General features: G+C 67.2%; 60 protein-coding genes and 1 tRNA gene (2 of these 61 only partly in view). 31 read left to right on the top strand and 30 right to left on the bottom strand.

Features of this window, described 5'->3' with window-relative positions; genetic code table 11:
* The 3 genes from DELCS14_RS13150 to DELCS14_RS13160 all read left to right on the top strand — a co-directional run.
* Positions 1-296, top strand: partial view of a hypothetical protein gene (locus tag DELCS14_RS13150; RefSeq protein WP_013802046.1) — the 3' portion only. Its footprint begins 67 nt before the window's first position; only the last 296 of its 363 coding nucleotides appear in the window; its start codon lies off the left edge, out of view; its stop codon occupies positions 294-296.
* A gap of 180 nt (positions 297-476) precedes the next feature.
* Positions 477-1,814, top strand: a complete 1,338-nt coding sequence (locus DELCS14_RS13155) for a hemolysin family protein (protein ID WP_013802047.1) — start codon at positions 477-479, stop codon at positions 1,812-1,814.
* Positions 1,801-2,313, top strand: a complete 513-nt coding sequence (locus DELCS14_RS13160; protein WP_043796733.1) for a hypothetical protein — start codon at positions 1,801-1,803, stop codon at positions 2,311-2,313. Before DELCS14_RS13155 ends, DELCS14_RS13160 begins: the two co-directional genes overlap by 14 nt.
* A 120-nt stretch (positions 2,314-2,433) precedes the next feature.
* Here the strand turns inward: DELCS14_RS13160 and azu are convergent, their stop codons facing one another.
* A complete protein-coding gene (azu, locus tag DELCS14_RS13165) occupies positions 2,434-2,892 on the bottom strand; it encodes an azurin (RefSeq protein WP_012206029.1) in 459 nt (152 codons plus the stop codon).
* Positions 2,893-3,220: 328 nt separating this feature from the next.
* On the opposite strand from azu, the gene DELCS14_RS13170 reads away from it, so the two are divergent.
* Positions 3,221-3,511: a hypothetical protein gene (locus DELCS14_RS13170; protein WP_013802049.1), complete on the top strand. Its 291-nt coding sequence runs from the start codon at positions 3,221-3,223 to the stop codon at positions 3,509-3,511.
* Between the two features lie 28 nt (positions 3,512-3,539).
* On the opposite strand, the gene DELCS14_RS13175 is transcribed toward DELCS14_RS13170, so the two are convergent.
* Positions 3,540-4,250, bottom strand: a complete 711-nt coding sequence (locus DELCS14_RS13175; RefSeq protein ID WP_043796734.1) for an alanyl-tRNA editing protein — start codon at positions 4,248-4,250, stop codon at positions 3,540-3,542.
* 398 nt (positions 4,251-4,648) lie between these two features.
* Between DELCS14_RS13175 and DELCS14_RS13180 the strand changes: the two genes are divergently transcribed.
* The 8 genes from DELCS14_RS13180 (at position 4,649) to DELCS14_RS13215 (ending at position 20,374) form a co-directional block, all read left to right on the top strand.
* Positions 4,649-7,591 carry a DUF4132 domain-containing protein gene (locus tag DELCS14_RS13180; protein ID WP_013802051.1) on the top strand — a complete coding sequence of 981 codons (2,943 nt, stop codon included), beginning with the start codon at positions 4,649-4,651 and terminating at the stop codon, positions 7,589-7,591.
* Positions 7,592-7,661: 70 nt separating this feature from the next.
* On the top strand, positions 7,662-10,658 hold the full coding sequence (locus DELCS14_RS13185) for a DUF4132 domain-containing protein (protein ID WP_013802052.1): 2,997 nt from the start codon (positions 7,662-7,664) through the stop codon (positions 10,656-10,658).
* A 23-nt stretch (positions 10,659-10,681) separates the two neighbouring features.
* The gene (locus DELCS14_RS13190) at positions 10,682-13,609 is read left to right on the top strand and encodes a DUF4132 domain-containing protein (RefSeq protein WP_013802053.1); all 2,928 of its coding nucleotides are present in this window, start codon (positions 10,682-10,684) and stop codon (positions 13,607-13,609) included.
* Complete coding sequence (locus DELCS14_RS13195) at positions 13,609-14,733, top strand: AAA family ATPase (RefSeq protein WP_013802054.1); 1,125 nt, start codon at positions 13,609-13,611, stop codon at positions 14,731-14,733. Before DELCS14_RS13190 ends, DELCS14_RS13195 begins: the two co-directional genes overlap by 1 nt.
* Positions 14,723-17,137, top strand: coding sequence for a DUF5682 family protein (locus DELCS14_RS13200; protein WP_013802055.1), 2,415 nt, complete (start codon positions 14,723-14,725; stop codon positions 17,135-17,137). Before DELCS14_RS13195 ends, DELCS14_RS13200 begins: the two co-directional genes overlap by 11 nt.
* A gap of 47 nt (positions 17,138-17,184) precedes the next feature.
* A complete protein-coding gene (locus DELCS14_RS13205; RefSeq protein WP_013802056.1) occupies positions 17,185-18,378 on the top strand; it encodes a VWA domain-containing protein in 1,194 nt (397 codons plus the stop codon).
* Positions 18,375-20,063, top strand: coding sequence for an SWIM zinc finger family protein (locus tag DELCS14_RS13210; protein WP_013802057.1), 1,689 nt, complete (start codon positions 18,375-18,377; stop codon positions 20,061-20,063). The genes DELCS14_RS13205 and DELCS14_RS13210 overlap by 4 nt, the downstream gene beginning before the upstream one ends.
* Positions 20,060-20,374, top strand: coding sequence for a hypothetical protein (locus DELCS14_RS13215; protein WP_013802058.1), 315 nt, complete (start codon positions 20,060-20,062; stop codon positions 20,372-20,374). The genes DELCS14_RS13210 and DELCS14_RS13215 overlap by 4 nt, the downstream gene beginning before the upstream one ends.
* On the opposite strand, the gene DELCS14_RS13220 is transcribed toward DELCS14_RS13215, so the two are convergent.
* Positions 20,359-21,186 carry an isocitrate lyase/phosphoenolpyruvate mutase family protein gene (locus DELCS14_RS13220; protein ID WP_013802059.1) on the bottom strand — a complete coding sequence of 276 codons (828 nt, stop codon included), beginning with the start codon at positions 21,184-21,186 and terminating at the stop codon, positions 20,359-20,361. The two genes, DELCS14_RS13215 and DELCS14_RS13220, sit on opposite strands and share 16 nt — an antisense overlap.
* A 20-nt stretch (positions 21,187-21,206) precedes the next feature.
* Positions 21,207-22,388: a hypothetical protein gene (locus DELCS14_RS13225; RefSeq protein ID WP_013802060.1), complete on the bottom strand. Its 1,182-nt coding sequence runs from the start codon at positions 22,386-22,388 to the stop codon at positions 21,207-21,209.
* Between the two features lie 100 nt (positions 22,389-22,488).
* Between DELCS14_RS13225 and DELCS14_RS13230 the strand changes: the two genes are divergently transcribed.
* Positions 22,489-22,815, top strand: coding sequence for a hypothetical protein (locus DELCS14_RS13230; RefSeq protein ID WP_225971107.1), 327 nt, complete (start codon positions 22,489-22,491; stop codon positions 22,813-22,815).
* Between the two features lie 38 nt (positions 22,816-22,853).
* Positions 22,854-23,819: a hypothetical protein gene (locus DELCS14_RS13235; protein ID WP_013802061.1), complete on the top strand. Its 966-nt coding sequence runs from the start codon at positions 22,854-22,856 to the stop codon at positions 23,817-23,819.
* Positions 23,820-23,852: 33 nt separating this feature from the next.
* Here DELCS14_RS13235 and DELCS14_RS13240 read toward each other — a convergent pair whose 3' ends face one another.
* The gene (locus DELCS14_RS13240; RefSeq protein ID WP_013802062.1) at positions 23,853-24,347 is read right to left on the bottom strand and encodes a hypothetical protein; all 495 of its coding nucleotides are present in this window, start codon (positions 24,345-24,347) and stop codon (positions 23,853-23,855) included.
* Between the two features lie 181 nt (positions 24,348-24,528).
* On the opposite strand from DELCS14_RS13240, the gene DELCS14_RS13245 reads away from it, so the two are divergent.
* Positions 24,529-24,858 carry a hypothetical protein gene (locus tag DELCS14_RS13245; protein WP_013802063.1) on the top strand — a complete coding sequence of 110 codons (330 nt, stop codon included), beginning with the start codon at positions 24,529-24,531 and terminating at the stop codon, positions 24,856-24,858.
* A 122-nt stretch (positions 24,859-24,980) separates the two neighbouring features.
* Here DELCS14_RS13245 and DELCS14_RS13250 read toward each other — a convergent pair whose 3' ends face one another.
* From DELCS14_RS13250 to DELCS14_RS13280, 7 genes are all read right to left on the bottom strand, one after another.
* Entirely contained in the window at positions 24,981-26,204 is a 1,224-nt protein-coding gene (locus DELCS14_RS13250; RefSeq protein WP_013802064.1) for a DUF1501 domain-containing protein, read from the bottom strand.
* 5 nt (positions 26,205-26,209) lie between these two features.
* Positions 26,210-27,580, bottom strand: coding sequence for a DUF1800 domain-containing protein (locus DELCS14_RS13255; protein WP_013802065.1), 1,371 nt, complete (start codon positions 27,578-27,580; stop codon positions 26,210-26,212).
* A gap of 57 nt (positions 27,581-27,637) precedes the next feature.
* The gene (locus DELCS14_RS13260; RefSeq protein ID WP_228676886.1) at positions 27,638-28,195 is read right to left on the bottom strand and encodes a periplasmic heavy metal sensor; all 558 of its coding nucleotides are present in this window, start codon (positions 28,193-28,195) and stop codon (positions 27,638-27,640) included.
* 2 nt (positions 28,196-28,197) lie between these two features.
* A complete protein-coding gene (locus DELCS14_RS13265) occupies positions 28,198-28,725 on the bottom strand; it encodes a hypothetical protein (RefSeq protein ID WP_013802067.1) in 528 nt (175 codons plus the stop codon).
* Entirely contained in the window at positions 28,722-29,342 is a 621-nt protein-coding gene (locus tag DELCS14_RS13270; protein ID WP_013802068.1) for an RNA polymerase sigma factor, read from the bottom strand. The genes DELCS14_RS13265 and DELCS14_RS13270 overlap by 4 nt, the downstream gene beginning before the upstream one ends.
* Before the next feature lie 42 nt (positions 29,343-29,384).
* Positions 29,385-29,648 (bottom strand): hypothetical protein, encoded by a 264-nt coding sequence (locus DELCS14_RS13275; protein ID WP_013802069.1) that lies wholly within the window; start codon positions 29,646-29,648, stop codon positions 29,385-29,387.
* 209 nt (positions 29,649-29,857) lie between these two features.
* A tRNA-Gly gene (locus tag DELCS14_RS13280) sits at positions 29,858-29,931 on the bottom strand.
* 254 nt (positions 29,932-30,185) lie between these two features.
* Here DELCS14_RS13280 and DELCS14_RS13285 point away from each other — a divergent pair.
* Entirely contained in the window at positions 30,186-31,421 is a 1,236-nt protein-coding gene (locus DELCS14_RS13285; protein WP_157158337.1) for an integrase arm-type DNA-binding domain-containing protein, read from the top strand.
* Here DELCS14_RS13285 and DELCS14_RS13290 read toward each other — a convergent pair.
* Complete coding sequence (locus DELCS14_RS13290) at positions 31,418-31,729, bottom strand: AlpA family phage regulatory protein (RefSeq protein WP_013802071.1); 312 nt, start codon at positions 31,727-31,729, stop codon at positions 31,418-31,420. The two genes, DELCS14_RS13285 and DELCS14_RS13290, sit on opposite strands and share 4 nt — an antisense overlap.
* Before the next feature lie 248 nt (positions 31,730-31,977).
* On the opposite strand from DELCS14_RS13290, the gene DELCS14_RS13295 reads away from it, so the two are divergent.
* Positions 31,978-32,985, top strand: coding sequence for an HNH endonuclease signature motif containing protein (locus DELCS14_RS13295; protein WP_228676887.1), 1,008 nt, complete (start codon positions 31,978-31,980; stop codon positions 32,983-32,985).
* Positions 32,986-33,004: 19 nt separating this feature from the next.
* Here DELCS14_RS13295 and DELCS14_RS31455 read toward each other — a convergent pair whose 3' ends face one another.
* From DELCS14_RS31455 to DELCS14_RS30475, 16 genes are all read right to left on the bottom strand, one after another.
* Entirely contained in the window at positions 33,005-34,399 is a 1,395-nt protein-coding gene (locus DELCS14_RS31455; RefSeq protein ID WP_013802074.1) for a DNA methyltransferase, read from the bottom strand.
* Positions 34,400-34,544: 145 nt separating this feature from the next.
* Positions 34,545-34,946 (bottom strand): BLUF domain-containing protein, encoded by a 402-nt coding sequence (locus DELCS14_RS13305; protein ID WP_013802075.1) that lies wholly within the window; start codon positions 34,944-34,946, stop codon positions 34,545-34,547.
* A gap of 241 nt (positions 34,947-35,187) precedes the next feature.
* Entirely contained in the window at positions 35,188-35,481 is a 294-nt protein-coding gene (locus DELCS14_RS13310; protein WP_013802076.1) for an H-NS histone family protein, read from the bottom strand.
* A gap of 53 nt (positions 35,482-35,534) precedes the next feature.
* Complete coding sequence (locus DELCS14_RS13315) at positions 35,535-36,233, bottom strand: hypothetical protein (RefSeq protein WP_013802077.1); 699 nt, start codon at positions 36,231-36,233, stop codon at positions 35,535-35,537.
* Positions 36,223-36,453 carry a hypothetical protein gene (locus DELCS14_RS13320; RefSeq protein WP_013802078.1) on the bottom strand — a complete coding sequence of 77 codons (231 nt, stop codon included), beginning with the start codon at positions 36,451-36,453 and terminating at the stop codon, positions 36,223-36,225. The genes DELCS14_RS13315 and DELCS14_RS13320 overlap by 11 nt, the downstream gene beginning before the upstream one ends.
* Complete coding sequence (locus tag DELCS14_RS13325; RefSeq protein ID WP_013802079.1) at positions 36,450-37,511, bottom strand: recombinase RecT; 1,062 nt, start codon at positions 37,509-37,511, stop codon at positions 36,450-36,452. Before DELCS14_RS13325 ends, DELCS14_RS13320 begins: the two co-directional genes overlap by 4 nt.
* Positions 37,508-38,317, bottom strand: coding sequence for a lambda exonuclease family protein (locus DELCS14_RS13330; RefSeq protein ID WP_013802080.1), 810 nt, complete (start codon positions 38,315-38,317; stop codon positions 37,508-37,510). Before DELCS14_RS13330 ends, DELCS14_RS13325 begins: the two co-directional genes overlap by 4 nt.
* A gap of 79 nt (positions 38,318-38,396) precedes the next feature.
* Positions 38,397-38,579, bottom strand: coding sequence for a hypothetical protein (locus DELCS14_RS13335; RefSeq protein ID WP_013802081.1), 183 nt, complete (start codon positions 38,577-38,579; stop codon positions 38,397-38,399).
* The gene (locus DELCS14_RS13340) at positions 38,567-38,830 is read right to left on the bottom strand and encodes a hypothetical protein (protein WP_013802082.1); all 264 of its coding nucleotides are present in this window, start codon (positions 38,828-38,830) and stop codon (positions 38,567-38,569) included. The genes DELCS14_RS13335 and DELCS14_RS13340 overlap by 13 nt, the downstream gene beginning before the upstream one ends.
* Before the next feature lie 3 nt (positions 38,831-38,833).
* Positions 38,834-39,100, bottom strand: a complete 267-nt coding sequence (locus tag DELCS14_RS13345) for a hypothetical protein (protein ID WP_013802083.1) — start codon at positions 39,098-39,100, stop codon at positions 38,834-38,836.
* Complete coding sequence (locus tag DELCS14_RS13350; RefSeq protein WP_013802084.1) at positions 39,090-39,431, bottom strand: hypothetical protein; 342 nt, start codon at positions 39,429-39,431, stop codon at positions 39,090-39,092. Before DELCS14_RS13350 ends, DELCS14_RS13345 begins: the two co-directional genes overlap by 11 nt.
* 230 nt (positions 39,432-39,661) lie before the next feature.
* Positions 39,662-39,958 carry an excalibur calcium-binding domain-containing protein gene (locus DELCS14_RS13355; RefSeq protein WP_013802085.1) on the bottom strand — a complete coding sequence of 99 codons (297 nt, stop codon included), beginning with the start codon at positions 39,956-39,958 and terminating at the stop codon, positions 39,662-39,664.
* Positions 39,959-40,229: 271 nt separating this feature from the next.
* On the bottom strand, positions 40,230-40,448 hold the full coding sequence (locus tag DELCS14_RS13360; protein WP_013802086.1) for a hypothetical protein: 219 nt from the start codon (positions 40,446-40,448) through the stop codon (positions 40,230-40,232).
* Positions 40,449-40,785: 337 nt separating this feature from the next.
* On the bottom strand, positions 40,786-41,169 hold the full coding sequence (locus DELCS14_RS13365; RefSeq protein ID WP_013802087.1) for a hypothetical protein: 384 nt from the start codon (positions 41,167-41,169) through the stop codon (positions 40,786-40,788).
* Positions 41,170-41,187: 18 nt separating this feature from the next.
* Entirely contained in the window at positions 41,188-41,844 is a 657-nt protein-coding gene (locus DELCS14_RS29870; protein ID WP_013802088.1) for an XRE family transcriptional regulator, read from the bottom strand.
* A 438-nt stretch (positions 41,845-42,282) separates the two neighbouring features.
* Positions 42,283-42,495 (bottom strand): hypothetical protein, encoded by a 213-nt coding sequence (locus DELCS14_RS30475; protein WP_013802089.1) that lies wholly within the window; start codon positions 42,493-42,495, stop codon positions 42,283-42,285.
* A 194-nt stretch (positions 42,496-42,689) separates the two neighbouring features.
* Between DELCS14_RS30475 and DELCS14_RS13375 the strand changes: the two genes are divergently transcribed.
* From DELCS14_RS13375 to DELCS14_RS13410, 9 genes are all read left to right on the top strand, one after another.
* A complete protein-coding gene (locus tag DELCS14_RS13375) occupies positions 42,690-43,217 on the top strand; it encodes a hypothetical protein (protein ID WP_013802090.1) in 528 nt (175 codons plus the stop codon).
* Entirely contained in the window at positions 43,210-43,362 is a 153-nt protein-coding gene (locus DELCS14_RS30975; protein WP_013802091.1) for a hypothetical protein, read from the top strand. The genes DELCS14_RS13375 and DELCS14_RS30975 overlap by 8 nt, the downstream gene beginning before the upstream one ends.
* Positions 43,359-43,676 (top strand): hypothetical protein, encoded by a 318-nt coding sequence (locus tag DELCS14_RS13380; RefSeq protein WP_013802092.1) that lies wholly within the window; start codon positions 43,359-43,361, stop codon positions 43,674-43,676. The genes DELCS14_RS30975 and DELCS14_RS13380 overlap by 4 nt, the downstream gene beginning before the upstream one ends.
* Positions 43,669-44,565, top strand: coding sequence for a hypothetical protein (locus tag DELCS14_RS31080; RefSeq protein WP_013802093.1), 897 nt, complete (start codon positions 43,669-43,671; stop codon positions 44,563-44,565). Before DELCS14_RS13380 ends, DELCS14_RS31080 begins: the two co-directional genes overlap by 8 nt.
* Positions 44,562-45,956, top strand: coding sequence for a DnaB-like helicase C-terminal domain-containing protein (locus DELCS14_RS13390; protein ID WP_013802094.1), 1,395 nt, complete (start codon positions 44,562-44,564; stop codon positions 45,954-45,956). The genes DELCS14_RS31080 and DELCS14_RS13390 overlap by 4 nt, the downstream gene beginning before the upstream one ends.
* A gap of 11 nt (positions 45,957-45,967) precedes the next feature.
* Complete coding sequence (locus tag DELCS14_RS13395; RefSeq protein ID WP_013802095.1) at positions 45,968-46,432, top strand: RusA family crossover junction endodeoxyribonuclease; 465 nt, start codon at positions 45,968-45,970, stop codon at positions 46,430-46,432.
* Positions 46,429-46,887, top strand: a complete 459-nt coding sequence (locus DELCS14_RS13400) for a recombination protein NinB (RefSeq protein WP_013802096.1) — start codon at positions 46,429-46,431, stop codon at positions 46,885-46,887. Before DELCS14_RS13395 ends, DELCS14_RS13400 begins: the two co-directional genes overlap by 4 nt.
* On the top strand, positions 46,884-47,339 hold the full coding sequence (locus DELCS14_RS13405) for a hypothetical protein (RefSeq protein WP_013802097.1): 456 nt from the start codon (positions 46,884-46,886) through the stop codon (positions 47,337-47,339). Before DELCS14_RS13400 ends, DELCS14_RS13405 begins: the two co-directional genes overlap by 4 nt.
* Before the next feature lie 71 nt (positions 47,340-47,410).
* On the top strand, positions 47,411-47,932 hold the full coding sequence (locus DELCS14_RS13410) for a hypothetical protein (RefSeq protein ID WP_013802098.1): 522 nt from the start codon (positions 47,411-47,413) through the stop codon (positions 47,930-47,932).
* Positions 47,933-47,990: 58 nt separating this feature from the next.
* Here DELCS14_RS13410 and DELCS14_RS29885 read toward each other — a convergent pair whose 3' ends face one another.
* The gene (locus DELCS14_RS29885) at positions 47,991-48,827 is read right to left on the bottom strand and encodes a TIR domain-containing protein (RefSeq protein WP_013802099.1); all 837 of its coding nucleotides are present in this window, start codon (positions 48,825-48,827) and stop codon (positions 47,991-47,993) included.
* Between the two features lie 112 nt (positions 48,828-48,939).
* On the opposite strand from DELCS14_RS29885, the gene DELCS14_RS13415 reads away from it, so the two are divergent.
* The 5 genes in view from DELCS14_RS13415 to DELCS14_RS13435 are tightly spaced (at most 50 nt apart) and all read left to right on the top strand, a layout consistent with a single transcriptional unit that may run on beyond the window.
* Positions 48,940-49,641, top strand: coding sequence for a hypothetical protein (locus DELCS14_RS13415; RefSeq protein ID WP_013802100.1), 702 nt, complete (start codon positions 48,940-48,942; stop codon positions 49,639-49,641).
* Positions 49,638-50,942, top strand: a complete 1,305-nt coding sequence (locus DELCS14_RS13420) for a PBSX family phage terminase large subunit (RefSeq protein ID WP_013802101.1) — start codon at positions 49,638-49,640, stop codon at positions 50,940-50,942. Before DELCS14_RS13415 ends, DELCS14_RS13420 begins: the two co-directional genes overlap by 4 nt.
* A 1-nt stretch (position 50,943) precedes the next feature.
* Positions 50,944-53,151 carry a hypothetical protein gene (locus tag DELCS14_RS13425; protein ID WP_013802102.1) on the top strand — a complete coding sequence of 736 codons (2,208 nt, stop codon included), beginning with the start codon at positions 50,944-50,946 and terminating at the stop codon, positions 53,149-53,151.
* A gap of 50 nt (positions 53,152-53,201) precedes the next feature.
* Positions 53,202-53,420: a hypothetical protein gene (locus DELCS14_RS13430; RefSeq protein WP_013802103.1), complete on the top strand. Its 219-nt coding sequence runs from the start codon at positions 53,202-53,204 to the stop codon at positions 53,418-53,420.
* Between the two features lie 31 nt (positions 53,421-53,451).
* Positions 53,452-53,560 carry the beginning of a hypothetical protein gene (locus DELCS14_RS13435; protein WP_013802104.1) on the top strand. The gene runs 851 nt beyond the window's last position, so 109 of the gene's 960 nt are visible here — the first part of the coding sequence; its start codon is at positions 53,452-53,454; its stop codon lies off the right edge, out of view.

A 53,560-nucleotide genomic window follows, 5' to 3' on the forward strand; every position in this document is an offset into this window, starting at 1 on the left:
GGCTTGCGCCATGGCGCGCCCTGCCGGACGAGCCATGCGAGCCGCCCGGTGTCCACCCGCGCGCGGCCTGCGCCGGCCCGGAACGCGCGGCGGCGCCGCGGGTGGACACGGTCTCCCTGCTCGATGACTTCGACCACGCGCTGATGGACGATCAGCAGGACCTCCCCGATGTCGTGCACGCCGTGGACGGCATGCCGGCACCCCGTCTGCAGGCCGGGCGCCACATCACCGCCAGCCTGCGCGAAGGCCCCTGGCGCAGCCTGGCCCCGCCCGACCGGCCTCCCCGGGCAGCCTGATCCCCCATTGCCGTTTTTCTGACCTGCAGTGCCCTGCGCCTGCGGTGCCTCTGCCGCTTCTGGGCCCTGTCCTGAATGCCCGGCTGCCGGGCTGGCCCCTGGCTTTCCTTCTTCCCGGACCCATCGCCGCATGGGCCCTTCCTGCCGCAGCTGCGGCTCCCGGTTCCCACAACACGCATCATGGAAATTGCCATACTTTTTGCGCTGATCCTGCTCAATGGCGTCTTCGCCATGTCCGAGATCGCGCTGGTGACGGCCCGCAAGGCGCGCCTGCAAAAACTCATAGACGAGGGCGATGCCGGCGCCGCCGCCGCCGCGCAGCTGGGGGCCGACCCCACGCGCTTTCTGTCCACCATCCAGATCGGCATCACCTCCATCGGCGTGCTCAACGGCATCGTCGGCGAGGCCGCGCTGGCCGCTCCCCTGGCCGAGTGGCTGCAGCGCCTGGGCGTGCCCACGCCCTATGGCGGCTACACGGCCACGGCGCTGGTGGTGGTGCTGATCACCTACTTCTCCATCGTCGTCGGCGAGCTGGTGCCCAAGCGCATTGGCCAGACCTATCCCGAGACCTTTGCGCGCCTGATCGCACGCCCAGTCAACTGGCTGGCCCATCTGACCAAGCCCTTCGTGGTGCTGCTTTCCGTGTCCACCCATGCGCTGCTGCGCCTGCTGGGCGTCAAGGAAAACAGCGGCAGCGCCGTCACCGAGGAAGAGATCCACGCCATGCTGGCCGAAGGCACGACGGCCGGCGTCATCGAATCGCACGAGCACACCATGGTGCGCAACGTGTTCCGCCTTGATGACCGCCAGATCGGCTCGCTGATGGTGCCGCGCAGCGACGTGGTCTGCCTGGATGCGGATGCGCCGTTCGAGGACAACCTGCGCGTGATCGAGCAGTCCGACCACGCGCGCTTTCCGGTGGTGCGCGGCGGCATGGACGCCATCATCGGCGTGCTCAACGCGCGCCAGTGGCTGTCGCGCGCGCTGCAGGGCAAGGAGCAGGGCCTGACCGACCAGCCCATGCAGACCGCGCTCTATGTGCCCGAAACCATCACCGGCATGGAACTGCTGGAGAGCTTTCGCCTGTCCGACGTGCACATGGCCTTTGTGATCGACGAGTACGGTGAGGTCCAGGGCATCGTCACCCTGCAGGACCTGGTGGAGGCCATCACGGGCGAGTTCCAGCCCCGCGATCCGCGCAACTCCTGGGCGCTGCAGCGCGAGGACGGCAGCTGGCTGCTGGACGGCCACATCCCCGTGCCCGAACTCAAGGACCGGCTGGAGCTGGCCACCGTGCCCGAGGAAGAGCGCGGCCGCTACCACACGCTGGCCGGCATGGTCATGCTGCTCACGGGCCGGCTGCCGCGTGTCACCGACACCGTGCAATGGGAAGGCTGGCGCTTCGAGGTGGTGGACATGGACGGCAAGGCCATCGACAAGGTGCTGGCCATGCGCGTGGACGTGTCGCTGCAGGTGCCGGGTGGTGAAGACGGCGGTGCGGCCCATGCCGCGCGCTGAACGCCGGGGCCCTCGCGGCGCATGGAAACTGCTGGCATGCGCGGCGGCCGTGGTCTTCATGGCCGCCTGCCTGGACGGCGTGCAGGGCTACCCGCAGCAGCAGGCGCCCATCATCAGCCCCTACGACATGACCCAGGAGCAGCGGCTTGCTGAGATGAACGCCATGGGCGCGGCCGGCCATGCCGACCATCGATGGACCTACGAACTGCGCCCCGGCTGCGTGCTGCGCGTGGACCTGGACGGCCCGCAGGGCCCCAGGCCTTCGCATGACATCGCGCTGCTGGGCAGCGTGGTGGCCGTCACGGCCCAGCGCGAACGCGGCAGTTTCCGCGTGGAGCTGCAGCCCGGCGACGGCCTGCAGGCCGCGCGCTCCCTGGTGCTGGAAAGCGCCAAATGGGCCGACGCCAGCTGGACCCAGCTGCTGTTGCGCCTGATGCAAAAGGGTTGCGTGGAAATGCAGGGCCTCTCGCATGGCAGGGGGGCCTCAGGCCGGCACTGAAGAGGCACGAAGCGCGGCGGGCAGGCTGCTTGCTCCGATCTCCACAAATGAAAAGCGGCACCGAAGTGCCGCCGGGTAGAACGCGGGGCACAAGGCCCCGCGCCAAGGCAGATCGCCGGCTTACTTGGCCAGCGTCAGCGTGCCCTTCATCAGCGCGGAGTGGCCGGGGAAGGAGCAAAAGTAGCTGTAGGCCTCGCCGGCCTTCAGGGCGGCGGTGGAGAAGGTGACGGAATCGCTCTCGCCGCCGCCGATCACCTTGGTGTGGGCGATCACGCGGGCATCCTTTTCCTTCACGAAGTCCTTGGCCGCACCAGCGGCGATGCCGTCATTGGCCACGGGCTGCAGGTCGGCCGTCTTGCTCAGCACCCAGTTGTGGCCCATGGCCGTCTTGGGCAGCTTGCCCACGTGCTTGAGCTTGACCGTGAACTGCTTGCAGCTGGCGGGCACGCTGATGGTGGGCTTGTTGAACTGCATGGCGTCATTGCCTTCGATCTCGACGGCGCAGTCGGCGGCCAGCACAGGCGCGGCGACGGCAGTCATTGCGAGGGCCAAGAGGACGGGCTTCCATTGCTTTGCCATTGTTTTCTCCTTGAAAAGCGGGTGAGGTGGCTGGCATCCGAGGGCCATGGACCGGCAGGCGGTCTGTCGCCATGGATGCTTTGTATGGCTGCCCCAAGCATAGACAGGATCGGGGGCGGCAGGTTGATTTGAATCAAGTCAAAAGAGTTCGAAGACTTGCGCTTGGAGCATGCGGTATGGCGTTGCGCATGCAGGGCATGCATTCGGGCTGCCGCAGGAAAACGGTTTTGCCGCCCGTGGTCTTTTGGCGACGGGCAACCCCACAGCTCGCATGCCTCTACTCACGTCAGTCACATTTGGGTACGATTGCTGAAAATAGAGGGAATGTATGAGATTGCTTGTTTTCATAGGCTCGATCATCGGCGCCATCTTTCTGTTGACGGCGTTCTTCGTCGACAGCTCCCATCAACAGGCGGCGCTGGCGGCCATGGCCTGCGCCAGCGTCCTCATTCCCTACGTGCTGTTCAGATTGCACTCGATCGCCGTCGAGCATGACCAGCTCGACCAGATCCTGCAACTGGTGCGAAAGTCCGGCAGCCAGGGCGAGGGGCTGGCACAGGGAAGCGATGGGCCCCCTGAGGCGAGCGGGCCTGTGGCGCCCAGGTCCTGGATGTCCTGAGGCCTGGCATCAACAGGTCCGGCAGGCCTCAGGCGAACTGCACCACCACGCGCCGGTTGGTGCGGCTTTTCTTCTCGATCTTGGTGACGGCCACCGTGCCGATCTCGGCCGTGCTGCGCACATGCGTGCCGCCGCAGGGCTGGCGGTCCAGGCCGGGGATGTCGATGATGCGAATCGTGGAGGTGCCGCCTGGGGGCGCGGCGCCTGCGGTGCGCACCAGGTCGGGCTGTGCAGCCAATTGCTCGGGCGTGATGCGGTCCACGTTCACGGCATGGCTGGCGGCGATCAGGGCGTTCAGGCGCTCCGTCAGATCGGTCTTGTCCAGCGTGGACTCGGGCAGGTCGAAATCCAGGCGTGCCGAGTCCGGCGAGATGCTGCAGCCCGTCACGGGCACAGGCACCAGCACGCCCAGCAGGTGCAGGCAGGTGTGCAGGCGCATCAGCCGGTGGCGCCTGTCCCAGTCGATCACTACTTGGACACGTTCACCCACCTGGGGCGGGGCATCGGTCTGCAGTACATGCAGGATGCGCTGCCGGTCATCGGCATAGACGGTGTCGATCAGGGCCAGTCTGCGTCCGTCGGCCAGGGTCAGAGTCCCGGTGTCGCCGGCCTGGCCGCCGCTGCGGGCATAGCAGACCGTGGCATCGAGCTCGATGCCTTCGGGGCTGACGGCCGTCACGGTGGCTTCGCAGCGGTCCAGGTATGCGTCGTCATCAAAGAGCTTGTGCGTCTGGGGCATGGGCATGGGGTGTCTCTGGGGTCATGTCGCGGTCCATGGTATCGGCGGCATGGCGGGGCCGGGCAGTACGCCTGGGCGAAAAGTCCCCAGTACAGTCCATGGCCCGCAGCGGTGGCAGTCGCCTGCTTGACAGCCTGTCAAGTGGCGGTGCCCGCGACCTGACAAGATCGGCGCCCGCACCGCGTGCGTGCCGGGGAACAATGGCAAGGCCGTTGCGGATGGCGCTACAGATTTTTCCAAAGCTGACGACATACGCAGGGCATGAATCTGTGAGTTTTCCGAGGGACTGTCCGGATGGATCAAGAACTTTTACGTCCGTCCGGTGCAGGCTCCACCCCCGTCTCCATCCCGGCAGGCCCTGGTTTGCGGCTGCCCACATTGTTCATCTCCTCATCCCCATGAGCACTACCGATCTTCACGCGGCTTCCCTGAGCGATCTCTATGACCGGCTGCATGAAAGCCTCAGCGACGAGGCCTTTGCCGCCGAACTCGACGCCCGCCTGCATGACGGGCGGGCCGACGAGGCACGCACCTTCCTGCGCGGCTGCGAGGAGCGTTGTCTCAACATCCTGGGGCATCTGACCGGCAGCGACGCACCCTGGTCGCGTGACGGCGAACGCTGGCTGGCCTTTGCGCGGCTCACCGTGCCGCGCGGCCATGTGCTGTCGGGCCGCAGCGAGGAGCTGACCAATGCCCATGTGGCTGCCGAAGTGCGCGTGCTGGCCGAGCAATGGCTGGCCCACGCCCGCAGCGCCGACCTGTCTGTGTACAAGGGCATAGGCCTGGTGCTCGGCAGCCTGCTGCCCTGGCTCAGCTATCCCGGCATGCCCTATGACGAGGTGACGTCCACGCTGGACTGGGCGCTGGCGCTGCGCGAGGAGGCCGGGTTCCGCCGCAACCATGATTACCACGCGGCCTGGAAGCCCCTGGTCGCCCAGCTGAACGATGCCGACCTGCTGCGCTACGCCGCCGTGGGCGGCAAGCTGTTCGACGATGTGCTGGACCACTACCGCAACGAGCGCCAGCCCATGCAACCCAAGGGCCAGGGCTGGAAGGACTGGCTGCCTTTCTTTGCCGAGCATCCCCAGCTCTTCGACAAATCCTACATAGATGATCCCGACCTGATCGGGCAGCGCTGGGCCAGTGCCGGCGCGCCCCGGCGAGAGGAACTGGCCGCGCTGCTGCTCAGCCAATTGACCTACTCCCAGCGCGCCGAGCGGACGAGCGCATTGCAATTGCTGGACCGCCTGATGGCAGAGGATCCCGCGCCCTTTGCCAAGCAGCTGCGTGAGAACGGCCGCTACCAGATCAGCCTGGCGCTGGCCATGCATGTCATGAAGCAGGACGATGCCGCCTTGCTGCCCCTGCTGCTGCCCGCCATGGCCCAGCGCTGCGACCGCGAGGACGAACTGCGCCGCTACCGCAGCGTGATCCGCGAACTGGTGACCCGCCGCCCGGCCGATCTGGCCGAGGTGCCTGTCAAGGACCTGGTCAATGTGCTGCCCGCGTTCGACACCGCCAGCCTGAAGGCCACGCTGCCCACCTTGACCCCGCTCATCGCAGGCAGCAGCGCAAAAGGCCTGCGCGCCGCCATGGCCGGCCTTGCCGCCCATATTCCGCCCGCCAGCATGCTGGATGCCGGCTGGCTGAACAAGCCGCCCAAGAACCTGCTGCTGACCTGCCGCGACGTGCTGCTGGCCCATCCCGACCCTGCTGTCGGTCCCTTGCTGGCGCAGTTGCTGGCCGGCGGCAAGCTGGATGCGGCCTCGGCCAGCAGCGTGCAGCAGCGGCTGCAGCAGTTGGGCCTGACAGGGCAGGGCGCCTCGACATCGGATGAAAGCCAGGCAGATGCCGCATCGCCAGCGTCTGCCGCTGCCAGCGTGGATCTGGACGCCCAGCTCGCCTCCATCAAGCGTCTGAGCGCGGCCATCAAGCCCTTCGATACGCCCGAGCTGCTGGCGCTGTGCGCGCCGCTGTCCGAACACGCGGCCCGCGTGCTGCTGCATGTGTCCGCCATTGCCGAAGGCGGCCTGCCGCCGCTGGCCGGCGAGCTGCTGGCGCGCATTCCGGCCGACAACCGTGCCCGCCTGGCGCTGGCCCTGGTGCAGCAATGGATTGCTTCCGAGGGCGAGCCCAAGCAGCGCTGGGCGCTCAGGCTGCTGCCCGGCCATGCCGATGACCGCGTGGTCGATGCGCTGGTGTCCGCCGTCCAGGCCTGGAACCGCCCGCGCCTGCAGCGCGCGGCCGCCGCCGTGGAGCATCTGGGCGAGGTGGACAGCCTCTACGCTCTGCTGCGCGTGCAGGAGATCTCCGAATCGCGCTCGCTCAAGGACCAGGTGCAGCGCACGGCGCGCATCGCCCTGCGCGCTGCCGCCGCCCGCCGCAAGATGAGCGTGCCCGAACTCTTCGACGAGCTGACGCCGGACTTCGGCCTGGGCCAGGGCCTGACGGTCACGGTCGGTCCGCAGAGCTACCGCGTGGAGCTGCAGGGCGATCTGAGCCTGCGCGTCATCAACGACAAAAACAAGGCCAGCAAGACCATTCCTGCGGTCAAGGACGAGGCGCTCAAGCCCGAATGGGAAGCGGCCACCGCGCAGCTCAAGACCCTGGCCACCAGCCTCAAGACCGTGGTCAAGCAGCAGGCGCCGCGCATGCTGGCGGCCCTGGTCAGCGGCAAGCGCTGGCCGCTGGATCGCTGGCAGCGGCTGTTCGTGGCCCACCTGCTGCTGCGCATCGTGGGACGCAGCCTGATCTGGCGCGCAGAGGATGCGCCGGGCCTGGCGCGCACCAGCTTCCGCCTGGCCGAGGACTTCTCGCTGGTCGATGTGGAGGATGAAACCGTGACCCTGCCTGCTGGCTGCAGCATCAGCCTCTGGCACCCGGCCACGGCCCAGCCCGGCGAGCGCGAGGCCTGGCAGACCTACATGGCCGACTATGAGCTGGAGCCCCTGGTTGACCAGTTGGGCGCCTGCGCCGAGCAGCCCGCGCCAGGCCAGTTCAAGAACGGCATGCTGCTGCCGCCCGCGCCGATCACGCTGGCGCAGGAGCAGCTTGGCGGCCTGCTCAAGAAGTTCGGCTACCGGCCGGGACCAGTGGGCGACGGCCCCAGCATCAACGAGCATGTGTGGCGCCTGCCCGCGCTGGAGCTGAGCCTGGAGCTGTCGCACGGCTATTTCCCGCCCTACCTGGACCTGGGCCTGCCCGTGGCCGTGGAAGGCCTGCGCGTGCACGACCTGAGCAAGGAATACGGGGCCAGCGCCGACCCGGCGCGGCTGCCCAAGCCGCTGCTGGCCACGCTGCAAGGCCAGTGGCTGGCCCTGGCGGCCAAGGCGGCTGCCTGAGCCTTTGTGAACCTTTGCTCCCTTGAAACGTTGGCCGCCCGACCGCCCATCACCCAAGACTCCACAGACCATGAGCAACAACGAGACAGCAGCGCTTCCCCTGCAGGCTTTGTACGAACTGCACACGGCCGCGCCGGCCGGGCGCGAGGGCATGCCGGCCTTTGCCGCCGAACTGGCAAAGCGCCTGGCCCAGGGGCGCGATGCCGAGGTGGCGGACTTCCTGCGCGACAGCAGCAGCCTGTGCCAGGAACGGCTGCACCAGTTGCCCGGCGAGCATGCGCCCTGGCAGCGCGACCACGCGCTGTGGCTGGCGCTGGCGCGCATCAGCCTTCCGCTGGGACAGTTCTATGGGGGCAACTCGGGCGTGCCCCGGCGCAGTGCCGAGCTGACCGCAGAGCTGACGGCACTGGCCCGCGCCTGGCTGGATGACTGGGGCAGCCGCACCCACCAGCCCTGGAGATTGCGCGATGGCTACGACCTCGTGCTCAGGCAGGTGTTTGGCGTGCTGGGCCATGAAGGCATGTCCAGTGCCGAGATCATCGGCCTGCTGCGCTGGGCGCGGGAACTGAGCGCAAAGGCCGGCATTGCGCCCGGCGCGCAGTACTACTGCCACTGGCAGCACCTGCTGCACCAGCTGCCCGAGCCCGAACTGCTGGCCATGGCCATCGAGGACGGCGGCGGCCAGCTCAGCCGCGACATCGTCCAACGCCAGCTGCCGCTGCAGCGCACGCGGCCTGCAGCGCAGCGCTGGGCGCTGTGGCGGGATTTTTTTGCGCAATTCCCCGCCGTGCTTGACCAGCTGCGCCTGCCCGAGCCCGTGCTGATTGCATCGCGCTGGGAGACGGCCGATGCCGCGCGCCGCGACCTGCTGGCCCAGGACCTGTTCAAGGCCTTGTGCTTTGCCTCGGACGATGACTGGCCGCATGACCGTGTCCTGGTGGAGCGCATGCTGCAGACCGACGCTGCGCCCCTGGCCGCCTGGTTCAAGCAACTTGGCCACCTGGCGATCAATCCCGTCGTGGCGCAGCGGCTGTGGGACGCCCGGTGGCCGGCCCTGCTGCCGCTGCTATTGCCGGCCTGCGCAGACGGCTGCAAGCACGAATCCGACCGCGCCGGCTACGCCCCGGTGGCCGAGACCCTGCTGGCCGATCGCCCTGGCGACCTGGCCCGGCTGGCCGCCGGCCCGCTCACGCACCTGCTGCCCGCGCTGCGCGTGGACACGCTGCAGCGGCTGCTGCCGCAACTGGGCAAGGCCGCCTCCAGCAGTGCCTCCAAAGGCTTGCGTGCGGCGCTGGCACAGGCCCTGTCTGCCCTGCCCGCGGATGCGCCCCAGGCCGGCGGCTGGTTGGCCAAGCCCAACAAGAACCTGGTGCTGGCCTACCGCGATGTGCTGGTGGCCCATCCTGATCCGGCGTCTGGCAGCCTGCTGTCGGCACTGCTGTCCGGTGGATTACTGGACGTGGCCGAGCAAGGCCCGGTGCAGGCGCGCCTGAAGGATCTGGGTGCCGCAGCCCCGGTTGCGGACGCAGCCAGGCCATCTGCCGGCGAGGCCGCGCCCGCTGGCAGCGATGGTGCCGGCTCCCTGGCAGAGCTTGAAGCCCAGGCCGCCAGCCTCCAGCGCCTGTCGCCCGCCATTGCCGCGCTGGACCAGCCGGCGCTGCTGGACCTGCTCGCGCCCCTGTCCGCCCAGGCCGCGCGCGCGCTGCTGCACCTGGCGGCCACCAGCCCGCAGGAGCTGCCTGCGCTGGCCCATCACCTGCTGGCCCAGGCCAGCGCCGAAAACCGTGCGCGGCTGGCCCTGGCCCTGGTCCAGCACTGGGTGGCTGCCGATGGCGCGCCCGAATTGCGCTGGGTGCTCAAGCTGCTGCCCGGCGCGGCGGACGACCGCATCGTCGATGTGCTGTCTTCGGCCGCCCTGGCCTGGCACAAGACGCGCAAGGAGCGCGCCGTGGTCGCGCTGCAGCAGTTGGGCCGGCTCGACACGGTCTATGCCCTGTCCTGCGTGCAGGCCCTGGCCACCGGCAAGACGCTCAAGCCCAGCGTGCTGGCTGCCGCGCAGGCCGTGCTGGCCGAGGCTGCCACGCGGCGCGGCATGGCGCTGGCCGACCTCAGTGATGAGCTGACCCCGGACTTCGACCTGGGCCGGGGCGTGCAATTGCAGGTGGGCGCGCAGACCTATGACGTGCTGCTGCAGGGCGACCTGTCGCTGCGCCTGCGCACGCCGGCCGGCAAGCTGGTGCGCAGCTTGCCGGCCCTGGCCGACGAGGGCCTGCGCACGGAGTGGGAGGCGGCCGCCGCGCGGCTCAAGACGCTTTCCAAGGGCATCAAGGCCGTGCTGCAGCAGCAGGCGCCGCGCCTGCAGTCCTGCCTGATGCTGGGCCGGCACTGGCCGCTGGACACCTGGCGCCGCCTCTTCCTGGAGCACCCGCTGCTGCGCGTGGTGGCACAGGGCCTGGTCTGGCGGGTGGAGCCGGCGGCCGGCCAGCCGTTCAGCCTGCGCATTGCCGAAGACCTGTCCCTGGTCGATGCCCAGAGCGATGCGGTGCAACTGCCGGCCGAGGGCCGCATCGCCCTGTGGCACCCCGCGCAGGCCACCGAACAGGAGCGTGCGCAGTGGCGCGAATGCCTGGCCGACTACGGCCTCAAGGCCCTGATCGAGCAGGTCGATGCGCCCGCCGACCTGCCGCTGGCCAGCCAGTGGCAGCAGGAACTGCTGCAGCCCCTGGCACCGATACGGCTCACGCAGCAGGCGCTGGACGGCCTGGCAGGGCCATGGCGCTTTCATGCCGGCCCCGTGTGCGATGGCCCCGGCATCTACCTGCACCTGCGGGACTTTGCCGTGCAGCGCTGGCGCGTGGAACTGCTGCACAGCGCGGCCATGCCGTACTACGAGCCCGGCCATGAGATCGACATCGAAGGCTTTGCCCTGCGCGACATGGCCGCCGACCGCCTGCTGCCCCCGGCCGAATGGCCGCTGCCGCTGCAGGCATCGCTGTGCGCCATGCTCCAGGCCCTGGCCTCGCGCGCCGCGGGCGCGGCAGCCGCAGCGGCTGCAGCCCAGGTTTGACTCCCTCCAGAACCCCTGAATCCATGACCTCTTCGACCCTAGAACACACCGACCAGGCCACGCTGGAGGAACTGAGCGCCTCGCTGCCACCCGCCGAACTGGTCCAGGTGCTGGCCAGCCGCATGCGCGCGGGCCGGCATGACGAAGTGGGCGCCTTCACGCGCAAGGCCTTCGACGACTATTCCAACCCCATCCGCGCCCTGGGCAACTTCGATCTGCCCTGGACCCATGACCATGACCTGTGGCTGGCCTTCGCGCGGCAGACCATCCCCTTCGGGCGCAGGATCGACGGCAGCCTGGACGGCGACATTCCACGCCACAGCCCCGAGCTTGCGGCCGAGTTCGAGCAGATGGCGCGCGCCAGCCTGGCCCGTCCACCTGCGCCGGACGGCGACAACGACTACCGTGAAATCCGCATCCTGGACATGTTCGGCTGGCTCTGGTACCCGGGTATCAGCCGCGAACGGGTGATGCAGCTGCTGGACTGGGCCGCGGAGCTGAACGTCCAGTCCGGCGCCAGGTATGACAGAGTCGACTGGAAGCTGCTGCTGGGCAGCCTGGACGACCAGGACCTGATGGAGCTGGCCGAGCGCGGCGGCGCGCTCTATGCCGACATCCGCGATGTCTACATGAAGCGGCACCGCGACGTTCCGCACCCGCAGCGCTGCGCGCCCTGGTACGACTTCTACCGCCGCCATCCCGACTGGTTCGACGACAAGCCCATCAACGAAGATCCGGGCCTGATCGCGCTGCGCTGGGACCTGGGCGCCGATGCCCAGCGGCGCCTGGAGTTGGTCAACCTGCTGCTGGGTAGGGCGGACCGCGAGCCGGTTGATTACTTCATCCCCATTTTCGACCGCCTGGTGCGGGAGGATGCCGCGCCCTTCGTCGCCTGGATCGAAGGATGGCAGCCCAAGTACCACTTCGATGCGGTGGTCGCCCAGCAGATCTGGAAGGCACGCTACCCGGAGCTTTTGCCCCATCTGCTGCGCTGCATATTGCAGGTGTCGCGCATTGAGCCCTTCATCGGCCTGCTCAACCAGATGCTGGCCGAGCAGCCCGACTATCTGCGCGAGATTCCCACCGTGCGCCTGGCCCCGCTGCTGGCCCAGCTGGACCCGGCCATGCTGCATGCCCGGCTGCCCCTGCTGGGCGAACTGCTGGCGGCCAGCAGCTCGCGGGCGCTGCGCGAAGCGGTGGCGCGCTTCATGCAAGGGCTGGATGCGCAGGCCGTAGGCGCTGTCTTCGAGTCCAACGCCTGGCTGCAGCGGCGCGAGAAAGCGATGCAGCTGGCCTGCCGCGACATCCTGCTGGCCCACCCCGACCCCGGGGTCGCGCCGCTGCTGCAGGCACTGCTGCGCACGGGCCTGGACCTGGGCTCCGAAAGCATGGTCGAGGGCCGGCTGCTGGCCCTGGGCGTCCCCGTGCCGGGCGCTCTGACCGTGGCGCAGGGGGAGGGGGGCCGGGTCCCGCTCGATGCGCTGGAGGCCCGCGTGGCGCGCTTCAAGCGCTTTTCCAGCAGCATCAAGGCCTACGACCAGCCCGAGACCCTGGCGCTGTTCGCGCCGCTGTCCGGGCATGCGGCCCGCACCGTGCTGCACTTGGTGGCCACGGCCGAGGAAGAGCTGCCGCCGCTGGTGGAGCAGTTGCTGGCCCATGTGCCGGCCGAAAGCCGCGCCCAGCTGTCCCTGCACCTGGTCAATGCCTGGGTGGCCCTGGAGGGCGAGCCCAAGGCGCGCTGGGCGCTGCGGCTGGCCACCGGCCATGTCGATGACCGCCTGGTGCAGACCCTGGTGGCCGCCGTGAAGGCCTGGGGCTGGAGCAAGAAGCTGCGCGCCATCATCGCCGTGGAGCAGCTCGGTGCGCTGGACACGCTGTACGCGCTGTCCCAGGTCCAGACCCTGTCCACCTCGCGCAAGCTCAAGGACCTGGTGATTGAAGCCACGCATGACGCGCTCAAGGCGGCCGCCCAGCGGCGCGGCCTGAGCCTGATCGAGCTGTATGACGAGCTGACGCCCGATTTCGGCCTGGGCGGCGAAGGCCTGGTGCTGGAGGTGGGCCCGCAGCGCTACCGCCTGCAGCTGCAGGGCGACCTGAGCCTGCGCGTGGTGGGCGACAAGGGCAAGGCCTCCAAGACCCTGCCTGCGCTCAAGGACGAATCGCTGCGTCTGCAGTGGAATGCGGCCCAGGCCGAATTCAAGACCGTTGCCGCTGGCGTCAAGGCCATCGCCAGGCAGCAGGTGCCGCGCCTGGGTACCGCCTTCATGACGGGACAGCGCTGGTCCGTCCCGCGCTGGCGCAGATTGTTCCTGCTGCATCCCCTGCTGCGCATCGTGGGCCGCAGCCTGATCTGGCGGCTGGAGCAGGGCGCCAGCTTTCGCATTGCCGAGGACTTTTCCCTGCTCGACGCCACCGACGATGCCGTGGAGCTGCCCGACGACGCACAGGTGCTGCTCTGGCATCCGGTCGATGCCGCAGCGGGCGAGGTTGAGGCCTGGCGCACCTGCCTGGCCGACTACGAGCTGCAGCCGCTGATCGACCAGCTGAACGCAGGCGCACAACTGCCCGAAGCCGGGCAGTGGAAGAGCCATGCCCTGCACCCCGCCGGCCCGCTGCAGATACGCCAGGGCGCGCTGTCCGGCCTGCTGGCCAAGTGGAACTACCGCCCCGGCCCCGTGGGGGACGGCCCCGGCATCTACGAGCACAAGCTGGACCTGGCAGGCCCGCAGCTGTACATCGAACTCCACCACGGGCGCTACCTGCCGTTCATGGACCTGGACAACCGCGTGGACATCACCCATGCCGTGGTCTACGACAGCAGCCATCGCGGCGAAGATGGCCGCTGGCCCCGGCTGCAGCCGCAGCAGTGGCCGCGCGCGCTGCAGGCCACGCTGATGGCGCAGTTCGCGGCCATCGCCGCCAAATCGGCCAGCACCAAAGAGAGCGACTGATGGCCACCAAACGCATTGCAGCGGCCACCGCCGAGCCTGCCGCCCAGCGGCTGCCGGCCGAGATGGCCCACGCCCAGGAACTTGCGGCCCTGCAGGCTGCCGACCAGGGCCCGCGCCCCGACGGCTGGCGCCTGAGCCCGCGCTCCGTGCGGCGCTTCATCCTGGGCGGTGCGGAACCTGACGGCGGCGGGCCGGCCATCGCGCGCAAGATTCACGGCAACGATGCCCTGGTCGAGCGCGCCATCGTCACCCTGGCCGGCCAGCGCGGCCTGATGCTGGTGGGCGAGCCGGGCACGGCCAAGTCCTTGCTGTCCGAGCTGCTGGCCGCCGCCATCAGCGGCGACAGCAAGCTCACCGTGCAGGGCGGTGCCGGCGTGGTGGAAGAGCAGATCCGCTACGGCTGGAACTACGCCCTGCTGCTGCGCGACGGCCCTGGCCCCGAAGCCCTGGTGCCCGGCCCGCTGCACCGCGCCATGGGGGAAGGGCGGCTGCTGCGTTTCGAGGAAATCACGCGCTGCTCCACCGAAGTGCAGGACTGCATGGTGCCCGTGCTCTCCGAGCGGCTGCTGCAGATTCCCGAACTCAAGCACGAGCAGCCCTGGCTGCTGGCACGGCCGGGCTTCAATGTGATTGCCACGGCCAACCTGCGCGATCGCGGCGTCAACGAGATGTCGGCCGCGCTCAAGCGCCGCTTCAACTTCGAGACCATGCGCCCGCTCGAAGGCGTGGCCGCGCAGGCCGCGCTGATAGGGCAGGAGGTGGACCGCGCACTGGCGCAGCAGCGCATCGGCACCACCGTCGCGCCCGATGTGCTGGCCCTGCTGGCCACGGCCTTCCAGGAGCTGCGCAGCGGCAGCGTGGAGGGCACGGCCGTGGAGCGGCCGGGCACCGTGCTGTCCACGGCCGAGGCCATCGACGTGGCCTTCAACGCCGCCTGCCAGTGCTGGTACTTCGGGCAGGAGCAGGTGGGACCCGCCCACCTGGCGCGCCACCTGCTGGGCACGGTGATCAAGGACGACGACGAGGACCGGCGCCGTTTCGCCGAATACCTGCGCGTGGTGGCACGCCAGCGCGCAGGGCAGCCGCAGTGGCAGGACTTTGTCGCAGGCGGCCGTGAGCACTGACGCTGCCGCGTGGCTGGCGCCGCTGCCGCAGCTGCGCCTGGTGCCCGTGCGCCACCACAGCCCGCGCTGCGCCCACCACCTGCGCGCGCTGATGCGCGAGTTCAAGCCCACCCACGTGCTGATCGAAGGCCCGGGCGAGCTCGATGCCCTGCTGCCCGCGCTGCAGCACGCCCAGGCGCGTCCCCCGCTGGCCGCCTACCTGCATGCGGCCATGGTCGGGCCCGGCGCGGCCGAGCAAGACTGGCGCTGCCGTTGCTACGTGCCCTTTGCCGCCTTCTCGCCCGAATGGGTGGCCCTGCGCGAGGCGGCGCGGCTGCGCAGCGCCGTGCGCTTCATCGACCTGCCCTATGCCGACAGGCTGGCGCAGGCCGCGCAGCTGGACTACTTCGCCTGCGCGCCCGAACCCCTGCTGGCCGACGAGCCCGCGCGGCGCGCGCCCGACGTGCTGGCCGGCCTCATCCAGGCCAGCGGCTGCCGCGATTTCGACGAATGGTGGGACCGGCATTACGAATCTGGCAACGAGGACGCCTCGCCCCAGGCGTACTTTGCCGGCGTGCTGGCCTTCAGCCAGCTGCTGCGCGAGCGCGAGCAGGGCGCGGGCGGCAGCGGCATGGATGCCGAGGACGTGGCTCGCGAGGCCCACATGGCCGCCCAGGTCAGCGCGGCCCTGGCCGAAGGCGGGCGCTGCCTGGTGGTCTGCGGCGGCTTCCATGTGCCCGGCATCGTTGCCGGCCTCTCGGCCCCCGCCCGGCCTGCGGACGCCAGGCCCGCCATCGATGTGGGCGTGCACCTCATTGCCTACACGCTGCAGCGGCTGGAGCGCGCCAGCGGCTACGCGGCCGGCATGCCCATGCCCGGCTACTACCAGGGCGTTTGGCAGGCGCTGGAGCAGGGCGCCTTGCAGCCGGACAGTCATGCCTGGCCCGAGATGGCGGCACGCACCGTGAACAGCCTGCGCGCCCGGGGCATGCCCGCCAGCCTGCCCGATGCGGCCGAGGCCGTGCGCCTGGCCCATGGCCTGGCCGCCTTGCGCGCCTGCCGCGGCGGCCGGGCCGAGCTGCTGGAGGCGCTGGACAGCGCTGTGTTCAAGGAGCATGCCCAGGCCCTGCGACCGCAGCCCATGGTGCAGCAGACCGGGCAGCAGACCGGGCAGCAGATTGGTCAATGGCTGCTGGACGCCGACGACTACGGCCAGCTGCCACCCAACGCGCCGGCCGCCCCGCTGCTGGTCGATGTGCAGGCCTTCTGCCTGCGCCACCGCCTGCCCGTGCGGCCTGCCGCCCCCGTGCGCAAGGAGCTGGACATCTACCGCAGCGCGCGCCACCGCCGGCTGTCGCAGGGGCTGCACCGCCTGTGCTACCTGGGCGTGCCCTATGCGCAGCGTCTGGCCGGGCCGGACTTCGTGGCGGGCACGGGCCTGGCGCGTGTGCGCGAGGTCTGGACGCTGGGCTGGCAGGTCGAGACCACGGTGGCCCTGACCGAGGCCATGTGCCACGGCTCCAGCCTGGAGGAAGCCGCGGTGCACCTGGTACGCGAGCGCCTGGCGCAGACGGCCCACACGGAGCCCGCGCAGCGCGTGCTGGAGGTGCTGGTCATGGGGCTGGACGGCATCGCCCAGCAGGTGCTGGACACCGTGCAGGCCTGGATGGAGCGCAGCCACGACGCGCTGGCCCTGGCCCGCGCCACGGGCTGCCTGGCCCTGGCCTACGAGGCCCGCCATGCGCTGGGCGGCGTGGGCCTGGCGCGCCTGCTGCCGCTGCTGCGGCGCTGCTTTGCCCAGGCCTGCCTGCGCCTGCCCTGGCTGGGCGAGGGCGATGCATCCCAGCAGGCACAGGCCCTGGATGCCCTGGCCGATCTGCACGGCATGGTCTGCCGCCACGCGCCCTGGGCCGACGCCGGCCTGTTCCACGATGCCTGTGCCGCCTTGCATGAGGCAGGCGCCGACAGCACGCCCGCGCGCGTGCGCGGCGCCACGGCCGGCATTCTGAGCATGGCCGGCCGCTGGCAGATCGCGCAGACCGATGCCGCCCTGCGCGCCATGCTGGGCCTGGCGCAGGTCGATGGCGCCGCCATGGGCGAATACCTGCAGGGCTTTGTGCGCGTGGCCAAGGGCTGGCTGCTCAGCCATCCGCCGCTGCTGCGCCTGCTCAGTGACGGCATTGCGCACTGGCCGGAAGACGCCTTCCTGGCCGGCCTGCCGGCCTTGCGGCTGGCCTTTGCCCAGCTGACCCGTGCCGAACTGCGGCAGCTGGCCGGGCGGCTGGCGGGTCTGTCGGGCGCGGCCACGCCACCCGGCGCAACCACACTGGCCTCCGTGCATCTGCCAACGGACGAGGCCCTTGCGCACAGCCGCGCCTTGGCGGCCCAGGTGGGCCGACTGCTGCAACCCTGGGGACTGTCATGAGCCGGGAAGATCCGCCAATGCACGAACCGCCAATGCACGAGCCGCCAATGCAGGAACAGGCAATCGATGCCGCCACCCTGCGACGCTGGCGCCTCATCCTCGGGCCCGAGGCCGCCCAGCCCCTGGCCGCCGCGCAGCCGCTCGATGCCGCCGATGCGCGCCGCGACGCGGCACTGGACTATCTCTACCAGCGCGAGCACCGCCTGCGCGAGCAGGCGAACACCTCGGGCACCGATGCGTGGCAGGGCGGGGGCGGGCTGTACGCGCGCCAGGGCGGCAGCGGCGTGCCCGAGCCCCAGGCCGTGCACTGGCTGGGCGAGGTGCGCGACCTGTTCCCGCGCAGCGCCGTGGAAACGCTGCAGCGCGATGCGCTGTCGCGCTATGGGCTCCATGGCCTGCTCAGTGATCCCCAGGTCCTGGCCGAGGCCACGCCCAGCATCGAACTGGTGGCCGCCTTGATGGCGGTGCGCACCAGCCTGCCCCCCGAGGTGCTGGCCGAGGCCCGCCGGCTGGTGGCGCGCGTGGTGGCCGATCTGCAGGCGCGGCTGTCCTCGCGCGTGCACTCGGCCCTGGGGCGGCGGCGCAGGCGCCGCAGTAGCCGGGGCCAGGGGCAGATGAGCGATCTGGACTGGCCGCGCACCCTGCGCCACAACCTGCGCCACTACCAGAGCGAGGAGCAGGTGCTGGTGCTGGAGCGCCTGTTCTTCAGGGAGAACGAAGCACAGCGCCTGACCTGGGACCTGTGGCTGGTGGTGGACCAGAGCGGGTCCATGCATGAATCCGTCATCCACAGCGCCGTCATGGGCAGCATCTTTGCGCGCGTGCGCGCCCTTCGCACCCATGTGCTGCTGTTCTCCGACGCGGTGGCCGATGTCACCGGCCAGCTGCATGCGCCCGAAGAGCTGCTGCTGGGCGCGCAACTGGGCGGGGGCACCAACATCGGCGCGGCACTGGCGCATGTGGCCGGGCAGCTTGCCGCGCCGCGCCGCAGCGTGATCGTGCTGATCACCGACCTGTACGAAGGCCATGACGAGGCCCGTGTCATCGCCGAGACCGAGCGGCTGGTTGCCAGTGGCGCCCGCGTGCTGGTGCTGGCTGCGCTGGACCGCCGCGCCCACCCCGACTATGACCGCGACCTGGCCGCGCAACTGGTGGCGCGCGGCGCCCAGGTTGCCGCCATGACGCCCGACCATCTGGTGGATTGGCTGGTCCGTGCCATGCAGGGAGGGCGGCACTCATGATGCAGGAATGGCTGCGCACCCTGGACGATGACGCCATTGCCGACTGGGCCAACAAGGGCCTGCTCAAGCGCGGGGCCAAGGCCCTGGCGGCGGCGGATGCAGGGCAGTGGGAACTGGGGGCCAACCAGGCCCGCGCCGACATCGAAGGCCATGCCCAGACCCTGGCCGGCGCGGGCTTTGCTACGCTGCAATGCAGCTGCCCCGCCTTTGGCCCCTGCCACCATCTGTGCGCCTTGCTGCTGGGCCTGCGGGCGCGGCTGGCCCACGAGACCCCAGCCGATGGCTTGGCCCAGGCGCCTGCTGCCCCGTGGCTCGACGGCGATGCCGGCGCCGTGGCCCAGGCCTTTGGCATGGCTGCCCAGCGCAAGGCCCTGCGCTGGATGGCCCAGGGCTTTGAGGCGGTGCTGGAAGAGGCCCCGGCCACCCTGATCGGCGAACTGTCCAACCCCGACGAAGTCACCGTGCGCCTGCCGCGTGCCGGTGGCCTGGCGGCGGCCAGTTGCAGCTGCAAGGCAGCGGCCTGCGCCCACCGCGCCCTGGTGGCATTGCAGGCCCGGCGCCTGGCGGGCGCACCCATGCCGGAGCTGCCGGCGCACGCGCTGGAAGCCGGCGCACTGCAGCGGCTGACCCAGGCGCGCCAATGGCTGACCGGCTGGGTGCTGCAGGGCCGTGCAGGCATGAGCCCTGCCTTTCTGGACCAGGGCGAGGCATTGGCGACCGAACTGCGCCAGGCCGACCTGCCGCGCCCTGCCAGCGTGCTCAACCTGCTGGTACGCGCCTTGCGTGACGAGCGCGCAGGGCGTGCCGGCGCAGCCGAACGCGTGGCGCCCTTGCTGGCCGCGCTGTGGATGCTGCTGCGCGGCCTGGCGCAACAGCCCATGCCACGGCCCCTGAGCGAACTGGCGGGCGTGCACAGGCGCAGCTACCGGCGCGTGCAAGGCCTTTGCCTGCACGCCGTGGCAGCCGAGCTATGGCATGCGCGCGGCGGGCAGCGCGGGTTTTCCGTGCATTTGCAGGACGCGGTCAGCGGTCGGTATCTGACCTGGTCCGCATCGCGCGCCGAAGGCTTCGACCCGGAGTGGGAACCGGCCGGGGCGCTGGACTCGGAAACCCTGGGCGGCCTCACCGCAAGGCAGCTGCTGCAAGGCCCCCATGTGCTGCTGGACGGCTGGGCCAGCGACGATGGCCGCCTGTCGGCGCGCGACGCCACGCGGCTGGCACCGGCCCAGGCGACCGGCCCGCTGCCGACCCGGGCGACCGGCGCACAGCCGGTGGCCGACGATCCCCAGGCCCTCCTGCAGCGCCATCTGCAGGAGCTGCATGCCGACCCCTGGCGCCAGCAGCCGCCCCTTTGGGCACGGCTGCAGGTGGCCGGCAGCGGCCTGGCGCAGCGGGACGAGTTGCTGCAGCGCTGGACAATTGCATTGCAGTCGCCGGTGCCCGGGCCTTCCCTGTCCCTGGTGGGCGATCTGCACGGCATGCAGGGCAGGGCGGGTGAGGCATTGCGCAGGGAACTGGCGCGCGGCCGCGTGCTGCGGGAAGTCTTTGGCCGCGTGGAATTCGTGGCAGGGCAGTTGCAGATTGCCGTGGCTTCCGTGCGCTGGCAGGACAGCGCGCACTGGCACCATCCCAGCACGGACTGGTCGCCGCCGCTTGCCGAAGTCGGTGTGGAGAAGGCTCCATGAGCAATTCAAGCAAAGCAAGCAACGAGAGCACCACCGCGCCGCTGCGCCATTGGCTGGCACAAGGCCAGGCCTGGCTGGCCGACATGCAGGCCGCAGGCCTGGCGGGTGCTGGCGCACCGCTGCTGGCCGCAGGCCGGGCCTGGGCCGATGAGGGCGCGCTGCTGGGCTGGGGCGCCCTGGCAAGGCAAATGGACGGCGTGCTGGACCCGCAGCTGCCACCGGCGGAGCGCGCGGCCGCCCTGCTCGATATCGCAGTCTGGGTCATGACCGCGCAGCGGCTGCAGGCCGGTGCGGATCAGTCCTTGCCCTGAAAAAAGCCATTGAGTTCGGCGCCCGGCGTGGCCTGGGCGAACGCGTCGAAGCGCCCCGTCTCGGCAATGGAGCGCGCCGCATGCAGAAAGCCGCCCCAGGCTGCGCGCGCCAGTGCGCCGCCCACGCTGATGCGGCGCACGCCCATGGCCTCGGCATCCTGCAGGCTCCATTCGCTGGCCCCTCCGATCAGCAGATTCACCGGCTTGGGTGCCACGGCCGCCACCACGGCGCGGATCTGCGCGGCGCTGCGGATGCCGGGTGCGTACAGGCAGTCCGCGCCGGCTTCGGCATAGGCCTTGAGCCGGGCAATGGTGTCGTCCAGATCGGGCCGGCCCACGAAGAAATTCTCCGCACGCCCGACCAGCAAGGTGCCGCCACCGGCCTCGTCGATGGCGGCACGGGCGGCGCGCAGCCGGGCCACGGCTTCCTCGATGCTGCGCAAGGGGTTGGCTGCATCGCCTGTCGAGTCTTCGATGGACAGGCCTGCCACGCCGGTGTCCACGGCCATGCGCACGCTTTCGGCGACCTCCTGCGGACCCAGGCCGAAGCCGCTTTCAAAGTCCGCATTCACGGGCAGATCGGTGGCTGCGACCAGGCTGCGCAGGTGCTCCAGCGTCATCTCGCGGGAGATGGCGCCATCGGGCTGGCCCAGCGACCAGGCATGGCCCGAGCTGGTGCTGGCCAGCGCCTTGAAGCCCAGGCCCTGCAGCATGCGGGCGCTGCCCGCATCCCAGGGATTGGGCAGCACAAAGCAGCCCTGGCGGTGCAGGGCGTGGAAGGTGGCGCGCTTTTGTTCGGTGGTGGGGGTCATGGGGGCACTCCGTTGCGGGGTCAGGGCGCTGGTGAAAACAGCAGGGGCCGCGCGGCCAGGGACGGCAGCACGCAAGCCACATCATGGGCGCAGTCCGGCACCACGACGAAGCGGCGTGGCCGCTGCGGCGCCAGCAGCTCGCGCTCGTAGGCCGCGAAGGCGTGGCCTCGCTGCAGCCGGAACGGGCCTTGCAGCATGGCGGCGCAGGACTTGTCGAGGATGGGATAGAACGCCCCCTTGTCCGCGCTGCTGTCCAGGGCGCCTTCCAGGTAGTCGATCTGCGCGGCCGCATAGCGGGCCCGCGCGGCAGCCGCATTGCGCCCCAGGTGGCCGGGCAGGTCCTGCAGGCCGTACTTCCAGCGGTCATGGCCCGGGCAGGCGCTGGCGGCGGGCGGCGCATGGAAGACATAGCTGCACGCCCCCGGAAACGCCGCGCCTGTGCCGCAGGCTGCCCAGTCGGTGCTCTGCCCGGCCATCTGCGGCTGTGGCCGCACGGGATCGAAATACAGCCAGGTGCCCGGGTCGGCGATCACGTAGCGCAAGGTGACTGTGCCCGGCGCATCGGCAGCAAAGGCCACGCTGTGCTGCAGCATCTGCGCCCCTGCCGAAAACCCCGCCAGGGTCACGCTGCGCAGGCCGGGCCAGCGCTGCACGAGCTCGGCCACCAGCGCATCCAGCGCGGCGAAAGAACCTATCGGATGCGGCCCCAGCGAGGGCTCGCCGGCCAGCCAGCCAGCGCAGGTCCATACCGCGTCTGCGTTCCCGGCTGCGGGCACGCCACGGCTGTGGCAATGCGCAGCCTGGTCCTCGGGCACCTGGTACAGCGGGGCGATGACCAGGGTGTCCTGCAGCCGCTGCGCGCCTTCGGCGGCCCGCAGGCCGGCCTCGAAGCTGCGGTTGGCATCGCGCGGATGCCCGTGCATCACCATCAGCGCGGACCGGGGCATTGCGCCGTTGCTGCCCCCCGGCGCCTGCGATGCGTAGTAGCGCATGCGCCCCGCATCGCCCGGCAGGTTGAAGGATTGCAGGCAGGCGGTGTCGGCCCGGTGCCTGCAAACGGAAGCAGCGGCGGAAGCATCGGCGGATGCAGTGGCAGACGCAGCCGCGGTGACAGGTTCGGGAGCTGGCGCTTGCGCCAGCGCCTCGACCGAGATCGCCAGAAACAGCAACAGCAGGGGGCGCAGAGGACGGATGGACGGCATGTGCGGGACGTCATTCGCAGGGGTGGGTCGGCCTGCTAGTATGCGGGCGGCCGCAAGCCATGGCCTGGCTTGTTTCTCAAGACCCACTCCCTTGTCGCATATGCCACTTCTGCCGCGTTTCAGCCTTGTCCTCGCCTGTCTCGCACTGCCGGCCTTCGTTCACGCCGCAGACTTCGACAAGAAAAACTGCACCTACAAAGGCATCCGCCTCTACGGCAAGGTCCAGATCGTGCACTCCTTTCCCGACATCAAGGTGCAGGCCACCAGCTCTTTCCCGGACCTCAAGGTCAAGGTGGTGGACTCCTTTGCAGACAGTTGCGGGGAGTGGAAGATCGTCACCTCCTTCCCCGACTTCAAGGTCCAGATGGTCAGTTCCTTCCCGGACCTGAAAGTCGACATGGGCAGCTCATCGCCCGGCGTGCGATAGCCGCCTGGCACTGTCCAGCATTGCCCCATCGCAGCACCGTGACCTCCTCCGCACCCGACGAATTCGAAGCCCTGCACGACCAGGCCTATGCCGACATGGAATGCGGCGCGCTGGCCGAGGCCGCCCAGGCCTTCGAGGCGCTGGCAGCCCACATGCCGGACAACCGCCACTACCACTACATGCTGGGCCTGGCGCGCAAGTACCAGCGCGATTGGCAGCCATCGCTGGAGCACAACCTGCGCGCCATTGCACTGGCGGGCGAAGACGATGAAGCCAGCCTCTGGAATGGCGCCATCGCGGCCACGGCGCTGTCCGACTGGACCACGGCGCGCAGGCTGTGGAAGGCCTGCGGCATCCAGGTGCCCGGCGAGCAGGGCCCCATCGAGGGTGACTACGGCGTGGCCGTGGTGCGCCTGCACCCCTGGCAGGGCGGCGAGACCGTGTTCATGCGCCGCATCGACCCCGTGCGCGCCCAGTTGCTCAACGTGCCGCTGCCCGAAAGCGGCCATCGTTTCGGCGACATCGTGCTGCACGACGGCGCCTCCACCGGTCAGCGGTTCAACGGCCAGCGCGAAGTGCCGGTCTTCAACGAGCTGCAGCGGCTGGAGCCCTCGGCATTCCAGACCTTCGTGGTCTTCATCACCTGCGCCAATGCGCAGGACTTGCAGGAATTGCTGGGTACCGAAGCCCCGGGCATCGGCTATGCCGAGGACTGGACGGCCAGCATCCGCCACTACTGCATGCGCTGCAGCTACGGCACGCCCCACCAGCATGCCGAAGAAGCTTCGCCACGCGAGGGCGAACCGTCCTGGCAGACCGATCGCAACCTGGGCATCGCCGCAGTGGACCGCGCCGCCGTCGATGCCGTGCTCAACGCATGGCAAGCCGGTGGCGCCGGGCGCCGTATCGACGCAGTGCAGACCCGCGAACTGCCCGTGCCCGACGAGGAAGAAAACTGGGCCTGGTGGGTAGGGCCCGAGGGCGCGGAGGATGAGGCGCCGTAGCTGAGCAATGCGAGCGAGCATGGCCCGCATCGATCACCGAGCCTGTGCGCGGGCCCCCTCAAGTCCGGGCGCGTGAAGCCGGACCCTGAAGCCTTCCGACACGCTGTAGCGAGGAATGCCGTGCCCCTCATACCGCCGCATCAGGCCAAGAAAGCGGTGCTTGAGCTGCATGGCCGCGCTGAACTCTTCCCAGGCGATCAGCGCACAGGGTGAATCGCCGTAGGTACTGCAGATGCGCACCTGGCGCTGGTCCGGCTCCATCTGCGCCCAGCCGTCCTCACGCAGGCTGACGGCGCGCACCTGAGGATTGCGCAGATCCAGAAGCGCGGCGAGATAGGGCAGGTCCAGGTCGTTGAGCCAGTGGTAGTTGAAGAAGTGGTGCATCACGTCCAGTGCATCGGGCGAGCCCCGGGCTTCGAGATCCATGTGCATCCGTGCGATGCCATCGCAGACGCTCATGCCCCGCACACGCACGGCGCTCAGCTGGATGTCTTCGGTGGTGTTCTCGCAAGAGAGGGTGTGCTGCATGCTGCCTGGTGAGGTGGGTCGGATACGGTGCTTGCCAATGTAGCGTGCGCGGCCCCGGACGGACGATGGACTTGCTTGATCCGCGACGGATTGGCCTTGGCCGTGCGTTGAAGTGATGTGGCAAGCCGACATCGGCTTTCTGCAAGCAACGTCCGTCCACATCCTTTCAAGGAGAAACACCATGTCCCTGCGCAAAGCCTTCATGCTCGTCATTGCCACTGCTTCGTTGGCCGGCCTCGGCAGCGCCGCATCCGCCGCCACCTGGGACCAGGCCCATCCGCGCCGTGCCGAGGTCAACGGCCGCCTGGCCAACCAGGACCGCCGTATCCACAACGAAGTGCGCAAGGGCGAGATCAGCCATGGCCAGGCGGCTGCGCTGCACCAGCAGGACCGCAAGATCCGCCAGGAAGAACGCCTCATGGCCAGCCAGAACGGAGGTCATATCACGCGCAGCGAGCAGCATGTGCTGAACCAGCAGGAGAACCAGGTCAGCCGTGAGATTGGCCATTGAGCGGCCACTGAGCAGGCACTGCGCGGCCACCGGTCAGATCTCGCCAGATCTTGCGCACATGGCACAAGGGCCGGCCGCCTTGAGGCGCCGGCCCTTGTGTCATGTTGGCGTGCGGCCCGCGTTCAGGCTCTCAGCAATGGCGGCAGCGACCGCGCCGGGGCACCGCCTGGCAGGGCATGGCCTTGGGGGAACAGGTTGCGCGCCAGCCGCTGCGGGTCGATGCCGAAGCATTCGCCGGCTGCCGAGGCAATCAGTGCATCGACGCTGGTAGTCGGTTTCAGATCCCGGTTCTCCAATAGCTGGCCGGGCTGCAGGCCAGGCCAGTCGGCCAGCACTCGGCCGCCCTGAACCGCGCCGCCCATCAGCATGGCGACGGCGCCTGTTCCGTGGTCGGTGCCGCCGGTGCCGTTGGCCGCAGCCGTGCGGCCGAACTCGGTGGCCACCAGCACCACGGTCTGCGACCAGGCATCGCCGAGGCCGTCATGCAGCGCCGCAATCAGTGCATCGAGGTTCTTGAGCTGGGCTGCCAGCCGGTTGTTTTGTGCACTGTGCGTGTCCCAGCCGCCGGTTTCGATCATGGCGATGCGCGGCCCGTCCTGGCGGGCAAGAAAGCCGGCTGCCAGCTTTCCCAGGCTGGCGCCATCCAGGCGCGGCCGGTTGTTGCCACCGTCCATGGCCACGCCGCGCGTGTCCATGGCGGAAGTCCAGAGAGCATGCAGCTGCGCATCTCCCTCGTAGAGCCTGGCCACGCGCAGCAGCAGGTCGTCACTGGCCTGGGGCAGGGAGGAAGGCGCGTAGGAGGCCACTTGCGCCGGCCCGCGCAGCGCCATGGGCACGGTGGGCGCGAAGGCAATGGCCTCTTGCCGGTGCGGCAACTGGGCGACCAGGCGGTTGAGCCAGCCGTCCTTGACCTGATAGGGCGCGCTGCCTCCGGTTTCCAGCACGTTCTGGCCGTCGAAATGCGAGCGGTCACTGTAGGGCGATGCGACCGCGTGCACGAACAGCGCCTGGCCCTGGGCGTAGAGCCTGCCGGTCTCGGCCAATGAGGGATGCAGCGCGAACATGCCGTCCAGCCGCGTGGCCGCAGCCGTGTCCACGGCGATGGCGCCGCGCAGGCGGGCGTAGCCGGGGTCGGCATAGGGAATCAGGGTCTCCAGCCCGTCGGCCGCGCCGCGCTGGATGATGAACACGAAGCGGCGCTCGGTGGCTGCACGCGCCAGCGCCAGGTGGGGCGCGGCCAGTGCCAGCCCGGTGCCTGCGGCCAGCAGGCCCAGGAAATGTCGGCGATTGCGCCTGGCCATCGTGCTGGTCGCGATGTTCGGGGCGGTCGTATGGATCGTGGTCATGGTGTTCACCTGCGCAGGAAGTCGGGCGAGACCAGCAGCAGCGCGAGTGCGCCGCTGCCGCTTTCGGATCGGGCAATGGCCTCGGCCGTGCCCGCGCCCAGTGCATCGCCGGGCAGCAATCGGGGGGCCAGCGCGCGCGCATCGACGCTGTTGCCGGCCTGGGCTGCGAGCCGCTGCGCCAGCTCGACACGGCGCACCAGCGCATCGGGCGCAGCCCAGCTGGCGGCGATGTCGTCGTAGCCGGCCGGCGAGCCGGGCCGCCACACCGGCTGGCCGAGCTGGTTGAGCAGGCCGGCGGCCTGAGCACCCTTCAACTCGCGCCGGCCCAGTGCGCGCATGGAAGAGACGGCCCATTCCCAGGGTGTCTTGAACTTCGTGGCTGGCGCGGCCCAGGGTTCTGGCGAATCGATCAGCGCGCGGTAGACGGCTGGCAGGTCCCCGCCGCTGCGCTGGTAGGCGGCCGCAAGGCGCTGCACCAGCGCGGGCGGCGGATCGTCGGCGACGAAGTGCCGTGCCAGCTTGGTCGCGACATGGAGCGCGGTAGCGGGGAAGGCCGCCAGGTCGCGCAGGATGGCCAGCGCCTGCTCCTGCCCGCCTGCGGCATAGCTGCGGCCCAGCAGGCGGCGCGGTCCGGGCTCGTGCAATGCCGGTCGGTACTGGAAGCCGGCGCCGGCAGCCGGGCTGCCTGCGTCATTGCCCAGGCTCCAGCCGGTGAGCGCGCGGGCGAACTCGGTCACATCCTGCTGGGTGTAGCCGCTGCGCACGCCCAGGGTGTGCAGCTCCATGATTTCCCGCGCCAGGTTTTCGTTCAGGCCGCGTGTCTTGTCCGGGTTGCGCCGGGCGGCGCGCTGTGCAGCGGGGCTGGCGGGTCCCACCGACTGGGCCTGGTCCAGATAGACCAGCATGGCCGGGTGGCGCACGGCGGCAAGCAGCAGGTCCTCGAATCGGCCCAGCACGTGCGGGCGTATGGCCTCGGCCTCGTAGGCGCCGGCCAGGTCGAGCACCACGGGCTTTTCCACCGAGACCGCGAAGTGGTTCGACCAGAAATGCACCAGGCGTTCCACAAACGGCGTGGGTGTGTCGATGGCGCTGGCCAGGCGTGCGTTCACTGCGTCCAGGTAGCCGTTGCGTGCGCCACGGCGCAGTTGCTGGCGGGCGGCGGCGCGCTGGTCTTCAGGCAGGCTGCGCAGCTCGCGCTGCCGGGACTGGTAGCCGGACAGCAGCGCGTCCGTGTCCGTGTGACCGGCCCAGGCAGGGGGCTGTGGCTGGTAGCGCGCGAACTGGTCCAGCAGCCAGCGCTGCGGGTCGGCGGGCAGTGCGTCGTCAGGGCGGGCACCCAGGCCGAAGCGGTTCAGGGCGATGGCGGCAGAATTCATGGCTTCACCTCGAAAAATCGCGGGCGTGGCGGGCGTGGCAGGCGCGTCCTGTGCTCCTCAGCGCCTGGCCGGAGATGCGGGCACATGGAAGGGGCCTTGCTGCGCTGCCAGCCCCTGCACCAGTGTCTGTCGCTCCGCCGGCGTGAGCTGGGCCGCGAAGTCGACCACGTGCGCCTCCACGCGCTCGCGCACCGCCGTGTCGGCGGCCCGGGTGCGTGCCAATGCAGCCTCGACGGCAGTGCGATCGAACTGCGGCGCAGCCAGCAGTCGAATCACCTCGGCGCGGCCTTCGCGGCTGCCTTGGGTCAGCGCAGCAGCCTCGCGCCGCACTTCACGCAGTCCTGTACGGAAGGCCTGGCGCCGTTCGGGCGGCAGGCCGTCTGCGGCAAAGCGCAGTCCGCGCGCAGTGGCCGGGGGGCTGCCTGCCTGTGCTCCGGTGGGCGTTCCTGTCTGCGTGGATGTGGCTACCGACCTGGCCTCGGCCTGGTGTGCCCACCAGCGCCAGGTGCCACCGGCAATGCCGCCCACCAGAAACAGATTCAGCAGGGCAGAGGCCCACAGCCAGCGGCGCAGGTGCGTCGTGCGGGGGGCATCGCCGATGGGGGATTCGTTCATCGTCATTCCTCGCTTCCTTCCACCAAGGCGCCGCCCGTGTCGAAGGCGGTGCCCGGCCACCAGCCGCCTTCGGACTGTGCCGGCCGGGCCGTGGGCAAGGCCGTGCCTATCAGCAAGGCCACGGCCAGAGCGCCTGCGGCCACACCGGCCAGGCCCGCACCGGCGATGCTGGCGCCGGACCACCAGCCATGCCAGGGCTTGCGGCCGCTGGCACGCACCGGCCGTGCGGGCGCAGTACCACGGGGCTGCGGCCATGCATGCGGCGATGGTTGGCCGGGCGCAGTCGCCATGCCTGGGCGAGCTTTCAAGCCGGCCAGCACCGCGCTTGCCAGCGCTGCGCTGGGGGGCGCGACGGCATGGCTGCCCAGCAGCGTGTCGAGTTCGTTTGCACGGGCGAGCAAGGCCCGGGCCGCAGGCGCAAAGGTCGGCTGTTCCATCAGCGCGCGTGCCGCAGCCTGCTCCTGTGCCGGCCAGCGCCGCAGGTCGGCGCCCCAGGCGTCGGCCAATTGTTCAAAGCGATCTGGCGTCATGGTGGTGATCCTCCAGGTTCTGCGGGTGCGGGTGCAGCGATTGCGCTCGTGCTCGTGCTTGCGTCCTGCAGGCGGGCGCGCAAGCTGCGGCGCGCACGGGCCAGCAGGCTTTCCAGGGCATCCACGGAGACGCCCATGAGTGCTGCCGCCTCGGCCTGGGGCAGCGCCTGGTAGTAGTGCAGCACCAGCGCCTCGCGCTGGCGCGGAGGCAGTGCATCCAGGGCAGCGGCGACCCGGGCGCTGTGCTGCGCGTGGTCCAGCTGCTGCTCCGGTGTGGGGCCGGGGTCGGCGAAGGCGGCGGCTTCGGCGTGCTCGTCCAGCGCTTCTTCGCGCCGCACCGAGCGCCGGCGGAGCCGGTCGCGGCACAGGTTGAGCACCACCTCATGCAGCCAGGTGTCAAAGCGGGCCTGGCCCGGCTGCCAGTGGCCCACCTGCTGCCAGGCGCGCACCAGGCCTTCCTGCGCCACCTCTTCAGCCTCGGCCCGGTTGCCCAGCAGGCGCTGGGTCAGACCCAGCATGCGTGGCAGCTTGCGCTCCACCAGTTCGCGGGCGGCCTGCGGCTCACCGCGGGCCAGTCTCGCCAGCAGGTCGGCATCCGGGTCATCGATTTCAGCCAAAGGGCATCGGTGTAGTGGCGGGGTCAGCCAGCGTCGCGCGGCTCAACGCCAGCCGCGATGCCAGCCGTAGACCGGATGGTGCCAGCCCCAGCCGTAGCGCGGGTGGTATTGCCATACGAAGCCGACGCTGGGCATCGGATAGGCAGGCGCCACATAGGCGACGCCCGGCGGCACCACATAGGGCCCGGGCGCCACGGGCGCAACAGGCGCTACCACGCAGCCGGCCAGCGCGGCCAGGCTGCCGGCGGCAAGTGCCAGCGCAAGCGGACGGACGGCGCGGCGAACAGTCAAACGGAATGAGGACATGAAAGACTCCTGCATCGGCCACATCAGGCGGCCTTATTGGGTTCAACGCGCGGGCAGCACGGATCCGTCGCGGGGGAGCGAAAAAATGTCGCGGAGAAAAGCGGGGGAGAGGTCGGAGGCGGGAGAGATCGGGCCGCGCGGAAGGCGGTCCGTGGGGATATCAGTGACGGATGTGCATCCGGGACTGATGGACTTTGCTCCAGGAAATCTGGAGCGGGCGAAGGGAATCGAACCCTCATCATGAGCTTGGGAAGCTCAGGTCCTGCCATTGAACGACGCCCGCTTTAGATAAGCCATTGTCAAAGCACGAATTTCTTCGCTAAGTGCTTGTTTTTCTTCGAAATCTCGCGCCGTTTCTGCCGCAAAACTTCAACTTAGCATCCAACGAAATCTATCTACACTTAGGACTTTGGCGTAGGTTTTGGCGTAGGTTTTTGCTCCCTACGCCTTTGGCAATCAAACCTACGCCATGACTCTGGGGGGATTCTAGTGCTATTCGATTCACGGTCCGCAAAGCAGCTTCAGCCAGGCTCGCATCTGCTAGTCCAGGGGTGTGATGGATTGCGATTGGTCGCGTCCCAATCGCGCAAGACCTGGACCTATCGCTACAAGGACTCTGCTGGACTGATGAAACAGGTCCGGCTCGGCCATTGGCCGGAGATGTCGTTGGCTGAAGCCGTTTCGGCTTGGGGAGAAAAGCGCGATGGCCGCAGTGCTGGAGTTGATCCAGTTGCAGCGCGTCGCCAGGCAACCATGGCCAAGAATGGCCCAGCAGTGGCTACGACCGTGCGTGCGCTGCTGGAAGGCTTCCGCGATCACCTTGCGGGGCTGCGCCAAACCGAGGGTGCGGCCCGGGCTTGGAGCGCGTTGGAACGGATGCTGGATGAGGAGGCGGTGCTTGCAAGGACGGCGCCGCGTGACGTGACCCGAGCCCAGGCCTACGACGTGCTCGACAAGCGGCGAGACCTTCCTGCGGCAGCCAAGAAGCTACGGGCACTGCTGGGGCAGGCGTGGGATTGGGGGCTCGATGCAGGGAAGATCGATGGCGCGGCGCCGAATTGGTGGCGCAGCCTTTTGAAGGGCCAATTGCGTTCAAAGGGGAAAATCGTCGGAGGGGAGCATGTGGGGTTTCGGCGCCGGGTGTTGTCCCAGGCGGAGCTGCGCAAGCTCCTGCCGTGGGCCCGGGCCAATATGTCGCAGAGCGCGCTGGATGGGCTGCTGCTGTATCTCTATACCGGCATGCGGGGTGTCGAGATTTTTGCTCTGCGCACTGAGTACGTGTCGCAGGAGGAGGACGGCTGGTGGATCACGTTCCCCGCACACCTGCTCAAGATGGAACGGGATGCAGACACTGTTGACCACCGCGTTCCGCTGTTCGGTGAGGCGCTGGAGATCGTGCAGCGCCGCGTGTCCGGGGCCTGGGAAGGGTGGCTGTTCTTCACGGGTCGGGGTGGGAAGTTCCGGCCGTACCACCGCAACACGTTCTCCAGCTACGTCTATTCGTTGATGCCGGAGTCCGCCAAGGCCAAGAGGCGTGCCGGTGATGGGCTGGTCTGCGCTGTGGTGGATTGGTCGCCCCACGCACTGCGGCGCACGGCGCGCACGCTGCTCAGCGCAATTGATTGCCCGGAGGATGTGGGCGAGGCCATCATCGGCCACAAACCCGGGGTCATGGTGGCCAGCTACAACCTTCACACCTTCGATGCGCAGAAACAGGTCTGGGTGAAGAGGCTGTACCAGACCGTGCGCAAGCTTGAGGGTCTGCCTGCTTAGCCAGGCGGTAAGGCGGACTTGCCAGGCTTGCCTGCGCGACCGTAGCCGCTGTCTGGCGCCGGCAGGCACTCCGATGGCGGCCGCGACATCACCCAGGCCTCAACCTCTGCCACGATGAAGCCCACGCGGCGCGCGCTGAGCTGTCGGGGCCTGGGGAAATCGCCGGTCTGCACCAGCTTTTGTATCTGCGACTCGGACAGATCCACCGCCCGCGCTGCCTCCTGAAGGCTGATCGAGATGGGGCGCATCGTCACGATGGCCAGCGCGCCCCCGCCGCTGGCAGCTTCGATTTTTTCTTTCTTGGTCATGGCTTGTTCCTCCAGTGCCTGCGGTTGGTGCCAGGCGTGAAAAGGCCCGCGGGTGCGGGCCAGGTGTGTGGTTCGTCGTTGTCGGGTAGCGACGCGCGCTTGTCGCGCCAGTGCATGGGCTTCTTGCTGGCCATTCAGATCTCCTTTATCACTTGGGCCACTTAGGTGTGCCCAGGCCGTTGATGAGGTGACCGGCGTGTTGAAGCAGCTCGCCGGGTCGAGGTCGAGTAAAGGTCATGAGGGCAAATATGGAAAAGGTCCGCTTTCGCGGACGACGGCAGGACAAATGGCTTACCCTCTCTGCCGAAAAGGAGAGGGCAATGGCGTATTGGTGGGTCAATCACAAACAGACTTTCAAGTCCGAGATCGAAGGCGGGTACATCTGGAGCCCCCAGCGCAAGGCCAACGGCGGGTACAACCAGACCTATGAAAACCTGCGCCTGGTGAAGAAGGGCGACACGGTGATCTCGTATGCAGACGGCCAGGTCAAAGCGATTGGCGTGGCCACGTCCGGATACCGAGACGAGGGCAAGCCCGAAGATTTCGGCAAAGCCGGCGACGCATGGCACGCAGATGGTTGGCTGGTGCCTGTTGCATGGGAACTGCTCGAAAGCCCGGTTCGGCCTAAGCACCACATGGGTGTGTTGGCCGGTGATCTCCCGGAGAAGTACTCGCCTATCCGTGCCAGCGGAGATGGCAACCAGGGGGTGTACCTTGCATCGGTGTCTCAGGCACTGGGCGAGAAGATCTTGGACCTGGCAGGCAAGGCCAATGACGCAGCGCTTGAGTTACACGATGAGCAGCTCATGGAACTGGAAGCAGACCAGGTCCAGCAGGAGCTCAGCGCATCCCCAACGCTTTCATCCACAGAGATCGAGCAGTTGGTGAAAGCGCGCCGTGGCCAGGGCATCTATCGCACCAACCTCATGCAGATTGAAAAGCGCTGCCGCCTCACTGGGGTTTCAGACCCACGGCTTCTGGTGGCCAGCCACATCAAGCCCTGGAAGGATTCCACGAACGACGAGCGGCTGGATGGACACAACGGGCTGCTGCTTTCACCTCATGTGGATCGACTATTCGATCGACACTTGATCAGCTTTACGGATGAGGGGCAGATCATCACCGCCGGCGCGTGGGTGGTGAGTGCCATGCATGGTTGGGGTCTGTACTCGCAGAAGAATGTGGGGCCATTCACAACAAAACAGCGGCAGTATCTCGAGATTCATCGCGCGAAGCTCCATAAGCAGCAGGGCTGATCCCCGTTGGGGACGGCCATCAAAAAAGCCCGCGTTGTGCGGGCTCTGGTTTGGGTTGTGACACATGGCGCTCGGGCGGCTCTGGAACTGCCGCGATGGCTTCTGCTGGCAGGGCCTCGGCTGCCAGAGCACCATGGCGGCGGGCCTCGTGCTCGATGCGCGCGCGGGCTATGGCCAAGTACTCGGCCTCGCGCTCGATGCCCAGGAAGCGGAACCCTTCACGCATGCAGGCCTTGCCTGTGCTACCTGAGCCCATGAAGGGATCGAGGACCAAGCCACCTGGCGGCGTCACCAGTCGGCACAGATAGGACATCAGGTCGGTCGGCTTGACCGTGGGGTGGTGGTTGCCGTTGCGCGCCGGCCAGTCGGCATCCTCGCGCTCGCGCATGGTCGCGCCGGTACCGACTGCTGGAATGGAGCCGGTGGCGAGGCCTGCATTGCGGTCTGACCGGCTGGCCTTGGCGCAGTAGAAGAAGCGGGCTGCGCTGCCGGAGCTGGCCGGCACGTCTACGCTGCTCACCGCGCCACCGAGAGTTCCGTAGCAGACGCTGCCGGGCTCGTCCTGAGCTGCGCGCTGGGTGCTGGACTTCATGGCGCCGCTGGTGCTGTGCGGGAACAGAGCTGCTACCTCGTCGCTGCCGTCATAGATCAGGTTTGCGGGCCAGCGGCCTTCTTGTCGCACCACCTGCGGTGTGTCGCTGGCAACAGTGCTCATACCCCAGCCGTCACCGGATTCGCGTCGTCCGCGCGTCATTGTGCGCAACTGGCTCGCATCAGCAGCCGGGTCGATCGCCACTCGGCACCCATCAATGTTCAGCGCCCCTGTGCCGTGCTCCAGCACATTGGCCGCAACGGTGCCCGCCAGAGGCTTGCGCGCCACGGTGATCGGCTCGAGCGCTGGTTTCAGTGCGGTGCCCCAGCCATGCCACTGCGCTGCTGCATCAGTTGCTGCCATGGTCACCGTGGGCACGTATTCTCGGCCGTTGTCCTTGATCCAGCTGCCGGTAGCGTTCTGGTCGGCACCAGGGATCATGCGCTTGATGGCATTGCCCTCGCTCACCACGACGGGATTGGCGCCGGCCGCCTTGTCGATCGCCTTGCTCACGTCCAGCGACTTCGGAAAGCCCGACCCGTACACCCAGGCGATCATGTCGCGGATCTCGAATCCGGCGTCCTCGATGCGCACGGCCATACGGTGCTGGGTGCGTGTGCCGGCGAAGGCCAGGAGGTGGCCGCCCGGCTTGAGCACGCGCAGGCACTCGGCCCAGATTTCCACGCCTGGCACGTCGTAGTCCCATTTGCGGCCCATGAAGCTCAGGCCATAGGGCGGATCGGTCACGATGGCGTCGACGCTGCTGTCTGCGAGCTTGCGCAGCACATCCAGGCAGTCGCCGTGCTCCAGCTGGTATTGCATCGGGGCTCCAGAAACGAAAAAAGCCCGGCGGCGTTACCCGGTCAGGCTTTGGAATGGGGGAGGGGAGGTATCAGGACAGCGCCCATGCGCTGTGCTCATGCCTCTTGGATGTGGGCGTAAAAAAACCGGCTGGGGCCGGTTCTGGTCAGTCAGTGTCGAGTTGCGGTATCAGGTCCTGGAGCTTTTGCAGGGCAAGCTCTCCAGGGCGGGTGCCTATCCCTTCCAGCACCTCCGCGTCGTCTACCAGGTGGTAGGCCATGGTCCATTTGCTGAATCTTCGGTACGGCTCGCGCTTGAGATGCAGCAGAGGAGTGAAGTCGATATGCCGGGGATCACTGGCCAGCAACGAGATCAAGTTTTGGACTTGATGGCTGGGCCCTTCGATGTACTGGCAGAAGAACTCGCCGTCGAACACCAAGATGCCTGTGATCTGGGCTTTTTCGTTGAAGGCTCGGGCTGTTTTGACGATCTGCGCGACACAGGTTGCATCGACACCAGGAGCGAGTTTGCTCTGGTACAGAAAGCATTCGAGCATATTGGTGCCCATGCTTCTCTCTCTTTCATAAAGTGAGAAGAAATACTAGCGCCAAACTGTCCCCTTTGACCTTTGTGTCGCTGTCTTACAGTTTTAAATTTTTGATCAGAAGGTGGGCACGGTCTTTGCCCTCGGCCCGGTTTGGAAGTATCAGTCTCCAAAGAAAAAGCCCCTGGTGTGCGCATCCAGGGGCTTGAGGTGCCGCCTAGACTTGGCGCGCACCTCCTTACTTGGTGTATCGGCAGCCCGTTGCCTAACTTTTGTCTGCTTCGATCAGGAATTGCCCGCGGTCCGCTGCGTCCTTGATCCACAGAGGGGGCTTGCCCCGGCCGGTCCAGGTGGCGCCGGTGGCGGGGTCGCGGTACTTCGGGGCGCCCACGCTGCCCTTTGCCTTCGCGGCGGGGAAGACATCGGCAGCGGTCAGGCCGTGCTCCTGGATCAGCGCACGGGCCTGGGCGACGGCTTGTGCCTTGGCTTCTGCCTGAGCAGCTGCGATCTGTGCTTCGAGTTCGGCCTTGCGGGCCAGCAGGGTCTGGTATTCGGACATCGGTTTTCCTTTCGTGGCGCCGCGCGGGCGCCGTGGGTGGTTCAGTGGATGGTTCAGGCTGGTTCGCCGGTCACGGCCGCCGCGAAGGCGTCTTCGGGCGTCTGGTTCACAGGGTGGTTCGGGTCGGTGGGCGGCTCGTCCTCGCATTCCTCGCGCAGCTCCTGCTGGTCCTCGTTGTCCGGCTGGCTGGCCGGCGTGTCGGGCTTGCCGGCGCGGTAGCCCTTCTTGGCCTGCAGTAGCTCGGCCGGGGCCAGCAGCTTGATGTAGATCTCGCCCTCGGCTGCCAGGCCGGACAGCTCGCCGAAGACATCGTTGTCCTGCAACTCGTCGCCGTTGTATTGGACGGTGCCCTTGATGGTGACGCTGCCGCCTTCGCTCAGCTCGTAGTGCAGGCCGGTCAGCACGGCGTCCATGAAGTCCACGTGCGCGTCTTCGATGCCCCAGTCCCAGATGAAGCGGTAGCCGCGCCACTTCTGGCCCTTTCCGTAGTGATAGAGCAGGGGCAGTTGCGGGTGCCGCAGGTTCGGCAGCGGGATCAGCACACCGGGCAGCGCCTCCTGGCCGGCCGTGGCCGCCTTGTTGCAGTAGTGGTGCTCGCGCAGGCCAGGCTCCAGCAGGTCCAGCAGGGTGTTCTCCCCGGTCAACTGGAACGAGATGTCGATGGCGCGCACCTTCTCTTCGCCGTGCAGCTCGCGCCGCGGGTTGGCGTTGGTGATGGTGACGGCCGTGGATTCGGCAAGTTCAAATGCCATGGGGATGGTCCTCGGTGGTGGTGGTGGTGGAAACAGGGATGGGCTGGCCCAGGGCCTGGGCGGCGTACTCGCGGCCGAGCTTCTCGGCCTCCATGGCGACGCGGAAGAAGGCGCCGGAGACCTGCTCCGGCGTGAGGTTGTCCGCGCCGATGGGTAGGCCAGTGATCAGGCCCGCCAGCCGAGCGGCGAACTCGGCGGCCGGGATGGTGGTGGCGGTCATGCCCCGGGCATCTCCGCGCGCAGGGCCTCGTACTTGGCGTTCAGGTTCCTGCGGTCTTCCTCGACAGGCAGGTCGCCGATGAAGCTGGCCACCTCGTCCAGCTTCTCGGGGCTCTTGGCCTTGAGCATCTGGGCGAGCAGTTCGGGGGCGCTGTAGCCGATGGCGGGCGGCTGTGCTGGAGCCTGGGCGGACGCGGCCGGCGCTGCAGCGGAATCGATCACGCCGTCATGCTGCTGGTCGTATCCGGGCGGCATGTCGTCGGGCATCACCGTGAACTCGCCATCGATGATGGTGCTGGTGTCCAGGTTCTGGTCCTTGCTGGCCTCGGCCATGCCGTCCAGCGCGGCGGCGGTCTGGAACTCGATGGACAGCGGCAGGTACTTGGCCAGGCGGCGGATGACGGTCTTGCGGCCCATCTCCGTGAAGTTGTCCTTCCAGGGGCCGTACCTGCCCTTGCTCTGGGTGCCGGCCATGATCTGCTCGACCTGCAGGCGGCTCATGAACTCGAAGCAGTGGCCGCCGTCCTTGAGCTTGGCCACAGCGTAGAAGCCGATCACGGCGCCGCGCTCACCCATGGCCGGGCGGTGCTCCAGCTTCTCGTCCAGGCCATAGACCAAGTCGAAGGTGTCATGTTCGCAGACCTCGTGCGCCGCGATGCTCACGATCTGCCCGCTGCGCCGGGCCAGGTCGATCAGGCCCTTGTAGCCGATGATCACCTGCACGCTGTTGACCCAGCGCTCGTTGCCGTTGGCATCCTTGCGCTTCGTGTTGAAGGGCACGAGGTAGGCATGGCCCAGTACCGTGTTGGGCTCCAGGCCCATCTGTGCGCACTGGCCGATGGCGCCGACCAGGCTGGCGACGTCGCAATTGGCCAGGGCCGGCGTGGTCGTGGCCGCGATCTGGGCCACCTTCAGCAGCCGCTCGGCGTTGAGGTGCTTGGGCAGCATCTTGGCGATCTCGCCGCGCTTGCTCTGCAGCAGGTGGGCGATCTGCTCCTTGGGCTTCATCTGCGCCAGGGGGCGGGCGGCGGCGGGCGCCTGGGGAATGGTGGTGGTCATGCAGGGTGCTCCTGGGTGTTGCCGCGCAGGGCGGTTTCGTACTGGTCCACCAGCTGCTTGAACTGCAGCAGCTCGGCTTCCATGGTTTCGATGTAGTCGTCGTCGCGTGGCACGCGCCAGCGGGTGAAGTCGCGGCCCACGGCGGCCAGGGCCGGGCAATAGATGCAGAAGTCCCACCAGCGCCTGCCGGTGATCCACATCCCACCCTGCACCTGGTCCATGAACTCGCTGATGTCGTTGTCCAGCAGGCTGGCGCGCAGGCGCAGCGGGTCGATGAGGCACTTGTATTCGGCGCCGCCGTCCGGCTCGATCAGGCCGTCTGCGCTGGCACCGAAGAAGCGGTCGGGCGTCGTGATGAAGCCGCAGGGCAGCACCTCGACGCCGGCATGCACTTCGTGCGCGGCGCGCGCCATGGGCTCCAGCTCGTGCCCGCGCCGCATGGCGTAGGTCTCGAAGCCTTCGTCCAGCGGCTCGCGGCTGCCGCGCTCGATTGCCAGACGCAGGGCGTAGCTCTTGGCGGCCTCGCTGAAGTCGCCGATGGGCAGCCCCTCGATGGCGCGCTGCACGGTCTCGGTGAGCTTGGGGCGCGTCTTGTAGCCGGCCTGTGCCGCCGCAGCATCCAGGGCCATGCCGGCGCGGATACCTGCCACCAGGGCGGCCTGCTGCTCCGTCAGGCCACCAACGCGCTCGCGCGCCGTGGCGAACATGCTGGCCGTGATGACGCCAGCGCGGTCGCGCTTCCATTCGTCCGTGCCCTGGGCGCTGTAGTGGACGATGAACTGGGGGGCGTCGGCCAGCGTGATCATGTCAGCCCCGCAGCGATGCCGGCCAAGCCTGCGCAGATGGCGCTCAGGCCGAGCCAGAGGAACAGGTGGAGTAGGGTGTTCATGCTTCAGCCACCTCCTGCGGCAGGATCTGGGCCAGCCTGGCCAGCCAGAACTGGCCGCCGGCTGGCAGGCAGCGGTTGAGCTTGTCGCCGGCCTCGCGGACCAGGGCGGCCAGCTCGTCGCGCTGCTCTGTCGTCTCGCGCAGCTGCTGGGCCAGCTGCTCGTATGTCAGGGCTGGCATGGCGGCTCCTTCTCGCGGGCGCGCAGCATCTCGTCCGCGATCTCGTAGGAGAACTCGGCGACCCACTCCACGAACGGGCGGTCCTTCTCGTCCTTGGTGAACGCGCGGGCCAACAGGCCTTGCATCGCCAGCCCTGCGAAGTGATCGCGCAGCAGCATGCCACCGCTGGGCGCGATCTCGTAGCGCTCGTCACCGTCGCTGCTGAGGCCAGTGAACTGGGCATTGAGGCCCGGGAATGCATATTCGGGCATGGCCTATCTCTCCTTGAAACACAAAACGGATCCGGCCTCGAAGACCGGGGTGAGGCCCTCGCAGGCCCGGGCCGCGGCGCGCGCAATGCGCTGCTCCTCGGGCGTGGGCTGGGGCTCCTGTGCGCCGACATCAGCGCAGCCGGTGAGGGCCAGCAGGCCAAGCACGATCAGGGCGGCGAGGCCCAGAAGCAGTGAAGCCCGCTGGCGGGCGGGCTTCTTGCGGCGGGGCAGCTGCTGGAGCTGAATGGGTGGGCGGGTATCAGGCAGCATTGATGCTCTCCGGATAACAGGTTGCGATGTGGGTCATGACGGCGGTGCGCAGCTGCAGGGCCGGCTGGCTGACCATCAGCGCGCCGAGCGCCGTGATGCTGTCGTGGTCACCGTCGGCGATGGCCTCGGCCAGCATTTCGTCGAACGACATGGGCAGACCAAACGGGCCGGGCATGCGCTCGTGGAACCAGTCCACCGGCGTCAGGAAGGCCGCGGCGCGCTGCAGCTTCTGCATGGCGCGGGCCCTGTCTTCATCAGCCGCAGCGGCGCGGCGGTCCATCTCGTTCTCCCAGCGCTCCGCATCCGCGCAGGGGTTGGCGGTCATCAGCATGGCTGAATCTCCTGTGGTGGTGGTTGCGGCCGCTGCGGGCCGGGGAATGAAAAAGGCCCGCGAGCTGAATAGCTGCGGGCCTTTGGAGGAAAGTGCCGATGCCTGAAAGGCGTGCCTGGGAATTAGAGAGGGAGGGAGGAGGAAACCCAGGCTCGGCGTGAAACTGTTGAACTCAGTATGGCCCGGACATGATCAGGAAAACATGTACGGGAGGTAAAAGATCGTTGGCATCAGTTGCAGAGTTGACGCTCGCAAGGGATGCCATCGTTGTCCCCATCCATCTTCGTGTTGGGGCAGTTGCGCAAGAAGAATTTGGCCTCCTCGCAGGAGGTCATCTGCGAGCAGTGCGTGCGCCCGTCGCAGGTGTATTTGGGCGCGCTGGAGGTGCTGTTGCCCACGTCGATGCTGCGAGGCCGTGGCTCCGTCAGCAGCAGGGTGGGCGATAGGTCGCCAGTCTTGGCTTGATATGCCGTGTACGCTTTCCAGGCCGCCACCGCGATCAGCACGTAAACAATGAGCCTCAGCATTGAATGCCCCTCTCTTGTTGTGATTGATATGGCGGGCATCGTATCGCAGTCGGAAATGAAGATGGCCGGCCGTATTCGCCCCGGCTTTCCCTCTACAACGGTTTGGCGGACTCTCACCGCTTGCGGGTGGGCAACTACCCGTCACGATTGGCCATCACGGGGGCAGACTGCAGCGAATTTGTCTGGGTGAACCAGAGTCCAGCCGGGACGCCTCCCGAGCGCTTCGCAATCTGCCTTCGTGATGGCCCCAGCACTTGGCCGGGGGCGACGTTCATTCAGAAGTGAGTCGGCCGCTCTGGTTCGGCTTGTGCGTCACAGGGAGCAATTCGCCGCTCGACGACCGTCCCGCCCACTTCCTGTTGCAGTCGTTTCGGAAGCCCCGGACGCCGGGCCAGCGCCGCTCGAATTCCTCGATCGGCATCGGAAACAGCAAGTCCAGCTCCTCAAGCGCCCCGTTGAAATCGCTGAAGTAGCGCCCCGCATAGTCCATGTCGTGCTCCTTGATCAAACCTCAGCACCCTCTCAGAAGACGCTGAGGTTTGGACCCTTGCGGGCCCAATCGCGACGCACCCACGCCGCTGGTTTTTCTTGCTCTTGGGTTCCACCCTCACCGGAGGATTGGCTTGCATCCGGGCGCCCCGGGACTGAGTCCCTGGCGACTTGCAGCTTTGGCCTGCTTGGGGGCAGGTGGCTGGGTCGTTGGGATGCACTGTAAGTTCACTAACATCGTGTGTCAAGTGTGCTTACATCAAAATGTTAGGGTACTTTTTGATGGTCGAAAAAAAAAGCCACCTTTGCGGTGGCTCCTGGCAATGCTGAGAACTTGTCTAGCTGTAGTGCTTGTATAGCTGAACGCCCACGAAAACTATGGCTGCCACGAATGCGTAGAACACCCATTTTGGCAGCACGGTGTCTCGCCCGATGGGGGTGGAAAGTTCATGTACCCGCTTTTCGATGGCCAACTTTTCCTTCGCCTTGGCATCTACTTCTGCTTGGCGCGAAGCCTGAAGGTCGCGCGCAATTTTCAGTTCCATTTCGTCCACGATGGACTGAGCGCGGTACTGGATATAGAGAGATTTGGCAAGGTCCGGCTGGCCAGCTGAGTGCGCAATGGCCATTGCCCAGAGTCCATCCGACTTGATCCCTTCCGAGATCTCCCCTGCGACTTTGGCGTAAACACCCTCTTCGATTTTTCTTGAAGCTGCTTCCATCTCCCTCTCCAGGAAAGGTTACCCGTCTTCCCACTTGCCAAGTACCGTGCCGACGATCTTAAACCGGTCGCGGATGGGTTCATGAGAGGGGTTGAGTGGCTGAAGCCACTGTCTCCCGTCTTCATTCTTGTAGACCTTAAAAGTTACCTCATTCGAGTCATCAAGGCATGCGACAACCCGATCTCCATTTAGGGGCGATCTTTTTTCTGGATCTACAAAGATGATGCAGCCTTCCGGATAGGTGCGTGAGTTACCTGTGGGTGCGGTCATCGAGTCTCCCCTGACTCGTAAGGCGAATGAGTTCGCCCCATACGGCACTGGGCAGTCGAGCCATCGTTCTGCATCTCCTGGAACGAAAGGATCGGCTGCATCACACCATTTTCCCGCAGCCACCCAGGAAATGAGCGGAATCTTGCCGCGAGATCCTTCGGCGGGCTCCACGTTGCCAGCTGTAGGAGGGCCGAACTTTCGGCCTTGGCCCGTGCTGATCCACATTGCGCTGTACCCAGACGCACTCGCCAGTTTTGTGGCTGGCTCCAATTTGATTGTCTTGGTGCGCCCATCCTTCCACTGAGAAACAGCAGAGGATGAGACACCCGCAGTGCTGGCGATGTCTCCCACGGTCCAACCTTTGTCGACCATGAGTTCGTTGATGCGTTCTTGAAGCGTAGTCACGTAAGTTAGCTTACTTGGCTTGCATGTTAGTGTGCTTTTCTTTTGTTTGTAAGTCGGCTAACATGCGCGGCATGAACAAGACCGAAGCCATCCAACTACTTGGTGGCTCCGTAGCGAAAGCTGCGGAGGCCATAGGCATCAACTCTCAGGCGATCTCGCAGTGGCCGGACATCCTTCCGCCCCGCATTTCGGATCGAGTGGAGGCTGCGTTGTGGCGGATGAGCCAAGCTGACGTCGCGCCAGCCCCGGCCCCAGCCCCGGCCCCAGCCCCGGCCCCAGCCCCCGCCCAGGAGCCCGGCCATGCCTAAGCCGTGCCGCCTGGGCGGGGCCCAGCCGACGAGCAAAAGGTTTTCGGGGAAGAGTTGGGGCCGAGGGGCGGCCTTCTTTTTGACCCTGCAGCGCAGCAGGACGCACGTATGGGAAGGTTGCCGGCGCCCGTCAGCTTCCGTCTTGGGAGGGGTGTTGTGCCTGCCCCGCACGCCGGGCTTCTTCTGCAGTGTCCACGCGCCGAATGCCTTCCAGCAGGGCGTAGTAAGCGTCTTCGAACGTCTTGGCAACGATGCCCCGCGTGAAGTCGCTGTACTCCAACTCGATCTTCGAGAGCATTGCTCCGGCAAGAGTTGCTGTGGGCCCGATCAGTTCTTGTTTCATGTCCGCCCCACTCGGGAATGGTTGTGTAGGAACTCCCATTCTGCGCCGGGAGGTGGCGGGCACCCCTTCGCTTCCGGCCCGCTGCCGCGCCGCCGCGCCAGCCCGTACATCAGCGCATCCAGCTCTTTGCGGCTGACGTCCCATTCGTCGTCCAGGGCCTCGTCCTCCACGACCACCACAGCCAGGACAAAGACATGAACTACGACCACCTGCCACCTCAACACGCCCGGGGCCGCAACCCAGACCTGGAATACACGAACCTGCGCATGAACCTGCCGGTGTTCACCTACCAGATGCTCGACTCGTCGGTCCAGATCCGCATGCGCGCAGGCGAGCCCCGCTGCAGCGTGAACCAGGTGATCAACGAAATCCTGGACCCGTGGGCCGACCTGCGCTGGCGCCAGTCCGATATGGACCTGCGCCTGACGCCGGAGAACCCCTTCGAGATCGTTTCCTACCGCCCGCGCGCCAGCCAGCCCGAGGTCGAGCTCATGGAAGTTCGCGCCTCGGTGCGCAAGTTCACGCTGGACGTGATCCAGGCGCACATCGATGTCCTGTACAGCGGCGATAGCGATGCAAGCCGGGGCGATGTGATCCGCCAGATCCTGACCAGCTGGGCTTTGAAGCGTTGGCATGAGTCCAGTATCACGATCGAGCGTGTGCCTGTGAATCCTTTCGCTGTGGCATCGGCTCCCAGGGGCGAGGAGGGCGGCAATGTCTGAAGTCGTCAGCCTCGACCGCATCCGCGCCCTGGCACACGCAGCGCGCGCCGCTGGCCAACCCATCGAACAGGCATGCCCTTGGCCGGCCACGACACCCGCTGGCCAAGCCTTCGCCCGCGCCTACGAGGGCCAGGAGCCGGCATGAATCTCTCCATCCGTTTTGTCGAAGCCTGCAAGGTGCGCATCGACGGCCGGCCAGCGCCGGAACCCGTCCTGATGGTGCACTTTGCCGAGATCCCCGAATCCATGCCGCTGGAGCAGCAGGCCCTGGAGATGCGCATCCAGGCGCAGGGTCTGCTGCTGCACGCCGACATGCTGGACTTCCAGCGCACCGGCAAGGTTCTGCACCGCCAATGCGCCGAGCAGGCCAAGCGCGCCATGTATGCCCTGATCGCGCTGCGCACGCCCGAGCGCCAGGCCGAGATGGAGCGTGCGCTGGGAGGTGCTCCCCATGCGTGACTACTCGAAGGTCGGTCCTCAGTTCTGGACCGGCAAGACCGGCAAGGAAATCCGCAAAAAGGGCACCGAAGCCACGCTGGTCGCGCTGTACCTGATGACCTCGCCGCACTCCAACATGCTGGGCCTGTATTTCCAGCCGCTGATGTACATGGCGTACGAAACCGGATTGGGCATCGAAGGGGCTTCGAAGGGGCTTCAAGACTGCACTGATGTCGGATTTTGCTCATACGACGACGAGTCGGAGATGGTCTGGGTGCACGAGATGGCAGCCTTCCAGATCGCTGACGAACTCAAGGAGAGCGACAAGCGCACAGCCGGCGTCCAGAAGGATTACGACACCCTCCAGGACAACCCTTTCCTGGCCGCATTCTTCGACCGCTACCAGTCCGCTTTCCATCTCAAAAACAAGAGGGGCATAGAAGCCCCTTCGAAGCCCCATCGAAGCCAGGAACAGGAACAGGAACAGGAACAGGAAAAGAAAGAGCCTTACGGCTCTGTCGGCAGCGCCGACGACCAGCCCGGCGAAATCGCACCTGGCAAGCCAGGACTGCCGAACTGCCCGGTTCAGGACCTGGTTGACCTGTACCACGAAGTCCTGCCCGAACTGCCGAAGGTGCGCTTGCTCAACGATGGCCGCCGCAAAGCCGTGGGCAAGCTCTGGAAGTTCGTCCTGACGAGCAAGAAATCCGACGGCACGTCCCGTGCCGAGACCGCTGACCAAGCTGTGACCTGGTTCCGCGAGTACTTCGGCCGTGCCCGCGACAACGACTTCCTGATGGGCCGCGGCTTCCGCAGCCCCGAGCACGCCGGCTGGCAGTGCGACCTGGACTTCCTGCTGACCGACAAGGGCATGAAGCACGTCATCGAAAAAACAAGGACCACAGCATGAACGCCCGCTCCATGCCCCCTCTGGACGAAGTTTTCGACGGCGCCACCGCGATGCCGCTGGCCAGCTACGAGGCTGAGCACGCTGTCCTGGGCTCCCTGCTGCTGAGCAGCGGCCTGTACGACGTGGTGGGCGACATCCTGCAGCCTGCGGACTTCGCCGACGAGACCCACGGTGCGATCTACGGCGCCATCGCGGCGCTGGCCGTGGCCGCCAAGGCTGTGGACCCGATCACGGTGCACGAGCAGCTGGGCGGCCAGGTCGATCTGGGCTACCTCACGGCCTTGTTCAACGCCGGGAGCATCAACGGCTCGTCTGCCCGCCGCTACGCCGAAATCGTCCGGGAGCGTGCGCTGAGCCGGCAGCTGCTGGGCGTGGTGGACAAGGCCCGCGAGCTGGCGCGCGACCATGCTCTGCCCATCGGCGACCGCATTGAGCAGGTGTCGGCGCAGCTGGCGGGCCTGGCCTCCGATGGCCCGGGCGACGAGTGGATCGGCGCAGACGCAGGCGTCGTGTCGTTCCTGCAGGACCTGGACCAGCGCAGCGTCGGCATCGAAGAGCCTTTCCTGCCCACAGGCCTGCGCGACCTGGACCGCATCCTCGACGGCGGCACGCGGCCGGGCGACCTCGTTGTCATCGGCGCGCGCCCGTCCATGGGCAAGACCGCGCTGGCCTTGGCCATCGGCGAGCACGCCGCGAAGCTGGGCCAGACGGTCGCCATGTTCTCCCTGGAGATGTCGTGCGCAGCGCTGTACGAGCGCCGCATCGCAATGGAGTCCGAGGTGTCGATGAGCATCATCCGGCAGCCCAAGGGCCGCATGACCGACAGCGACTACGCGGCCGTGTGCAGGGCAGGGGAGTGCATCCGCCAGCGCCCGTTCTACGTCAACGACCGCACCGGCCTGAACATCAACACGCTGCGCACCAAGGCCCGCGCCCTGAAGCGCCGGCACGGCCTGCGCCTGCTGATCGTGGACTACCTGGGCCTGATGGAGGGCACGAACCCCAAGGACACGCGCACCGCGCAACTGGGTGAGGTCACGCGCAACCTCAAGAAGCTGGCCAAGGAGCTGGGCATCACCGTGCTGCTGCTGGTCCAGTTGAACCGGGAGGTCGAAAAGCGTGTGGACCAGATGCCCATGATGTCCGACCTGCGCGACTGCGGCGAGATCGAGCAGGACGCCGACATCATCCTCTTCCCCCACCGCCCCATCCACCTCAAGCCCAGCCTGGGCGATGCCTGGCGGTACTACGCCAGCCTGCGCGTGGCCAAGCAGCGCGGCGGCGCCACGGGCGATCTGAATCTCCGGTACGTGGGCCACCTGGTCCGCTTCGAGAACTGGAACGGCGAGAAGCCGAGCACCACCCCTGGCCGTTCGGCCGACTTCGAGTGAAAGAGACCACCATGATCACCTTTACCGTTCCCGGCCAACCCGTCGGCAAGGGCCGCCCACGCATCGGCAAGGTGGGCCAGCACGCCCGCATGTTCACCCCCGCCAAGACCGTGAACTACGAGGGCTTGGTGGCACACGCCGCCAGCATCGCCATGGCCGGCCGCGCGCTGCTGGAGGGCGCCATGGACGTTCACCTGCTCATCAACTGCCAGGTGCCGGCCAGCTGGTCCCGCAAGAAGCAGCAGCAGGCCCTGGCCGGCGCCATCCGCCCAACGACCAAGCCGGACATCGACAACATCGAGAAGGCCGTCTACGACGCCATCAACGGCGTGGTCTGGAAGGACGACGTGCAGGTGGTGGATGTCGTGAAGACCAAGCGCTACGCGGCCGCGCCCGGCGTGGTCGTGACCATCAAGCCGGTGGGCGTGCAGCAGCCCGCAGCAGAGCAGGGTGACCTGCTGGGAGCGATGGCATGACCGAGCACCTGACCGTCCTGCTCAAGACGCCCGAGCAGGGGCATATCGCCGTCAACGGCGCGTGGCGGCAGGTCAAAGGCTGGCTGCGCGAGGGAAAGCGCCTGGTGCTGGAGATCCGGCCTGAGTGCCGGGAGGAGCGCCACAGCCGGCACTTCCACGGCCAGATCCGCCAAATCAGCCAGCAGCTGGGGGGCGACCTGGCCAACGTGGAGGACGCCAAGCGCATCCTGATCAGCGCATTCCGCGTGGACACGCTGGACGATGTGCAGTTCCGCGACGAGTGGGTGCGCCTGGGCGAGATGCGGATGGGCCGTGGCCTGCGCGGGGAGGTCGTGATGCTGGGCGTGCCCACGAAGAAGTTCTCGAACAAGCTGGCCAAGGGATTCGTCGAATGGCTCTATGCCTTCGGCACCGAGGCCGGCGTGGTGTTCAAACCGTGGGAAGACCAGCCATGAAGCGCCACCACCAACATCGTGCGCCCGCGCAGTTGCCCAAGTTCTGGCGGCCGAAGCTGGCCGAGTCCACAAAGCTCGAAGCCAAGCTCGTGCACCACGACCTTTTGCAGACCATCGCCCAGGGCGGCGCCACTTTTGCGGTTCTTCTCGATTGGATGGAGACCGGCACAACCTACAGCCGAATGATGTGGCTGCTCCAGCAGGATGGCGAGCCTTTGACCGAGGAGGCCGCCCAGGCCGTCAACGCGCAGCTGGAGCTGTACGAGCCGGTGTGCGCCCGCTGGGCACGCTGGGGGAAGGTGCAGCTGACGCAGCCTGAGCTGGAAATCGCGCTGCAAGCTGCCCAGGTGTTCGACCAGTTGCTGGAGATCGACCGCAACGGCATCGCCGTGGAGGCCGCGCACTGGTCGATGAATGAGATGTTGAAGTTTCGGCAGATCCGGCCCGGATAAAGGAAAGCCCGCGCGAGGCGGGCGATCCCGGTCCTGTGACCTGAGCAATCGCAGTTTACCGGGAGAACGCCATGACCACCACCACGCCACAGCACGACGAACGCACCACACGCGAAATCATCTGGGATCACATCCTGGAGATGGCGCATCTCGGCCAGAACATCACCCGCCAGCGGCTCATGGACCTGACCGGCAAGAGCTATCACATCATCGACGACCACGTCAGCCGGATGATCGACGTCGAGGGCACCCTGCGGCGGACCACCGATGGTGTGTATGAGCTGGTGAAGGGCCCAGGGGCGCCGCGCCCGGTGTCCATCACCGACCTGGAAGACGGCATGACGCTGATCGAGATCGGCGACCAGGAACTGCGGGTCTGGCCCCGCGAACTGCGCAACATCGCCATCCGCCTCCAGGGCAACGCCATGCAGCACAGCAACCTGCAGCTGCAGCACGACGTCGGCCTGCTGGCCCAAGACCTTCAGCTCCAGGTGGCCGCCCAGCGCCGCGAGATGGCCGCGCGGATAAAGGAACTGGAAGGAGAGGTCAAGGCGCTGAAGGGACACAGCCTGCAGATGGCCTTGATGATTTGATGTGGAAGACGCCAAAGAGTCGTTGCAACACGGATTTACAATGCAGTGAGGTAAGTGGCTACTTTTTGCGTGGGGGCAATGCTGAAGTTAAACGTGCCGCTCTTCTTGCATGTTCCTCCGCAAGACTTATCCGATTCGCTGCTTGTTGCGCTCGTTGAATTATATCCTCTTGCCTAATTACCTCTTGTTCCATTTTTATTGCAGCTTCTTGTGCTGCAATTTCAGCTCGTCGCTTTTGAATAAGTAAATCCATTTCTTCGTTATCAATTTCAGAGTGCCAGGCACTTCTTGATGGTTGAATGCTTTGAAGTTTGTTTTCAAGCCCACCCATTCTGCTCATTAGAATTCCGAGGCTGGTTGCAATATCTTTTAGCATGTCGCCCTCGGTGGGTGGGGCTATTGGGGGCGCATCCTTCGTTCTTTGGAGGATTCCTTCTATGTCCTTTTGAATCGTGGGCCAGAACGCGTCAAAAGTTGTATTCAAAGTCTCTGGATCAACTGGTATAGAAAGCTTGGAGTTAATGCCGAATATTAATTTCAGCATGTTATCTCGGTCAAAAGGCGTGTGATTGAATTGAGCTAGAGGGCCGCTGATATTGCTAGGTTGTAAATCAATAAGTAATGTGCAAACTCTATTCGATGCCAATCCTTTGGCAAGGGCGCCAGATTCAAATAAAATCCAAGGGTTTTTCTGATTTTCGGCTGTAAGGCAAATTATGCCAATCGTGCTATCTTGCAGCTTATTGCCAATTTCATTCATCCATATCGAACCGCGATCAATGTCTGTTGTCGAGATCCAAGGAGTTGTCGTTTGGAGAACACATTTCAGCCATGGTTTGAGTGCTTCTGCAACAAGGCGACTGCGTTCGCCCGACCAACTGAGAAAAACGTTCATTGGCTTCCTCTTTAAGTGAAGTAAGTAAGTGTTTCAACGGCATTGTATGAGAGAGTCCAGTAGCCCCCGGCCAGGGTTCGCCTAAATGACACGCGCCCGGGAGACTCCGGGCATGTCTTCCAATCCCGCAGTTCCCGATCAAGCCCCCAACGCAGGGGGCGCAGCCCCCGGCACCCGCTCCCCTGACTGGGAGCGCATCGAGCTGGACTACCGGGCCGGCATCAAGACCCTCCGCCAGATCGCCGACGAGAACGGCATCACCCACGGCGCCATCAACAAGCGCGCCAAGCGGGATGGATGGGAGCGCGACCTGTCCCAGAAGATCCAGGCCAAGGCCGATGCGCTGGTATCCAGGGCGGCGGTATCCAGCCAGGTATCCGCGGATACCAAAGTCCGGGAACGGGCTGTCATCGACGGCAATGCCCAGGCTGTGGCTGACGTTCGGCTGGGCCATCGCAAGGACGCGCGCCGTGTTCGCGAGCTCACCAACAGGCTCATGGACGAGCTGGAGCAGCAGACCGACCCGGCCACCTTGGCGAAGCTGCAGGAGTTGGCCGCTGCCGTCGTGGCTCCTGGCGAGAAGCCCGGCCGCGACCGCTACGGCGAGCTGCTGGATGCCGTCATCAGCCTGCCGGAACGCTCCAAGACCCTGAAGGTGCTGGCCGAGAGCCTGCGCATCGTGGTGGACATGGAGCGCACTGCCTTCGGCATGGACAAGGTTGATCCCGTGGGCGCTGGGCCGGGCGAGGGCGGCGTGGCCCGCATCGCTGTGGAGTTCGTGCGGCCGGCTGCGCGGGAGGACGACGACGCATGAACGCGCCCGCAGAACTCCCATTCACCAAGCTGCAGCTGGCCGAGAAGCTGCAGCCCCTGTTCTCGCCCCGGCGCTACAAGGTCATGCACGGTGGCCGTGGCGGCGGCAAGTCCTGGGCTGTCGCTGCCGTCCTCCTGGCCATGGCCGCCGATCGGCCGCTGCGCGTGCTGTGCGCCCGCGAGATCCAGCGGTCCATGAAGGACTCGGTGCATCGCCTGCTGAAGGACACCATCTCGCGCCTGGGCCTGGAAGCCTTCTTCGAGGTGCTGGACTCCGAGATCCGGGGCATCAACGGCTCGCTATTCCTGTTCTCGGGCCTGCAGTCCCACACGGTGGACACCATCAAGTCCTTCGAGGGCGTGGACATCGTCTGGGTGGAAGAGGCCCACGGCGTCAGCAAGAAGTCCTGGGACGTGCTGATCCCGACCATCCGCAAGGAAGGCTCCGAGATCTGGCTGACCCTGAACCCGGACATGGAGACGGACGAGACCTACCAGCGGTTCATCGCCACGCCCAGCCCGGACACGTGGGTCTGCCAGATCAACTGGCGCGACAACCCCTGGTTTCCTGTGGTGCTGGAAGACGAGCGCCAGAAGGCCAAGCGCTCCATGCTCAAGGACGACTACGAGCACATCTGGGAGGGCAAGGCCCGCAAGGTGGCGGCCGGCGCCATCTACCGCCACGAGGTGGAACACCTGTATGCCGACGGCCGGGCCTGCCGCGTCCCCTACGACCCGCGCCTGCCCGTGCACACGGTCTGGGACCTGGGCTGGAATGACGCCATGACCATCACCATGGTGCAGGTCGGTCCGCAGGACGTGCGTGTCATCGACTACCTGGAAGACAGCCACCACACCTATGACTGGTATGTGACCCAACTGGAGAAGCGCCCGTATCGCTGGGGCATCGACTACCTGCCGCACGACGGCAAGACCAAGAACCCGCAGACCGGCAAGAACGCCGAGATGCTGCTGCGCGAGCTGGGGCGCCGCCAGGTGGTGTGCCTGGCCGCGCTGGACGTGGAAGAGGGCATCAAGGCCGCCCGCATGCTGTTCCCGCGCTGCTACTTCGACGCGGCGAAGACGGCGCGCCTGCTGGAGTGCCTGAAGCGGTATCAGCGCCACGTCAGCACCAAGACCGGCGAGGCCATGGGACCGCTGCACGACCAGTACAGCCACGGCGCCGACAACTTCCGCTACATCGCTCAATCGGCCGAGCACATGCTGCGCTCACAGCAGCAGCGGCCCGTCGCTCCTCGGGGCGGCGGCTGGCAGCCACTGGACAACGAGATAGGGTACTGACATGCAAGCCACCACCAACCATGGGGGCCTGCTGGCCCAGCAGCACGACGACAGCGGCGAGCCTCAGCGCGACCTGCGCGCCGAGTTCGTCCTGACGCTCCTGTCCAAGCGCCGCGAGGCCATTGCCGGCCGTGCCGGCTCGGGCATCGAGGAGGAGTGGACCGAGGACGAAGAGCACTACCAGGGCATCGACGACGCCAACCGCAATTTCCAGAACGCCAACCAGCTGTACCGCAGCCGCAAGGCGGCCATCATCGGCGGCCAGCCCAAGCAGCAGGGCCCGGCCCGGTCGGTGGTGTTCCTGAACATCACGCGCCCCTACACCGATGCGGCCAGCGCCCGCGTGGCGGACATGCTGCTGCCCACAGATGACAGGGCCTGGGAGATCAAGCCGACACCGCTGCCACGCCTGAGCGGGCCACAGCTGACCATGCTGGCCCAGGCCATGGGCGCCACGGACCCCGCCGCCGTGCACGCGCAGATGGCCGCCCAGGCAGGACAAGCCAAGGAAGCCGCCGAGCGCATGCAGCAGGCCATCGAGGACCCGCTGGTGGAAAGCAACTGGCATGGCGAGGTGCGCCAGGTCATCGAGGACTCCGCACGCATCGGCTCCGGCGTGCTCAAGGGGCCATTCCCCATCACCCGCACGGCGCGCATGACCCGGAAAGACCTGGCCACGGGCCTGACCGAGTTCATCAAGGTGGACGAGATCAAGCCCGGCTCCAAGCGCATCGACGTCTGGAACTTCTTCCCTGACCCAGCCTGCGGAGAGAACCTCCATAACGGCAGCTACACCTGGGAGCGCGAGCACATCGGCCGGCGCCAGATCAAGGAGATGGCGGCCGATCCCAGCTATGAGACTGCCGAGCTGCTGGCCGCGCTGCGCGAAGGCCCGGCTCGCACCCGCGAGGGCACCGAGGCCGTCTACCGGCCGGGCGAGGACGAGTTCGAGATGTGGATCTTCTACGGCCACTGCGCCCGTGAGCACCTGGCGCGCCTGGGTGTGGAGATGGAGGAGGGCGACGAGGACCGCGTGCCGACCATGGCGGTGATGATCAATGACCGCCTGGTCAAGGTCGTGCTCAGCCCCCAGGAAGATGGTGAGTTCCCCTATGACGTGCTGGCCTGGCAGCGTCGCCCTGGCATGCCCTGGGGTGTCGGCATCAGCCGCCAGGTCCGCACGGCGCAGCGCATGCTCAATGGATCGGCCCGCGCCATGATGGACAACGCCGGCCTGTCGGCCTCGCCGCAGGTGATCATCGGCAACGGGATCACACCCCAGGACGGCAACTATGGGCTGCGTCCCGGCAAGGTCTGGCGCGCCGAAGCCGATGCGGACGCCTCCGACGTGCGCGCCGCCTTCAATGCCTTCGTGGTGCCCAGCGTGCAGGCCCCGCTGATGAACATCATCAACTTCGCCCTGAAGATGGCCGAGGACACCACGGGCATGCCAGCCATGCTGCAGGGCATCCGCGGCGATGCACCCAACACCCTGGGCGGCATGCAGATGCAGAACAACAACGCCACCAGCGTGCTGCGGCGCCTGGCCAAGCGCTTCGACGACTACATGACCCGGCCGCACATCCAGCGGTATTTCGACTGGATGATGACCTACTCGGACGACGAGAGCATCAAGGGCGACTTCCAGATCGATGTGCGTGCCTCCTCGGCCTTGGTCGAGCGCGACGCTCAGCAGCAGTTCCTGATGACGCTGCTGCAGGTGTCGGCCAATCCCATCTACGAGCTGGACCCCGCCAAGCTGGCGGCCGAGCTGTGCAAGGGCCAGCGCCTGGACCCGGCCAACTTCCAACTCACGGATCAACAGAAGGCGCAGCGTGCCCAGCAGGGCCAGGACCCGACGGTACAGGCCAAGGCGCAGCTGCTGGCCGCCCAGGCCCGCAAGGCCGATGCCGACGCCACCAACACCGGCATGGAGACGTTGTACAGCGGTGTGCAGACCGGCCAGCTCATTTCGATGAATCCGGCCGTGGCCACGCTCGCCGATGGTCTGGCCAGGTCGGTGGGTTTCCAGGACCAGGACGCCGCACCCATCGTGCCGCAGGGCGGATGGATCACACCCCAGCAGCAGCCCGACCCTGGCGCCATGCCCAACAACACCGCCCCGCTGACGCCGCTGCGCCCGGACAGCCCGCTGCTGGGCGTGCGCCAGGGCATCGAGACGCCGGCCGCTGATGGCGCGCGAGGCTGACCCCCGGCCAGGGTTCGTCAGAGGCGCGGCTTCCCGGAACACTGGCCTCCATGACACAGGGCATCGACTTCACCTCACCGACATGGCGCGCCATCGAGCGCCATGCCAACGCGCAGATCGACACCCTGCGCAAGAAGAACGACAGCCCAACCATGGACGCGCTGCGCACCACCGAACTGCGTGGGCGCATCGCGGCCTGGAAAGAACTGCTTGCGCTGGCCCCGTCAGCCCAGGCACAACCCGCCGACGCTGGTGGCGAGAGCTACTGACCTTGGCATGAAACACAGGAGTGCATGACGCATGGATCCGCAACAACAGCAGGAACAGGCGCAGGAGCGGGCAGCTTTCGAGCAGGCCTTTGCCAGCGTGACCGGAACGGAGCCGCCGCCGGCCCCCGCCGCAGCATCTT

This window comes from Delftia sp. Cs1-4, assembly GCF_000214395.1.
GTDB classification, from domain to species: domain Bacteria; phylum Pseudomonadota; class Gammaproteobacteria; order Burkholderiales; family Burkholderiaceae_C; genus Comamonas; species Comamonas acidovorans.

Coding starts and splice junctions, on each gene's coding strand:
- DELCS14_RS13310 (WP_013802076.1), bottom strand. CDS start 35,481: ATGTCCGAATACCAGACCCTGCTGGCCCGCAAGGCCGAACTCGAAGCA.
- DELCS14_RS13420 (WP_013802101.1), top strand. CDS start 49,638: ATGAACGCGCCCGCAGAACTCCCATTCACCAAGCTGCAGCTGGCCGAG.
- DELCS14_RS13350 (WP_013802084.1), bottom strand. CDS start 39,431: ATGCTGATGACCGCCAACCCCTGCGCGGATGCGGAGCGCTGGGAGAAC.
- DELCS14_RS13315 (WP_013802077.1), bottom strand. CDS start 36,233: ATGGCATTTGAACTTGCCGAATCCACGGCCGTCACCATCACCAACGCC.
- DELCS14_RS30475 (WP_013802089.1), bottom strand. CDS start 42,495: ATGAAACAAGAACTGATCGGGCCCACAGCAACTCTTGCCGGAGCAATG.
- DELCS14_RS13405 (WP_013802097.1), top strand. CDS start 46,884: ATGAAGCGCCACCACCAACATCGTGCGCCCGCGCAGTTGCCCAAGTTC.
- DELCS14_RS13230 (WP_225971107.1), top strand. CDS start 22,489: ATGCCACTTCTGCCGCGTTTCAGCCTTGTCCTCGCCTGTCTCGCACTG.
- DELCS14_RS13415 (WP_013802100.1), top strand. CDS start 48,940: ATGTCTTCCAATCCCGCAGTTCCCGATCAAGCCCCCAACGCAGGGGGC.
- DELCS14_RS13185 (WP_013802052.1), top strand. CDS start 7,662: ATGAGCAACAACGAGACAGCAGCGCTTCCCCTGCAGGCTTTGTACGAA.
- DELCS14_RS13255 (WP_013802065.1), bottom strand. CDS start 27,580: ATGAATTCTGCCGCCATCGCCCTGAACCGCTTCGGCCTGGGTGCCCGC.
- DELCS14_RS13220 (WP_013802059.1), bottom strand. CDS start 21,186: ATGACCCCCACCACCGAACAAAAGCGCGCCACCTTCCACGCCCTGCAC.
- DELCS14_RS13190 (WP_013802053.1), top strand. CDS start 10,682: ATGACCTCTTCGACCCTAGAACACACCGACCAGGCCACGCTGGAGGAA.
- DELCS14_RS13245 (WP_013802063.1), top strand. CDS start 24,529: ATGTCCCTGCGCAAAGCCTTCATGCTCGTCATTGCCACTGCTTCGTTG.
- DELCS14_RS13425 (WP_013802102.1), top strand. CDS start 50,944: ATGCAAGCCACCACCAACCATGGGGGCCTGCTGGCCCAGCAGCACGAC.
- DELCS14_RS29885 (WP_013802099.1), bottom strand. CDS start 48,827: ATGAACGTTTTTCTCAGTTGGTCGGGCGAACGCAGTCGCCTTGTTGCA.
- DELCS14_RS13170 (WP_013802049.1), top strand. CDS start 3,221: ATGAGATTGCTTGTTTTCATAGGCTCGATCATCGGCGCCATCTTTCTG.
- DELCS14_RS13305 (WP_013802075.1), bottom strand. CDS start 34,946: ATGGGCACCAATATGCTCGAATGCTTTCTGTACCAGAGCAAACTCGCT.
- DELCS14_RS13330 (WP_013802080.1), bottom strand. CDS start 38,317: ATGATCACGCTGGCCGACGCCCCCCAGTTCATCGTCCACTACAGCGCC.
- DELCS14_RS13365 (WP_013802087.1), bottom strand. CDS start 41,169: ATGGAAGCAGCTTCAAGAAAAATCGAAGAGGGTGTTTACGCCAAAGTC.
- DELCS14_RS13225 (WP_013802060.1), bottom strand. CDS start 22,388: ATGCCGTCCATCCGTCCTCTGCGCCCCCTGCTGTTGCTGTTTCTGGCG.
- DELCS14_RS31080 (WP_013802093.1), top strand. CDS start 43,669: ATGCGTGACTACTCGAAGGTCGGTCCTCAGTTCTGGACCGGCAAGACC.
- DELCS14_RS13340 (WP_013802082.1), bottom strand. CDS start 38,830: ATGCCCGAATATGCATTCCCGGGCCTCAATGCCCAGTTCACTGGCCTC.
- DELCS14_RS13360 (WP_013802086.1), bottom strand. CDS start 40,448: ATGGACTATGCGGGGCGCTACTTCAGCGATTTCAACGGGGCGCTTGAG.
- DELCS14_RS13205 (WP_013802056.1), top strand. CDS start 17,185: ATGCAGGAACAGGCAATCGATGCCGCCACCCTGCGACGCTGGCGCCTC.
- DELCS14_RS13390 (WP_013802094.1), top strand. CDS start 44,562: ATGAACGCCCGCTCCATGCCCCCTCTGGACGAAGTTTTCGACGGCGCC.
- DELCS14_RS13325 (WP_013802079.1), bottom strand. CDS start 37,511: ATGACCACCACCATTCCCCAGGCGCCCGCCGCCGCCCGCCCCCTGGCG.
- DELCS14_RS13175 (WP_043796734.1), bottom strand. CDS start 4,250: ATGCCCCAGACGCACAAGCTCTTTGATGACGACGCATACCTGGACCGC.
- DELCS14_RS13395 (WP_013802095.1), top strand. CDS start 45,968: ATGATCACCTTTACCGTTCCCGGCCAACCCGTCGGCAAGGGCCGCCCA.
- DELCS14_RS13210 (WP_013802057.1), top strand. CDS start 18,375: ATGATGCAGGAATGGCTGCGCACCCTGGACGATGACGCCATTGCCGAC.
- DELCS14_RS13400 (WP_013802096.1), top strand. CDS start 46,429: ATGACCGAGCACCTGACCGTCCTGCTCAAGACGCCCGAGCAGGGGCAT.
- DELCS14_RS13195 (WP_013802054.1), top strand. CDS start 13,609: ATGGCCACCAAACGCATTGCAGCGGCCACCGCCGAGCCTGCCGCCCAG.
- DELCS14_RS13155 (WP_013802047.1), top strand. CDS start 477: ATGGAAATTGCCATACTTTTTGCGCTGATCCTGCTCAATGGCGTCTTC.
- DELCS14_RS13240 (WP_013802062.1), bottom strand. CDS start 24,347: ATGCAGCACACCCTCTCTTGCGAGAACACCACCGAAGACATCCAGCTG.
- DELCS14_RS13260 (WP_228676886.1), bottom strand. CDS start 28,195: ATGAACGAATCCCCCATCGGCGATGCCCCCCGCACGACGCACCTGCGC.
- DELCS14_RS31455 (WP_013802074.1), bottom strand. CDS start 34,399: ATGCAATACCAGCTGGAGCACGGCGACTGCCTGGATGTGCTGCGCAAG.
- DELCS14_RS13335 (WP_013802081.1), bottom strand. CDS start 38,579: ATGCCAGCCCTGACATACGAGCAGCTGGCCCAGCAGCTGCGCGAGACG.
- DELCS14_RS13295 (WP_228676887.1), top strand. CDS start 31,978: ATGGAAAAGGTCCGCTTTCGCGGACGACGGCAGGACAAATGGCTTACC.
- azu (WP_012206029.1), bottom strand. CDS start 2,892: ATGGCAAAGCAATGGAAGCCCGTCCTCTTGGCCCTCGCAATGACTGCC.
- DELCS14_RS13345 (WP_013802083.1), bottom strand. CDS start 39,100: ATGCTGCCTGATACCCGCCCACCCATTCAGCTCCAGCAGCTGCCCCGC.
- DELCS14_RS13160 (WP_043796733.1), top strand. CDS start 1,801: ATGCCGCGCGCTGAACGCCGGGGCCCTCGCGGCGCATGGAAACTGCTG.
- DELCS14_RS13250 (WP_013802064.1), bottom strand. CDS start 26,204: ATGACCACGATCCATACGACCGCCCCGAACATCGCGACCAGCACGATG.
- DELCS14_RS13290 (WP_013802071.1), bottom strand. CDS start 31,729: ATGACCAAGAAAGAAAAAATCGAAGCTGCCAGCGGCGGGGGCGCGCTG.
- DELCS14_RS13320 (WP_013802078.1), bottom strand. CDS start 36,453: ATGACCGCCACCACCATCCCGGCCGCCGAGTTCGCCGCTCGGCTGGCG.
- DELCS14_RS13275 (WP_013802069.1), bottom strand. CDS start 29,648: ATGTCCTCATTCCGTTTGACTGTTCGCCGCGCCGTCCGTCCGCTTGCG.
- DELCS14_RS13180 (WP_013802051.1), top strand. CDS start 4,649: ATGAGCACTACCGATCTTCACGCGGCTTCCCTGAGCGATCTCTATGAC.
- DELCS14_RS13215 (WP_013802058.1), top strand. CDS start 20,060: ATGAGCAATTCAAGCAAAGCAAGCAACGAGAGCACCACCGCGCCGCTG.
- DELCS14_RS13265 (WP_013802067.1), bottom strand. CDS start 28,725: ATGACGCCAGATCGCTTTGAACAATTGGCCGACGCCTGGGGCGCCGAC.
- DELCS14_RS30975 (WP_013802091.1), top strand. CDS start 43,210: ATGTCTGAAGTCGTCAGCCTCGACCGCATCCGCGCCCTGGCACACGCA.
- DELCS14_RS13410 (WP_013802098.1), top strand. CDS start 47,411: ATGACCACCACCACGCCACAGCACGACGAACGCACCACACGCGAAATC.
- DELCS14_RS13375 (WP_013802090.1), top strand. CDS start 42,690: ATGAACTACGACCACCTGCCACCTCAACACGCCCGGGGCCGCAACCCA.
- DELCS14_RS13380 (WP_013802092.1), top strand. CDS start 43,359: ATGAATCTCTCCATCCGTTTTGTCGAAGCCTGCAAGGTGCGCATCGAC.
- DELCS14_RS13430 (WP_013802103.1), top strand. CDS start 53,202: ATGACACAGGGCATCGACTTCACCTCACCGACATGGCGCGCCATCGAG.
- DELCS14_RS13355 (WP_013802085.1), bottom strand. CDS start 39,958: ATGCTGAGGCTCATTGTTTACGTGCTGATCGCGGTGGCGGCCTGGAAA.